The organism is Caldicoprobacter faecalis (assembly GCF_900115765.1).
Lineage (GTDB): Bacteria > Bacillota > Clostridia > Caldicoprobacterales > Caldicoprobacteraceae > Caldicoprobacter > Caldicoprobacter oshimai.
Window position 1 is genome coordinate 1 of sequence record NZ_FOXR01000017.1, and the last position, 46,017, is coordinate 46,017.

General features: G+C 39.9%; 40 protein-coding genes and 4 pseudogenes. 38 read left to right on the forward strand and 6 right to left on the reverse strand.

Annotated features, from left to right (window positions below):
• Nucleotides 1-193: 193 nt before the first annotated feature.
• A pseudogene (locus BM241_RS07420) lies at nt 194-448 on the forward strand (transposase); the annotation flags it as partial.
• Between the two features lie 143 nt (nt 449-591).
• On the opposite strand, the gene BM241_RS07425 reads toward BM241_RS07420, so the two are convergent.
• The gene (locus BM241_RS07425) at nt 592-1,197 is read right to left on the reverse strand and encodes a hypothetical protein (RefSeq protein WP_092282393.1); all 606 of its coding nucleotides are present in this window, start codon (nt 1,195-1,197) and stop codon (nt 592-594) included.
• A gap of 789 nt (nt 1,198-1,986) precedes the next feature.
• Here BM241_RS07425 and BM241_RS07430 point away from each other — a divergent pair.
• Both BM241_RS07430 and BM241_RS07435 read left to right on the forward strand, forming a co-directional pair.
• The gene (locus BM241_RS07430; protein ID WP_092282394.1) at nt 1,987-2,238 is read left to right on the forward strand and encodes a hypothetical protein; all 252 of its coding nucleotides are present in this window, start codon (nt 1,987-1,989) and stop codon (nt 2,236-2,238) included.
• Nucleotides 2,225-2,608: a PIN domain-containing protein gene (locus BM241_RS07435; protein WP_092282395.1), complete on the forward strand. Its 384-nt coding sequence runs from the start codon at nt 2,225-2,227 to the stop codon at nt 2,606-2,608. Before BM241_RS07430 ends, BM241_RS07435 begins: the two co-directional genes overlap by 14 nt.
• Before the next feature lie 333 nt (nt 2,609-2,941).
• On the opposite strand, the gene BM241_RS07440 is transcribed toward BM241_RS07435, so the two are convergent.
• Nucleotides 2,942-4,624, reverse strand: a complete 1,683-nt coding sequence (locus BM241_RS07440) for an IS1634 family transposase (RefSeq protein ID WP_092282396.1) — start codon at nt 4,622-4,624, stop codon at nt 2,942-2,944.
• Between the two features lie 432 nt (nt 4,625-5,056).
• Here BM241_RS07440 and cmr1 (BM241_RS07450) point away from each other — a divergent pair, with 432 nt between their 5' ends.
• The 6 genes from cmr1 (BM241_RS07450) to BM241_RS07475 are packed head-to-tail and all read left to right on the forward strand — an operon-like array spanning nt 5,057 to nt 13,047.
• Nucleotides 5,057-6,046, forward strand: coding sequence for a type III-B CRISPR module RAMP protein Cmr1 (gene cmr1 / locus BM241_RS07450; RefSeq protein WP_092282398.1), 990 nt, complete (start codon nt 5,057-5,059; stop codon nt 6,044-6,046).
• Nucleotides 6,039-7,313: an RAMP superfamily CRISPR-associated protein gene (locus BM241_RS07455; RefSeq protein WP_177206121.1), complete on the forward strand. Its 1,275-nt coding sequence runs from the start codon at nt 6,039-6,041 to the stop codon at nt 7,311-7,313. The genes cmr1 (BM241_RS07450) and BM241_RS07455 overlap by 8 nt, the downstream gene beginning before the upstream one ends.
• Nucleotides 7,301-10,525 (forward strand): CRISPR-associated protein Csx11, encoded by a 3,225-nt coding sequence (locus BM241_RS07460; protein WP_092282399.1) that lies wholly within the window; start codon nt 7,301-7,303, stop codon nt 10,523-10,525. The genes BM241_RS07455 and BM241_RS07460 overlap by 13 nt, the downstream gene beginning before the upstream one ends.
• Nucleotides 10,526-10,531: 6 nt before the next feature.
• On the forward strand, nt 10,532-11,698 hold the full coding sequence (locus BM241_RS07465; protein ID WP_207648982.1) for an RAMP superfamily CRISPR-associated protein: 1,167 nt from the start codon (nt 10,532-10,534) through the stop codon (nt 11,696-11,698).
• 24 nt (nt 11,699-11,722) lie between these two features.
• Nucleotides 11,723-12,082 (forward strand): hypothetical protein, encoded by a 360-nt coding sequence (locus BM241_RS07470; RefSeq protein ID WP_143094070.1) that lies wholly within the window; start codon nt 11,723-11,725, stop codon nt 12,080-12,082.
• On the forward strand, nt 12,079-13,047 hold the full coding sequence (locus BM241_RS07475) for a hypothetical protein (RefSeq protein ID WP_092282401.1): 969 nt from the start codon (nt 12,079-12,081) through the stop codon (nt 13,045-13,047). Before BM241_RS07470 ends, BM241_RS07475 begins: the two co-directional genes overlap by 4 nt.
• Nucleotides 13,048-13,249: 202 nt before the next feature.
• Here BM241_RS07475 and BM241_RS07480 read toward each other — a convergent pair whose 3' ends face one another.
• The 3 genes and pseudogenes from BM241_RS07480 to BM241_RS07490 all read right to left on the reverse strand — a co-directional run.
• Nucleotides 13,250-13,666 (reverse strand): type II toxin-antitoxin system VapC family toxin, encoded by a 417-nt coding sequence (locus BM241_RS07480; RefSeq protein ID WP_092282402.1) that lies wholly within the window; start codon nt 13,664-13,666, stop codon nt 13,250-13,252.
• A complete protein-coding gene (locus BM241_RS07485; protein ID WP_025747279.1) occupies nt 13,650-13,889 on the reverse strand; it encodes a type II toxin-antitoxin system Phd/YefM family antitoxin in 240 nt (79 codons plus the stop codon). The genes BM241_RS07480 and BM241_RS07485 overlap by 17 nt, the downstream gene beginning before the upstream one ends.
• A gap of 577 nt (nt 13,890-14,466) precedes the next feature.
• Nucleotides 14,467-14,820, reverse strand: a pseudogene (locus tag BM241_RS07490) (helix-turn-helix domain-containing protein); the annotation flags it as partial.
• Between the two features lie 166 nt (nt 14,821-14,986).
• On the opposite strand from BM241_RS07490, the gene BM241_RS07495 reads away from it, so the two are divergent.
• From BM241_RS07495 to BM241_RS07515, 5 genes are all read left to right on the forward strand, one after another.
• Entirely contained in the window at nt 14,987-16,390 is a 1,404-nt protein-coding gene (locus BM241_RS07495) for an ABC transporter substrate-binding protein (protein ID WP_092282404.1), read from the forward strand.
• 76 nt (nt 16,391-16,466) lie between these two features.
• A complete protein-coding gene (locus BM241_RS07500) occupies nt 16,467-17,408 on the forward strand; it encodes a carbohydrate ABC transporter permease (protein WP_242948314.1) in 942 nt (313 codons plus the stop codon).
• A 14-nt stretch (nt 17,409-17,422) separates the two neighbouring features.
• Nucleotides 17,423-18,256, forward strand: a complete 834-nt coding sequence (locus BM241_RS07505) for a carbohydrate ABC transporter permease (protein WP_025747274.1) — start codon at nt 17,423-17,425, stop codon at nt 18,254-18,256.
• A gap of 135 nt (nt 18,257-18,391) precedes the next feature.
• Nucleotides 18,392-19,387: an ADP-ribosylglycohydrolase family protein gene (locus BM241_RS07510; RefSeq protein WP_394328177.1), complete on the forward strand. Its 996-nt coding sequence runs from the start codon at nt 18,392-18,394 to the stop codon at nt 19,385-19,387.
• A gap of 272 nt (nt 19,388-19,659) precedes the next feature.
• Entirely contained in the window at nt 19,660-20,103 is a 444-nt protein-coding gene (locus tag BM241_RS07515; protein ID WP_092282406.1) for a PPC domain-containing DNA-binding protein, read from the forward strand.
• A 188-nt stretch (nt 20,104-20,291) separates the two neighbouring features.
• Here BM241_RS07515 and BM241_RS07520 read toward each other — a convergent pair whose 3' ends face one another.
• Complete coding sequence (locus BM241_RS07520; protein ID WP_092282407.1) at nt 20,292-20,897, reverse strand: hypothetical protein; 606 nt, start codon at nt 20,895-20,897, stop codon at nt 20,292-20,294.
• Between the two features lie 1,000 nt (nt 20,898-21,897).
• Between BM241_RS07520 and BM241_RS07530 the strand changes: the two genes are divergently transcribed.
• The 24 genes and pseudogenes from BM241_RS07530 to BM241_RS07640 all read left to right on the forward strand — a co-directional run bounded on the left by BM241_RS07530 (nt 21,898) and on the right by BM241_RS07640 (nt 45,624).
• A complete protein-coding gene (locus BM241_RS07530) occupies nt 21,898-23,079 on the forward strand; it encodes a plasmid pRiA4b ORF-3 family protein (protein WP_092282409.1) in 1,182 nt (393 codons plus the stop codon).
• Between the two features lie 142 nt (nt 23,080-23,221).
• Nucleotides 23,222-23,473, forward strand: a complete 252-nt coding sequence (locus tag BM241_RS07535) for a type II toxin-antitoxin system Phd/YefM family antitoxin (RefSeq protein WP_092282410.1) — start codon at nt 23,222-23,224, stop codon at nt 23,471-23,473.
• A gap of 100 nt (nt 23,474-23,573) precedes the next feature.
• Nucleotides 23,574-25,267: pseudogene (locus tag BM241_RS13135) on the forward strand (AAA family ATPase).
• 237 nt (nt 25,268-25,504) lie between these two features.
• Nucleotides 25,505-25,756, forward strand: a complete 252-nt coding sequence (locus tag BM241_RS07545) for a type II toxin-antitoxin system Phd/YefM family antitoxin (RefSeq protein WP_051456325.1) — start codon at nt 25,505-25,507, stop codon at nt 25,754-25,756.
• On the forward strand, nt 25,740-26,159 hold the full coding sequence (locus tag BM241_RS07550; RefSeq protein ID WP_092282411.1) for a type II toxin-antitoxin system VapC family toxin: 420 nt from the start codon (nt 25,740-25,742) through the stop codon (nt 26,157-26,159). Before BM241_RS07545 ends, BM241_RS07550 begins: the two co-directional genes overlap by 17 nt.
• 43 nt (nt 26,160-26,202) lie before the next feature.
• The gene (locus BM241_RS07555) at nt 26,203-26,472 is read left to right on the forward strand and encodes a nucleotidyltransferase domain-containing protein (protein WP_143094071.1); all 270 of its coding nucleotides are present in this window, start codon (nt 26,203-26,205) and stop codon (nt 26,470-26,472) included.
• A gap of 50 nt (nt 26,473-26,522) precedes the next feature.
• Nucleotides 26,523-26,800: pseudogene (locus BM241_RS07560) on the forward strand (HI0074 family nucleotidyltransferase substrate-binding subunit).
• Complete coding sequence (locus tag BM241_RS07565; protein WP_092282413.1) at nt 26,800-27,183, forward strand: nucleotidyltransferase domain-containing protein; 384 nt, start codon at nt 26,800-26,802, stop codon at nt 27,181-27,183. Before BM241_RS07560 ends, BM241_RS07565 begins: the two are co-directional and overlap by 1 nt.
• Nucleotides 27,184-27,400: 217 nt before the next feature.
• Nucleotides 27,401-28,696 (forward strand): type III-B CRISPR module RAMP protein Cmr1, encoded by a 1,296-nt coding sequence (cmr1, locus tag BM241_RS07570; RefSeq protein WP_092282414.1) that lies wholly within the window; start codon nt 27,401-27,403, stop codon nt 28,694-28,696.
• Complete coding sequence (locus tag BM241_RS07575) at nt 28,680-29,081, forward strand: HI0074 family nucleotidyltransferase substrate-binding subunit (RefSeq protein WP_092282415.1); 402 nt, start codon at nt 28,680-28,682, stop codon at nt 29,079-29,081. Before cmr1 (BM241_RS07570) ends, BM241_RS07575 begins: the two co-directional genes overlap by 17 nt.
• A 33-nt stretch (nt 29,082-29,114) precedes the next feature.
• Entirely contained in the window at nt 29,115-31,547 is a 2,433-nt protein-coding gene (gene cas10, locus BM241_RS07580) for a type III-B CRISPR-associated protein Cas10/Cmr2 (RefSeq protein ID WP_177206122.1), read from the forward strand.
• 4 nt (nt 31,548-31,551) lie between these two features.
• Nucleotides 31,552-32,730: a type III-B CRISPR module-associated protein Cmr3 gene (gene cmr3 / locus BM241_RS07585; protein WP_092282417.1), complete on the forward strand. Its 1,179-nt coding sequence runs from the start codon at nt 31,552-31,554 to the stop codon at nt 32,728-32,730.
• A complete protein-coding gene (locus BM241_RS07590; protein WP_092282418.1) occupies nt 32,727-33,860 on the forward strand; it encodes a putative CRISPR-associated protein in 1,134 nt (377 codons plus the stop codon). Before cmr3 ends, BM241_RS07590 begins: the two co-directional genes overlap by 4 nt.
• Before the next feature lie 43 nt (nt 33,861-33,903).
• Nucleotides 33,904-34,860 carry a type III-B CRISPR module RAMP protein Cmr4 gene (cmr4, locus tag BM241_RS07595; protein WP_092282419.1) on the forward strand — a complete coding sequence of 319 codons (957 nt, stop codon included), beginning with the start codon at nt 33,904-33,906 and terminating at the stop codon, nt 34,858-34,860.
• Between the two features lie 11 nt (nt 34,861-34,871).
• On the forward strand, nt 34,872-35,327 hold the full coding sequence (gene cmr5, locus BM241_RS07600) for a type III-B CRISPR module-associated protein Cmr5 (RefSeq protein WP_092282420.1): 456 nt from the start codon (nt 34,872-34,874) through the stop codon (nt 35,325-35,327).
• A complete protein-coding gene (gene cmr6, locus BM241_RS07605) occupies nt 35,317-36,366 on the forward strand; it encodes a type III-B CRISPR module RAMP protein Cmr6 (RefSeq protein WP_177206123.1) in 1,050 nt (349 codons plus the stop codon). The genes cmr5 and cmr6 overlap by 11 nt, the downstream gene beginning before the upstream one ends.
• A 435-nt stretch (nt 36,367-36,801) precedes the next feature.
• A complete protein-coding gene (locus tag BM241_RS07610) occupies nt 36,802-37,974 on the forward strand; it encodes a TldD/PmbA family protein (RefSeq protein WP_242948316.1) in 1,173 nt (390 codons plus the stop codon).
• Nucleotides 37,975-38,062: 88 nt separating this feature from the next.
• Nucleotides 38,063-39,292: a metallopeptidase TldD-related protein gene (locus tag BM241_RS07615; protein ID WP_177206124.1), complete on the forward strand. Its 1,230-nt coding sequence runs from the start codon at nt 38,063-38,065 to the stop codon at nt 39,290-39,292.
• Between the two features lie 55 nt (nt 39,293-39,347).
• Nucleotides 39,348-39,614, forward strand: coding sequence for an ABC transporter permease family protein (locus tag BM241_RS12220; RefSeq protein WP_143094072.1), 267 nt, complete (start codon nt 39,348-39,350; stop codon nt 39,612-39,614).
• Between the two features lie 264 nt (nt 39,615-39,878).
• Nucleotides 39,879-42,326, forward strand: a complete 2,448-nt coding sequence (locus BM241_RS07620) for a GH116 family glycosyl-hydrolase (RefSeq protein ID WP_207648983.1) — start codon at nt 39,879-39,881, stop codon at nt 42,324-42,326.
• A gap of 487 nt (nt 42,327-42,813) precedes the next feature.
• Nucleotides 42,814-44,088 carry an RNA-guided endonuclease IscB gene (iscB, locus tag BM241_RS07625; RefSeq protein ID WP_092282422.1) on the forward strand — a complete coding sequence of 425 codons (1,275 nt, stop codon included), beginning with the start codon at nt 42,814-42,816 and terminating at the stop codon, nt 44,086-44,088.
• 16 nt (nt 44,089-44,104) lie between these two features.
• On the forward strand, nt 44,105-44,377 hold the full coding sequence (locus BM241_RS07630) for a nucleotidyltransferase domain-containing protein (RefSeq protein ID WP_169729722.1): 273 nt from the start codon (nt 44,105-44,107) through the stop codon (nt 44,375-44,377).
• Nucleotides 44,378-44,462: 85 nt separating this feature from the next.
• A complete protein-coding gene (locus BM241_RS07635) occupies nt 44,463-44,654 on the forward strand; it encodes a hypothetical protein (protein WP_025747247.1) in 192 nt (63 codons plus the stop codon).
• A complete protein-coding gene (locus BM241_RS07640) occupies nt 44,647-45,624 on the forward strand; it encodes a radical SAM protein (RefSeq protein WP_025747246.1) in 978 nt (325 codons plus the stop codon). Before BM241_RS07635 ends, BM241_RS07640 begins: the two co-directional genes overlap by 8 nt.
• Nucleotides 45,625-46,017 lie beyond the last annotated feature (393 nt).

A 46,017-nucleotide genomic window follows, 5' to 3' on the forward strand; every position in this document is an offset into this window, starting at 1 on the left:
AGGCCAGTCTCTTTAGCGATTGCACGAATGCTCTTGCCCTTTGCTTTTAATTCGTGTAACATGATAATAGATCCACTCCCTAGCATTTATTTCCCTCCGATTCTTTGTAGGATTAATCAGAGGGATAATTCGCCAGGGGGTGGGTCAATTCCTTTTCGTTGCTCCTGGGTCAATTATACACCGGCGGTGACATGTAATAAGTCCATTTTTCAAGTATACACCAGAGATACGGAAAATTATGTACGCTACCAACATTATTGAAGGTTTGCATCGCCAATTTAGGAAAGTTACAAAGACAAAATCGGTATTTCCTTCTGATGGAGCGCTTGAGAAGATGTTGTATCTTGCGTTCATGAATGTAATGAAGAAATGGACGCAGAGATACCATAATTGGGACCAGGTATTAAATCAGCTGTTGATAATGTACGGCGTTAGTAGGTTAAAGTGAAACAATAAATAACGCCAGAAAGGAGCCAAAAGCTCCCATACACAAAAATATTTACACTCCCGAAAAATAAGAAGATTGCAATTCCCGAGGAGACATACCTTCCCCGTAAAGGAGAAATATACCCCCCGGGAATGGATTTAAATTCACTTTGTATTTGACTTAAGCATCTCTATGAGCTTCTTTATATGCTGGTACAATACTACTATATCGCCCCGCGTTGCGGGGCAGTGCAGCTCCTGATTAAGCTCTTGAAGGGAGCTTATCTTTTCGACGCCCTTGTAGTTGTTTTCGAGGAAATGCCTTTCAACGAGTTGAGCGTTCAGTATGTTCTTCTGTGTGGTGCTGTATGACTGCAGAAGCTGTATATCAATGCCGTTTTTGAGGACCACGGTGCAATACTTGTCTTCCTTTATCACTTCTTCTATGCAGCTTAAATTTATGTATCCGAAGGTTTGATCCCCTTGGACAAGGGGTTGCCTCACTACAACGGGCATGAGTATAAGGTCGTGCTTAAGCGGTATAGGTATTTTAACCTTTTGGCCCAATATTTCCCCATACTTTCTCCGAAGCTCTACAATGTCGTAGGAAAGACTAGAGGCAATGCCCTTAAGTACTGCTTTTATTTTCTTATGTATCACTCTTTGGTTGCCATCCAGAGTGATGAGTACGGTGGTGTCCCCCACGCCTTCGGTGTAGACCGGCAGCAGGGCGCTTATTCCTTCTTCAAGATAATTCTCTCGCTTCCTCAAGCTATCTTCCTTCCTTTCATAGGTTTAATATGCCATGCCAAATACATAAAACAACATAAATGTAAAAACATGGACAAGCATGTAAAGTATACGGCCTCTTTGATGAATTTTAATAAAACTGGTATTTATAACCGGGCACGATACATAATATAGAACTAGAAGGAAAATGAATTTATATATTTTTGATTGTCATGTCATGCCCGGTGTTTATCGGGTGTGTCTTTTTTGAGTTTACGGATGTGCATTGAAATGAACTGCTCATCTTTGGTGAAAGCGACCCTGTGATTGGATGTATTGTTGTTAGCTATGTTTTATAATGCTGCTTTTAAGCGTGCGGTTTCTTGTTGTTTCGCGGCTTTTGTTGTTTTGCGGATGGACAGGCAGTAAAGCTTTTGTAAAAGCGCTTGCTGCTCCCGGCCACTTCGCATTTCCTGGCCATTGCAGGTAAGACTATTATATACTATTTTTTCCCAAAACACAATAACCGTAAGCGTCAAATGAAGCATACCTAAAAGTATGAATAAGGGAAGTTTGAGTGACCAAAAGATGTTGTTGGTCGGGTTATCACGGGAATAGAAGTGTACAAAGGAGAATCGGTATGTATCTATTTGTGGCTTTGTGGAGAGAAGAAGACATATCCAAAAAGATGGTTACTTTACTTATAATTGAAGGTACTGTATGATATAGCATTATGTACCCTAAAATTTTTGATACTCATGGATGGGATATGTTATCATTTCGCAGTGATATGGTATAATATTTATGAAAGGTTATAAGAGGTGGTGACCTATGGATTTTGTTAGAAAGGTAGTTAATAGTAACGTTTTAGCGGATATTATTGAAATACCAGAGCATTTGAAAAACAAGAAGGTAGAAATTATTATTTTGCCTTATGATAATGTAGATAACGGAGATAATGTTTCAATTCATAAAGCTAAAAAGGCTAGAGGGCTACTCCAGAAATACAGAAATAAGGAACTTCAAAGTTTAGAAAATACTGCATGGGCGAAAGCGGTGATAGAAAAACATGAATCTAGTTGATGCCAATGTGGTTTTACGATATCTGTTAAATGATGTAGAGGAATTAGCAGACAAAGCTGCGGTGTTGTTAGAAAATAAAGAATTGTTTATACCTACAGAAGTGATAGCAGAAATTGTTTATATTTTAGAAAAAGTATATCAGGTAGAAAGAGAAGAAATACAAAATTCTCTGTTGGAATTATTTTCTTACAACAATATTCAAGTAAATGACCTTGAAGTTATTATTGAGGCTTTAAAATTTTATACAGAGAAAAAATTGGATTTTGTTGATGCAATTTTGTATGCCTATTATAAGGTAAGAAAATACAATGTTTATACATTTGATAAGAAACTGAGTAAATTGCTGGGTAGTCAAATACCTACTATTTAAAGAAGCGGAGATTTGTTGAAAGTCATGGTCAACTAACTTTAGGTACATTAGTTTTTAAGGGAATGTAAATAATTTGGAACTTTTAGTCCCTTTTGATTTAATTGTTATCAGTACTGGCATTAGTATGTCGCACGGCGGATCTAATAAAACAACTTCTGCTTGAGAGTCGGATATACAAGGCAAATTGATAGACAATTTTGACGCGAGCGGCAAGCGGACCAATACAAGATATTGCTGTGCCGTTGGACACTAGCTGTAATTATATGAAGTACTAGAAATTATCATCCCATAATAAAATGGATTGAGGAAAATTTTTAACCCAGATTTCGTATGTCAAAAAATAACATTTATCTTTTTAGTGTAAATGTCAGGACTAAATCCCAACCATTCTAGCATCTTCAATATCTTTGGTGAAGTATCATTCGGTAAATATAGATTGCCATTGAAATATATAACCAACACAGTCTCCAATACCTCAAGTATAGTCCTAACTGATGGACGAGTAGATTTTTGCCCATTAGGCTGAATATAATATTCCCCTCTGTCCCTCAAAGCTTTCCTTACTCTATACTCTAAATAAGACGCTATTAGCAAAACAAGTATAAAGACATACCCCATTGCTTCTACTCGCTCAGGTTTCTTCAAATATACAGGCCCTAAGTACACTGGACTCTTCAAAAACTTAAATGCCTGCTCTATTGAACTTTGCCCTTTATATTCTGCCAGTATCCTCCATCCAGGATACCTATCCCTATCCATAACTGAAGTAATAAGAACAAATGTCGATTCCATAAAAAGATCTTTTTCACATGCCATATCATCCCTTTCCCCTATAGTATGTTTTACATAGTAGCTTACCGTCTCCTCATAACTATCTTCCGTACCAGGCCTCCCTCTTCTACTATATTTACGGCTAACCTTCTCTTCTATATGAGCTTCTACATTATAATGCAAAGACTTAACTTTTTCCATAAAAGCCGCGCTCTCCCGCATTGCATCTTCAACACATGCAAATGCTCTCTTGCCTATACGCTTAGCCTCCTTCTCCAACTCTTGCTTCTCTTTCTCCCAGCGCTTCTGCAATGTCTTTGTTTTCTGCTCCCTTAACGAATTTGTATGAACTAATACAAATCGATATGGCTTCCCATCTATAGCCTCCACAAATTCATAAATCCTGTATTCTGCTGCTCCCTTACGTGAAGACTCACTTAATGTCCCAACTTCTTCCCAATTTACCCCCTGCCACGCCTTCTCTTTCCACTCTGAAACACAAGAAAAGTTCTCAGGTAAACGTGATATAAACCGTATACCCTCTAACTGCCTTAACGATTCATATGAAGATACAGTCGCTGAATCCCCCACAAATATAATATCTCTATATTGTTGCCCCTCAAAAAATACCTTCGTCTCCTTTATCGTCTCTGGGTTCCATTCACGGTCTGATTTGTTGCCAGATAAAAGCTGACCCATTACAGGAAGCCCACTCTGCTGAACTGCTGCCCCTATCTTAAATTGCTTAAGGTCAGGCCTATTATCTTTGCTGTAACCATAGCAGATTATAAAGTCGTCTTCTTCATCCCCCTCATACATCCCTTCTACAGAAATAGATGTTGTATCCAAATGTAGGCTCTCTATAGTTAAATCATGGGCCTTTAACATGTTAAGACATATACGGCTGACAAGTTCTTTCATGTTTACTGTCTGCAGTTTGTCTAAAGCACGAGCAAATGCATCATCGTTTAATTGTTCCACTGTAATACCGCTACCCTCTAACATGAATTCAAGCTTTTGTTTGCTCCAGTATTCTTCAATTTTCCATAAGGGCTGCCTCCTATGCATTATAGTTACTACCAATACTTCTATTAGAAATCCTGGTGAAATCTTAGAATTATCAGACTTCCACTCCACCATATCGTTGACAGTTTCTGCTATCTTTGCAATACGGCACATCTCAAACAATACTGGTATACTGGAGGCATTGTATGCTATAATGCTCTTAACATCGTTTATATCCATTCACAATCACCCCTGCATCTTTATACAGGGGATATATATTCGACATAAAATTCAATAATCCTTTTGGTAATAAATGTAATTAAATTGCCTGTTTTTTACATGCGGAGACTCGGTTTTAAGCATTAATTACGAAGATAAAGCAGATTGCGTCCAGAAGGGGAGAATAAAGAGGGCCTGTCATACCTGTACAGGCCCTTTTTAATTCTTGGCGTCAACGGTTAAACGGTATGTTGCGATACCAAAAGGAAGAAAAAATACGCCACTTTTTGTTGTGAAACATAAAAAGTTTTTAATTTTTGAAGGAAATTTAATTCTAATGTCGAATAACAAAAATAATATCAAAAATTGGAATTGTTCTTTTCTTTTTATAGAAGCATTTGATGCACCCACATTTGAATTTTCAAAATCAATTTATAAAAGGGGATTGTAAAAATGTCCGAAAAGGAAGTTATTGTTAAACTTAAAACAATAACTCCATTGTGGACTGGCGATGCCTGGCAGGAAAGCTCTCAACTAAGGCCATCTTCTTTATTTGGAAGCCTGAGGTTCTGGTTTTCCGTATACTGGAAATTTATTAAAAATGGCAGTATCGAAGATTTGAATCATGATGAAGAAGCTACAGACAGTTCACGCATATCTCCGCTCATTAAACAAATTGTATTAAAATACATATTTGATCATGGAAACGTTGAGGACATGGACAGCTTAATAGATAAAGCGCTTGAAGAGATTGAAATATCTGTTCCGTCGCGTTTATTTGGCTGTACTGGCTGGAAGAGTAGGGTGGACATTGAAATAAAATCATCCAAACCAAAAAAGCACAGCAAAGATGGAATAGAGTTTAAATTTCCTAAAGGGCAAATAAACAGTGAGGGATGGTTAAACAGGGTGCTTTTTCAAGATGGTTCTGCCATTAATGTGTACGAAGATGTTGAGCTGGTTGTTAAAACGACGGAATACTGGTGGAATAAATATTTAGCCGACTTTTTTGAATTCTTTAAAGATAAAATAATTTTAGTTGGGGGAAAGCTCTCACTAGGCTTTGGAATGGTAAATATCAGGCTGGTCGGGGACTCCGCTTCCGACGATGATACAGAGATGCCGGAAGAAAATACAATCGGCAATATAATGATGACGCGTAAAATTACAGGCATCAATTATGGCGAAGGCAAAAAGATTTTGGGCTTCAATTTTAAATATTATTTGAGAAAGAGAGAAGATAGACATTTCAGGAAAAAGAATTTTGGGGACCTAGGAAAGGCCTCGAATGTTTATGTGTCCCATTTGCTGGAGGGTGATAGAAATTCAGTTTATTTAATATGTCTGAATCTTGATGGGAGTCGGATACCCATAAATGTAGTTGATAAATATGTTAATTCTCTCCGTGAGTTGAATGAAGGCCGGGGTGGTAATAATGCATAAATACGATGCATTGCTGAGCATTAATCCCGAAAAAGTTGAGAGTTTAGGGGAATATTTATCATTTTGCAAATATTACTTTAAACCTAAGACTTATGAAAAATTCGGAGATTATCTTCAAAAACGTGGTGATAGAGTGGTAGGTTTAAAAGATGAAGCAGTAAGAGATTTTGGTTTTTTGAAAAACGAGGAGAGGAATCAGCAGATTGAAAAATATAAAAAATACAAATCTGAAGAGACCACCAAGGATTTTCCTTTAAACTGGTTGAAAAATGAAATTTTGAAGAAGAACAATAAGGAATTTGAGATTAAAGATGATTTTCAGCTGGTTAGCTCCAATCGTATATCTGGAATTTTCGATAGTTGCGAGCAGGCTTACAGTTACGTAAAAAATCTGCTCCCCTATTCTTTTATAGTCTACGCCAAATTCGAACTGAAGCAGCCCTACTTCTCCAAAGATGATGATGAATTCTCTATAATCCAGAATCCCGTTTTGAAAGAATGGGCGTTTAAGGTGCCTATGGTGCGGGGCAGTTCATGGAAGGGCGCCCTGGCGTCTGTGTTCATTGATTTACCGGATGAGATGCAGGGTGGGAGACAACGCACTGAAAGTTATTTCAGAATATTCGGTGCCGGCTCTGAGTGCATAAAAATACTGGAGAGCAGCTTTGAAAGCAGGTTGCGTCCCGATATGGATGTGGAGAAACTTAAGGAAGAGTTGGTGGGAATGCTGCTTTTTGAGCTGGGTATCAGGCTTGATAAGGCTGACATTGAAAGTATAAAAGATGCCAGGACGACGGATGAAGTCACAGGAATTGTGAAGAAAATCTTTTCACAGGAGGATAAAGCGGTAGAGAAATCAAAGATTCCTGCTACTTTGAAGACGAGAAGGGGGAGAGCCGTATTTTATCCCACCTATTTTAATCGCCTTACACTGGAAGTAATAAATCCGCATAACAGAAGGAAGCGTGCCGGGACTCAACCCATCCATTTTGAGGTGGTCCCTGCCGGTACCCATGGCGTTTTGCAAATTGTCTATATTCCGTATGATGCCGTCTTGCTTAAAGAAAACGCCTTGAAGAATGAGGTAAAGAGGGATTTAAGATTTTTGCTTCTGGCTGTTGAAGAGCTATCACAGCGCGGCATAGGTGCCAAGACGAAGCTGGGGTGGGGGACCTTTGAGTTGCAAGAAAAGCATTGCTGTATCAACGGCAAGCTGGAGTTAGATGGCAATTTTGACGTAAAAGGGTGGTCAATATGCCAGGGCTGAATTTAAAGAACCTGAAAGATTACAGAGATGAAATTTTGAAGATAGAGATCGTTTCTCTTTTAGCTCTCTGGGGCAAAATGAACCCCGATAAACTAAATAAAGCGAATATAATCTTGCACGGTCTAAAATCTCTGTCAGATTGGGAAAATGTTCTTAAAAATAAGACTGTAAAAATTCTGACGGAAAACTTTGATTTATGGAATGATTTTCTTAGAAGCTGGCGGGAATGGAGGTCACGGCGAAACAAAAATTATTTGTTGCAGGTGTTGTATGGCATTGGGGAAAGCTTAAACTCTGGTATTGATAAGGGGTCTCCCAGCGGCGATGTTAAAATTAAGCCGGAATATGAAAGGTGGATAGCCAATCCTTTTGGCAGCTTCAAGAAAAAGATAATCTATCTACAATGGGATGAAACCTGTATAAATAACAAATTTTCTGAGATAAAACAGTCCATAGATGGTTTGCTGGGTTCAGGCAATATATCCTGGGAAGATGTTACTAACATTAAAGAAAAAATCGAAAAAATTTTTTCCGGCTTATTGAGCGATGACAGGTTCCCTGCAAACGAAATATCGTTGTGGGACCAGGTTTACATGGCCACCACCATGTTCAAAGCCTCACTTGCAGAGTATGTTTTAAATAATGATATCGTCCAAGATTTGCCAAAAAGAAATGAAATAAAATGGCGTATCCTGGGCATTCAATATGATAAGCTGGGGCTTTCGGAAAGAGGTTATAAACCCGCTCAAATTCAATGGTACAGGGAAACGGCTAAAGAAATTGACGAAGAGGTCAAAAAACTCATGGAGTATGATTATCCCATAGGGAATGAGATATATCGGGACGAGACGGGGATATATTTTTTGATTGGTGAAAAACTGGGCGAAGATATTCCCGAGGATAATATTGGTCAACTGAATCCCGACCTGAGCGAGATATATGAACGGATATTGTGTATTTTCAAGCATAAATCTCTGGATGAATTCTACCCTGCAATTTTCGTTACCAAAGCCTCAAGGGGTCTTGTGAATTTGGGTTATCTTGTGGAAAAAGCCAGGGAGAACTTTTTGAAGGCTGACTGGCGCAAAAAGAATATCGAGATATGCATTGAAAACTCGAAAACCGGGAAAGCAGTGGGTATATGCCAGCTATGTGGGCAGAGAATGGTGTTTGAGTCGAATAGAAAAGATGAGAGCAAATATATTTGTAAAGAATGTGATAAAAATAAAACACAAGGGCGAATTAAAAAGTGGGTTGAAGATACTTCCAAAGAAACTATTTGGATGGATGAATTAAAAGATGAACATGGCAGAGTTGCGCTGGTAACGATGAAGTTTGAGCTAAAGCACTGGCTGAACGGGGATATGTTGAATAGTTTCCTGATTAATCAAACGGATTATTTGGATATGTTTAACCTGTCCATAAAAACCATCAAGGCCATCAGGGAATTATATATCAAGAATGCTTTAGATTCAGATAGTTATAGATTAAAAAACGGCAAATTTAACCAGCAATTGGCTTTGGAAGTTGAAAATATTATAGCACCGGTCAGCGATTCAACTTTGCTGCGGTCATATGGGGGAATTAAACTTTGCTTGGAAAACGGAAATTTAAAGTTAGTTGATAGAAGTAATAATCAACAAGATCTTAAAACTTTGTTAAACAATGATAAATTTAACAGTTTTATTAAAATTTTTGATTTCAAACTCTTTAAACTTTTGGCAAAAGAAGCTTATACAGGTTGTCAAGGAAATAAAGAAACTTTTGATGACTTCATAAGACAAATTTTCTTTGGTTCAGTGGCAGGTACTCACTGGGAGGATTGGATAAAACAGAGCTTGTTGAATTTAAAGATTAACTGGCATGGGGAATTTATAGACTGGTCTCGCTTAACCGACCAGGATATAAATTTTCTCTCTACCATTCTCCTACAATTCCTTCTTCGCAAGAACCCTTCGCCTGCGAGGTTGAGAAGGGTTTGGGAATCCACAAAGGAATTTTTTGAGGAGATAGAGAGAAATATATGTGATTATGCGGGCATTCCTGAAGAGAGGAAGAAAAGGTATCACTGGGACAACAGTGGTATCCCTGAAGGCGAGTATCGCGATGGGGATGCGATATTCTGGTCCGACCAAAAAAATGTAAACAAGGTGTATTTGATTTCATACTTAAAGGATTTGCCGGAAGCTTTCAGGCTGAAGGAATACGCCAGAAGGGATTCCGATGAAGGGAAGGAACATGTGCGCGAGTTGCAGCTGAGAGATGGCAAGAGAGAAACCTATCAACCTTATATGTCCATTACCGATCCGACTCCGGTTAGCTGGCAATTTATTATTCCCGCTGAATATGTGCCGAATTTGATAGATAACGTTATAAAAAAATATAACGAACATTTCAGGTTCGTTTACGGGAAACTGCCTCTTCATATTGGCGTAGTAATTCAGGACTATAAAAAGCCGCTCTATGTTGGGATAAAAGCGCTGAGAAGGATCAGAAGGGATATCGAAGATGTGGAGAAATTGGAGATTAATGTGAAGGTCTCTCAAATCAAGGATAAATTAAAATGCCAGAGGCTCGAGGAATCGCTGAACGATACCCAGAGTTACTATTCCCTGTACTGGGGCGAGCATAACAAGGGCTATGAATTTTATGTAAAACCGGCCGGTACCCAAGGATATCACAGGAAGTGGATATGCCCCATTGGGAGCATTGACGACGATAAAAGTGTTTGTATCATTCCCAACACCTTTGACTTTGAATTCCTGGATACCAACAGCAGAAGGAATGATATCCGTTATGCGAGGGATTCGGGGTACAAAAGAGCGGTGGAAATGAAGAGAAACAGGCCGTATGAAATAGAAACTTTTTGGGAAAAATTCAAGGTCTTTAGAGATGTTTTTGGAGAGGACAAATATTCGACCAGACTGCAAAAGCTGGTGAGTATGATTTACGGCAAACTTGACTTCAAAGATGATTCCCTTGCAATTTTTATGACCTCTGCCTTTATAAATACTTTGGAGCCTAAAAAGGATGAAAGGATACTTAAAATGATTCTTCAGATTTTCGATATAGAAGAGTCATCGGTGAAGAGCGATGGGAAACTGGACACTAGCAAGCTTTACAGGCAGCTTATGGCAAAGCTAAACCGGGAAAGCCTGAAGCTTTTCCTGGATATGTTTGAATTCTGGCATAGAACATTGAAGGAGGTATAACGAGATATGTGTGGAATGGTCAATCCGGTTAAAGAGTTGAAAATCTATGCTATGGCCAGCGACCCGATTCATATCGGTACAGGGGGATACACCATAGGCAGGGTCGACAATACCATAGTCAGGGACTCGGCCACCAGGCTCCCCAAGATTCCCGGTTCCAGCCTGGCCGGGGTGTGGAGATACTACATGGTGCTGGAGATACATAAATATTTCAAAGATGATGATATGCGCACTGACAGAAGCAAAAGAAGCAATAAAAGGATGGACGAAATTTTTAGCCAAGATGCTCCTGCATGGCTTAAAAACTTTGAAGGCAACAGGTATGCGGCCATAAAATGCGCCGGACAGGATGAGAAGCCCACGCTTACTCTGGAGGAATCGAAAAATGATGATACGGGTCATTGCGGGCACTGCATAGTTTGCAAGGGCTTCGGCTTTTCCAAAAAGGACGTAAGCTTTCAGGGCATGATATATTTTGGAGACCTGCATATTCTGTTTTTCCCGGTTTTTACAAGGAATGGAACCAAGTGGATAACCACCAAAAAAGCATTGCGGAGCGCCGGGCTGTACGATGGTGAGGGCGACGAACGCTCTGGAGATGGTGAACACAGCCGGTACAAGTGCATTTTGTTGAGGGAAATAGAGGAAAGTAGGCAACAGGGCCAAATAAACCTGGGGTGGATTTATCTGCCGTATGAGGTTGAGGATAAAGATGTAGATGTAAGTCAAATTTGTTTTGACACTGACGGGGATAATTCCGATGATTTTCATTTAAAGCCCGAAGATATCATAATTGTACCGGAGGAGCTGTTTGCGCACATTGTTAACTCCAATCTTGAAGTCAGGACATCGGTTTCGATAGACCCTTTAACGGGCGCATCAAAGACAGGAGCTTTGTTTACTTCCGAAGCCATACCGCGGGGTACCATATTCTACGGGGATATGAGGATATTTGATAAATCGATTTTCGGTAACCTTTTCAAAAATGTCGGGGAATTGCCGGGATGGAATGACATTTTAAACGCTCTGGACGATTCCAAACGCTATTTTGAAACCCTGGGTATCGGTGGGATGACCACTCGGGGGTTTGGTAGAATGATTTTGAAAAGGAAAGAACAAGGCGCATGTGAAATGGAACCATCCGAAACGCGGGTGGAGGCCGCCAATGCCTGAGTTCATTTGCATTGTGGGAGGGAAATGATGATGTACAGCTCTTTGGAAAGCATTATAAACGATGTGGCTTTTAAAATCGTGGAGCGCGGCGTTCTGGCCGATAAAGGAGAAATAGATAATTTTTTGGGAGTACTCTCAGGCGATGGCGTGTATGCCATGTGGGTTTATGCAAAATCAAAGGGAAAAGATGAAAAATTAATGAATGAGCTGAAACCGGTTTTGCAGAGAATAGTTCCTGATAAGTTTAGAGATGGAAATGATTACGAATCGTTTTTTAAAGAAATTGCAGAAGACCTGCCCACTCTCCTTTTTGTTAAAGATATTTTGGAAAGAATCCTTACTTACGCCCGCTATCATGCAAAAGCAATGGAGGGCTCAAGATGAAATGGTACAGGCTTGTTTTCAAACAGGAACAGCCCATTCATATCGGTGCCTTAAAATGGGGAGTGATGAATGAGACCGAGATTTTCATACCCGGTTGGACCATGTGGGGCGCTCTGACCAGCCAGTTTTTGAAGTTTAAATTTGGAAGGGTCCGGGATAAGGAGGAAAATGAAGGCAAGGTGGAATACCCGCCAGAGGTAGAATCCTGTGATATCGAAAGATTCAAGAAGTTTTTTGAATGTATTACCAATTTTTATCCCGCTTTACGGCGGATAGAGAAGGAGGATGAATCACGACTTTTCGAGCCCCTTTTCCCGCACTACAAAAGAGGCATTTTCCATCTTGGAGGTTATTCGGAGGAGAGATTTAGATTTGAATTTGTCGATACATTTGTATCAACTGCGGTGGAACCATTATCGAGGGGAGCGAAGGATGAAAGCCTCCATGAAATTGAGTATATACTGCCTCAATCGAATGTGGAACAGCTTTACTGGGTGGGCCTGCTCGGGTTTGAAGAAGAGCAACTTCAGGAAACCGAAAGCTTTTTAAAAGAATTGCTTGAAATATACGTTGGCGGGGATTCCAGATACGGCTTTGGGCGCTTAACATTAACAGGGATTGAATGCCTCAATGACGAGGATGAAGAAGGAAAAAGTGAAGACCGACAAAAAAGTGGAGAGCTGGCAGAATGGGGACTGGACAAAAACGGTTGTCTATGCCGCGATGAAAATGATGACAATCTGGTTCTCAGGCAGTTTCTGGAGTGTTCGCCTGAAATAAAATTTGAAGGGGAAATTAAACTTATTGCGGATTTTGATTTTGCACAAAACATTCCAAGAGCTCAAGAAGCGAAGTATTATATAAATGTAGGCAGTAAAGTAAAGATTACAGACGTTTTGTCAAGCGATGAAGAGCTGAGAAAATATCGTCTTTTTAAAGGTAAATTTATAAGAATAAAAACTTAGCTCATGAGATGTATCAGTGGGGAATTTGGCGGGTGATTTGGTAATAGAGAAAGCATCTCGGATATCGAACCTTTATAATTTTTGAGTGGAGTGTAAATAATTTTGTGTATGGGGGCTTTTAGAAAATTGGGGGAGCGCAAGGGGCAGTAATCCCCCTCAATTTATTGAGGGGGAGGACGTCACAGATTTGATATATCGTGATTCAATCAGAATTAAGTATTTCAACAAAATCCAAAGGAGATATAGCGTTTGATACGAGTTTTTTAAGTCTGTCATCACGCGTGATAATATAATCTGCTTTTACCTTTCTGGCACACTGAACCTGTAATGCATCTTCAAGGTCTTCGATGGATGGATTGCGCAGGGCTTTTTCTACATCCTTGTTCGTTATGCCGATTAATTTTACGATGTTCAAAAGGGCTTTGATTGCCAGAGCGGCTTTGTCGTTTCCCAAATTTTTTGAGATAAAATAATAAAGGTCAGTCACAGCAAAAGAAGCGATATACGCTTCTATTATTTTTTCTTCAGCGTTCTTGAGAACTTTATAGGAAGCTGCATCAAACGGACTCTTTTGCAGTATAACATCCAGTATAACGTTGGTATCAATTAGGATTCTCATATTTGCCTATCCTTTCCTCTCTTATTTGCCTGGGAGAAATATCTTTATTTGGATAGTTTCGCATGAGTCCATACAGGAAGTCAGCGTTGGGTGTTCCCTGTTTGTTGATGGGTACTAGCTTTGCCACTTCTTTCCCGTTTTTTGTAATGATTATCTCTTCTTTTTCTGCCAATTTCAGATATTTGCCAACTCTCATCTTAAACTCGGTGGCGTTTATGATCATTAGTGCCCACCTCCAAAATATATTTTAGCTATTTTTAGTATAATAGAAATAGACTATAATATCAACATTTAAATTGACCATTTACTCAAAAAATATTTGTCACCTATGAGTAAGCTGAGTACTTACCAAAGACGCTCTTTGTATTTTGGGTATACCCGAAATGGATTTAAATCATCACAAAATAAGGGAAGCTTTAAATTCGATGATGTTTACGGAGGTAGAAATAAATGGTCAACTTTACTTGATCAAGATGAAATTAAGCGAAGGAACGAATGAGATATTAAGGGTATTGTGAATAGCGCCACCCAAGAATGTCCTATCCATTGAAGAAGCAAAAGCTTTTACATGGTAAGGGATAGGTGTGGGTACAATTTGCGCATTTTAAAAAGAAAAAATCGCTTGATTTCAAGGTTTTTGGAACTTTAACTGACAAAGTCAGAAAGTTTTTTGGGACTTTAACTGACGAAGTCAGGATGTATGCGACATGTATGTGGTTCCCTTATCCATGTTCTTTATGCAACACGGCTATTACAATTAATGTATATGATTCCTATGCCTGTATACAAATATACTGTGGTCATTTCCCCTCTTTCTTCTTCCTTTTCTCCTTGATAAAAGCAATCAATTCGGAAATTGTGAAATATTCCTCATTATCATCTGGTTTTATCTCATTATCAGCATTACTCGAAGAATCATTTGTTGTATCCTTGTAAGGATTTGGAATATCCGATAGCCCCATAAGGTAATCGGCGCTTACATTGAATATTTTCGTCAGTTTGATTATGGTTTCAGTGTCTGGATCCCTCTGGCCTATTTCGTACATTCCTATTGTACCGCGGGAGACGCCTAGCTTCTCTGCCAGTTCTTTCTGGGTCATACCATGTCGAGTGCGCAGTTCAACCAATCTTTCGGGGAATCCCATTTTCAGTACCTCCGCCTCATTATCTTTACATAAATTATATCACCGCAAGTGACCCAAATTATTAATTGTAACGAAAAGTTATAAAAAGTGTTGACATGTAACTATTTGTGACATATAATAGTGTGCAGAAGTAACTTTTAGTAACACAAAAAATTTTTCAAAGGAGGGCTGAGTAATGGGAATCAGTAAAATGCCAAAGGCAGTATGTCTTTGCTTGGCAATGGTACTATTTCTTGTAATGCTAGGAGGATGTTCTAGTCAGGGTAACGAGAACGGAGCAAATCAATCAAGTTCAGCTGCTAACCAATCGGGAAGCTCTAACAATGCTAGCGAGTCTACTGATACTGGCAATTCCAAATCATCTCAATCGACACAGAAGGAGAAGACCAAAATTGTATTTTGGCATAACTGGGCTACGGGACCGTCTGGCGAGTCCATCAAGAAATCGGTGGAGGAGTTTAACAAATCCCAGGACGATATTATAGTTGAACCTTTGTTTGTCGCCACGGATGCAGGAGACTCCATAACTTCTAAGTTGCTGACTGCAGTAGCAGCTGGAAATCCTCCAGATGTAATGCTGGCCAGCAGATACGGAATAGCGGAATACATGGATGCCGTTACAATTCTCAATGATTTGGCGGAACGTGATAATATCAATGCCGACATGTTTTACGAATGGGCATGGGAAGAAGCAACATACGATGGACAGCTTTTAGGCCTTCCTTATGACGGTACCGCAAGGGCGCTATTTTATAACAAGGACCACTTTAAAGAAGCTGGGCTGGACCCAGAAAAACCGCCATTGACCATTAGCGAACTGGAAGAGTACGCAAAGAAGTTAACGATAAGAGAAAATGGCAAAATCACCAGATTTGGCTTTATACCCTGGTATGGAGAAGGATGGCTTTACACCTGGGGATGGGCTTTTGGTGGAGAATTCTACGATAAGGAAACGGGAAAGGTAACGGCAAATCATCCCAAAATTGTTGAAGCCTTGACGTGGATGACCAGCTTTGCAGAACAATTTGGCATTGAAAATGTGACGAATTTTACCAGTTCGGCCGGCAGCGCTGCTATGAATCCCTTTATCTCGGGACAGCTATCCATGATGGTTACCGGTAATTGGATGATTGCACAGATTGAGCAGTATAACCCGGACTTGAACTACGGAATTAGCTATATCCCTACACCGGATGGCAAAAACTTCACAACCTATGTTGGTGGAAGGGCGTTGATAATACCCAAAGGGGTAAAGAATCTGGAAGAAGCGTGGACGTTTGTAAAATGGATGTGTACAAGCGAAGAGGCGCAAAGCTTGAAAAAGATGACGGGAGAATTCTCTGCCAGACCCGATGTAAATGCGAAGATATACGGTGATGATCCAAGACAGAAAATATTCCTCGAAGTATTGCCGAATGGAAAACATCGTCCGGTGATCCTTGCAGGAAACATGATGTGGGATGAATTGGCCAAAGCGCCTGATCTGGTAATAAATAAGCAGGGCACTCCCAAGGAGATACTGGATCAGATCACTGATAAGATAAACAGCGAAATAGAAAAGAAAAAGAGGAGCCAATAAAGATTTACTAAAGCAGGGGGAAGGATTGGTAAAATCCTTCTCCCTCTTAAAATAAACTTGGCGGGGAGGTATACAGTTGTTTTCGGCAAGGACAATTGCAGGGATAAGGCCAAGGATGGTATGGAAGAGAAGAGGGATAGAAAGCAGAAGGGCCAAGTATGGTTATATCTTTGCTCTTCCTTGGATGACAGGTCTGCTTCTCTTTTACGCATATCCGCTTCTGAGTTCTATTTATTACAGCTTTAATAAATACAACGTGATAAGCCCTGTTGAATGGGTTGGGCTTAATAATTACAAGGAGCTGTTCAATGACCCGTTATTCTGGACAGGGATTAAAAATACGCTCTATTATGCCTTGTTTGCCGTTCCCATTAGCGTGGTATTGGGCATATCCCTTGCTCTTCTCTTGAATATGCCCATAAGATGGCGTAGCTTTTTTAGGACGGTATTCTTTATTCCTACTCTAGTGCCAGTGGTGGCGACTGCTATTATATGGCAGTGGCTGCTAAATCCGCAGTTTGGTTTGATAAATCATCTCCTGGAGACAATAGGGATTGGCGGCCCTCCCTGGTTGGGCGACCCAAAGTGGTCAAAACCCTCTCTTATATTAATGGCCCAGTGGGGCATTGGAAATAGCGTTATAATTTATTTGGCTGGGCTGCAGGACATCTCAAAGGACTACGATGATGCTGCCCGGGTGGACGGAGCCAGTGGATTGCGAAAGGTGTGGCACATCACCCTGCCGCTTTTGACCCCAGTGATTTTCTTCAATATGATAATGGGGATTATAAACGCTTTGCAGGTGTTTACACTGCCTTATGCGTTGACTTATGGAACAGGAAATCCCGCCAATTCGCTTCTTTTTTACAGCATGCATCTGTATAATAACGCTTTTCTGTACATGAAGATGGGCTATGCGTCGGCCATGGCATGGATACTGTTTATAGTGATAATGATCATAACGCTGCTGCTGTTCCGTTCTTCCAGTAGATGGGTGTATTACCACGGTGACCAGTAAAGGGGGCATGGACTGTGAATGTTATAAGAAAGAAGTATCCGATTATACTTACGTATATAGTGCTGATTGTTGCTGGAGCGGTTTTTCTGTTGCCTTTTATATGGATGGTGTCTACATCTTTGAAGCCTGATACCCAGCTGTTTGTTTCTCCACCTGTATGGATACCCAACCCTATAGCATGGGAAAACTACTACCGTGCCGTTACCGTCGTCCCGTTTTTCACTTATATGAAGAACACATTAATTGTTGCGTCTTTAGCGACAGCCGGTGCTGTAATATCCACGCCTCTTACAGGCTATAGCTTGGCGAGGATTAAATGGAAAGGGAGAGAGCTGCTTTTCATCATCACCCTGGCCGTAATGATGATACCTTCGCAGGTTACCATGGTGCCGCTGTTTATCATATTCTCAAAGTTGGACCTGGTCGGGACGTTTTTGCCTTTGATATTGCCCTCTTGCTTTGGTGTACCATTTTTTATCTTTCTGATGCGCCAGTTTTTCAAGCAGCTTCCCAGAGATTTGGAGGACGCGGCAAGGATTGACGGCTGCAGTGAATTCGGCATCTATTTTAAAATCATGCTTCCGCTGGTTCAGCCGGCCATCCTCACCGTTGCCCTCTTTCAATTCATGAACTCGTGGAATGATTTCATTGGCCCTTTGATATACCTCAACGATGAGGCGAAGTACACTTTGCAACTGGGTCTGCAGCAGTTCAAACAGGCATACAATACTATATGGAATCAGCTGATGGCGGCTTCAGTCCTGGTGGTACTGCCTATAATCCTTCTCTACTTTTTCGTGCAGAAATCCTTTATACAGGGTATTACCTTCGGCGGTGTAAAAGGTTGAGTTATATTTTTCTAATTTAGGTTATATTTTTCAATATAAAAATTAAAAGAAAGGGTGTGTCTGAAGATGGGGAATAAGGTCAGTTTGCGTGAGAAATTCTTTGGGTGCATTGCCGGTGCGCATATCGGTTCAGCTATGGGAGCGCCGGTAGAAGGGTGGACATATGAAATGATAGAGGAGAAGTATGGTACCCTGGACCGCCTGCTGCCGTATGAGCACTACAACAATGGATGGGTCCGGGAGCCCGGTACTACCGAAGACGGCATAGAAAGGCAGAAATTGATGATTACCGCTATTATAGAAAAGGGCGATCGAGTCAATGCCGAAGACGTAAAGAACGCTTGGATTAAATACATTAAGCCGGAATCGGTGGGGATGGTATCGGAGCCTTTTGAAGCTACACTGCTTGCAATGGCCAAAAGCGGGATACCTGCGAGGGATATAGGGCGCTACTGCGATTATTCGGGCTTGAATAGCTTTGCGCGTTCATGTCACCCCATAGGCCTTATCAACGCAGGGGATATGGGGGCGGCCAAAGAGGATGTGCTGGAGGTGGGGCAGCTGTATCAGACCACCAACAGCAGGGGATTGCAATGGGCTGTTGTGACCGGTGTGGCCATTGCTGCAGCCACCCGGCCTGATGCTACGGTGGACAGCGTGCTGGGGGCCATATACGATTACTGCCATCCGGATATAGTGCTGTGCGAATTGGACAGGGAACTCAAGCGCACTGCAGGCTGCAAAGATTTTCGAGAGCTGCGGAAGGCGTTTGACAGCGTGTACAATGGCCGTGGTATGCCCTATGCAGCCAGCTACGCCAATGAGGTGGTGACCAAAGCCGTATGCATATTCCGAATGGTAAATGGAAACACGAAGGATGCGATGATCGCCGCGGTGAACATGGGGCGGGATACCGATTGTATAGCTGCCATAGCAGCTGGCATTTCCGGCGCTTTAACCGGTGCGAGCTCCCTGCCTCAGGAGTATATAGACCAGGTGGACTATGCAACCAGCGTGAACAAGTACACCAACTCCCAGCGAACCTTGAGGGAAACCGCCGATGGGCTGTATAACGCATGGCTAAACAGGGTAAATAAGCTCAAGAAGTATGTGGAGATTATGGATTATTGATGAAGTGAGCAGTCTTATTTGTGAATTTAATCCTGAGTATGGATGTTTGAACAAGGATGTGCAAAATGATGTCGCAGGGTGAAATTAGGTTACGAGGCCAGGTGAAAACTGCTTGACTATTAACGCTTTATATACCAGGTATAACTTTTGACAAAACCAACGTTATCGCCATTGCGATATGACCCGCTGCTGGGAAGCGCATCATACTATAAGTCCGTGTACTTAAGTTCACCAATTTAACAGTTGCTACTTTGAAAAAGGGGGGCAAGGAGATGGAAGCCTTTGTCGCTACAAATAAGGGAAAAGTCCATATACTTAGGCTGGATCAGGGAGATTATGTTTTGGAATCGATTTGCCAGCTAATAAATGAGAAAAATATTCGACATGGCGTAGTCGTATCTGGGATTGGGACATTGGATCGGTGTGTTATGCACATGGTTACCACTACCGGGTATCCACCGCAGGAGTATTTTGCATCATGGGAGAATCAGCCTTTGGAGCTTTTATCCCTGCAAGGCATAATCGCAGATGGCTGTCCACATCTTCATATGGTGGTATCCGATAAGGAAAAGGCCTATGGTGGACACCTGGAAGAGGGATGCAGGATATTGTATCTCGGTGAAATCGTGATACAGGAGATAGAGGATATAGACATACGCAGAGTTCCAAACGAAAAAGGCATCATGATGTTGACGGAAGATAAAGCGGGGAGGTAAAATCGATTATCGCTTGGTGTATAAAATAAATAAAGGAATGAGAGCGTAGTATAACGTAATATACAGTGGATTGAGCAGTCTATATCAATTAATTAGTTTACAATACTTCCTTAAATAGGAATCGCAGTTTCCGGGGGATACATTTTTCTTTTGAAGGAGAAATATATCCCCCCGGAAATTGTTTAAAATCACTTTAAATTTGACTCCAGCATCTCAATAAGCTTCTTTATATGCTCGTACAGCACCACGATATCGCCCCGGGTTGCGGGGCAGTGCAGTTCCTGGTTAAGCTCCTGAAGGGAGCTTATCTTTTCGATGCCTTTGTAGTTGTTTTCAAGGAAGTGCTTTTCAACCAGCTGGGCGTTTAATATGTTCTTCTGGGTGGTGCTGTATGACTGCAGAAGCTGTATCTCGATGCCGTTTTTGAGGATCACCCTGCAGTACTTGCCTTCCCTTATTATTTGGTCTATGCACCGGTAGTTTATATACCCGTACGTCTCGTCCCCCTGGACGAGGGGCTGCCTCACCACGACGGGCATCAGTATCAGGTCGTGCTGCAGCGGTATGGGTATTTTGACTTTTTGCCCTATGATTTCCCCGTACTTTTTCCTGAGCTCTACAAGGTCGTACGACAGGCTGGATGCTATGCCCTTCAGCACCGCCTTCATCTTTTTGTATATCACCCTTTTTTCGCCCTTCTGGGTGATGAGTACGGTGGTATCCCCCACGCCTTCAGTATAAACCGGGAGCACAGCGCTTATCCCTTCTTCAAGATAATTCTCTCGCTTCCTCAAGCTATCCTCCTCCCTTTCATAGGCTTAACATGCCATGCCAGATACATAAAACAACATAAATGTAAAAATGTGGACAAGCATGTAAAACATATGGCCAATTTAATGAATTTTAATAAAACTGGTATTTATGGTCAGGCATGGTACATAATATAGAACTAGAAGAAAAACGGATTTTTATATTTTTAATTGTCATGTCATGCCCGGTGTTTATCGGGTGTGTCTTTTTTAAGTTTACAGATGTGCATTGAAATGAGCTGCTCATCTTTGGTGAGAGTGGTCCTGTGAGTGGATGTATTGCCGGCAGCTGTGTTTTATAATGCTGCTTTTAAGCGTTCAGTTTCTTGTTGTTTTGCGGTTTTTGTTGTTCTGCGGGTGGACAGGCAATGAAGGTTTTATAAAAGCGCTCGCTCCTCCCGGCCACCAGGCATTTCCTGGCCATTTGTAGGTAAGACTATTATATACTATTTTTTCCCAAAACACAATAACCGCAAGCATCAAATGGAGCATCATATCCTGTAGTAGCAAAATAATTAGCGCCAACATAAAAATGTATGACCCCATCTCTGCAATACTCATAAGAAATGTTGAGCTGGATGGCATAGGCACCGGGAGGAAGGTACAGAGGTTGACCAGATAAGCTTTTTTAATTGAAATCAGCATGAATTAACATAAACACTACCCATGTCTCCCAAAGAGTGGTAAAATATTCTCAAAAGCTGTCTAATAAGGGGTACAGATATTTGGCTATGTACAACCGCTTAAGCCCGAGCTAAAATGAAGGAAAGGGTTTTAGGGAACGCTTCAGGTGATATGTCCAGCCCGGTTTTTCAATAATAACTGTTGATAAAAGTTATTGATGGGGACAAATCCGTTTGTTAGCAGGTGGTAGACTTGATTGCCGAGATAAAGGGCAAGATAAGCTCTACAGGGTTTAATCTTAGCGATAGGTTGGAAGGGATTTTGTCAGATTTGCGGCATGGTGAGCCTGAGGAGGGAAAATATGCTCATACAATGTACGGGCAAGCTGCTGGAGAAGTTAAATGTTCAGCCCGCCCAGAGGAGTGAGGAGGACCCACTTTTTTGCTGGCATGCCAATTTGATTACCATAAATCGTAGGAAGGTTGTTGTGTTTGTTAACGATAAAAATCGATATGTAATTGTGCTGTATGGCCTCAAGGCTAAAGATTTTCAAAATTTAGGCAGTTTATTCATTGATGCTCTTCGGGATGTCTTTCATAAGGAATGCATAAAGGATGAGGTTATAGAACATTACATTTGCTGTGCCGGCGAAATAATCTATACAAAAACAAAGGACAGGTCATCGGTTGCAAAGATGAGAGCAGCCTGCGAAGTGGTATATATGATTGATGACGGGAGTTTTCCACAGTCTGCAGCACAAAAATTTTTGAGTTTACACGCAAGCAGGCGCCCGTATAAGAATCAAAAGGGCGAATATGTATGTTCCCACATTGAATTGTACAAGGACCTGGAGGCGTTGTTTGGCGGGAATATATTCGGCTGCAGGGCTGCGGTGCTCAAGCTAACCCTTGACCTTGAAAAACAAAACGTGTGGCGCAGGATAATAATACCGCTTACCTATAGCTTTTATGATTTGCATAAGGTTATCCAAAAAGCCTTCTACTGGATGGACTATCATCTACATGAGTTTTATGTATACGATGATAAGATTTATCAGTTTGTAGGTTCGGAAAAATGGAAGTGGTCAAGCCATCCTGCATACCATAAGGAAGGCATTAAGCTGCTGGTTAACCTGTACTGCGATGAGGAAGATTTCTACTCTTTGCGAGAAGAAGGTTTTTCACCTCCTTTTCAGGATGTTGAGTTTAGATATGTAAAAGAGGTCGGCCTTTTAGAGTATATTCCAAAGTACAGGAAATTTAAATACAGGTATGATTTTGGTGATAACTGGGAGATATATATCGATGTGGAAGAGGTAATAGAGGATTATGATAAAAATTACCCCATTTGTATAGATGGTGAGGGCAATGCTCCGCCAGAGGATGTGGGAGGAAAATGGGGCTATGAGGAATTTCTAGAAATTATAAGCGACGAGGAACACCCAGAGCACAGGGATATGCTGGCCTGGGCAGAAAGCCAGGGATATGGGGATTTCGATGTAGAAGAGGTTAATAAAAGGATAAAGCTTTGTTTTGGTTTCTAGATTATTGAGCAGGTGATTGTTCTGCTGAAAGCTTGTAGATATTTTAATTTTCTTAAAGTGGCTAGATTGAGCAGTATACAGAATAGCCAATATAAGTTATAATAATTATAGGCCAGAATATTAGTCGGAAGAAGTGGACAATGTGATCCAGGTTAGTGCAACGGAGTTTAAAAACAATGTCGGGAAATATATAAAGCTTTCAGAGAAAGAAGATATTTTGATTTTAAGAAAAGGCAAAGCTGTTGCAAAACTTACATCAGTATCAAAAAATGAAAAAGAGATAGCTTACAGCAGGCTATTAGGCATGATAAAGCAAAGCGAACCTGTTACTGAAGAGATTGATTTGGATGACATAAGAAAAGAGAGGCTTAGAAAATATGACAGTATTACTTGATACAAACATCTCTCTTGATTTTTTGCTTTACAGGCAACCATTTTTTGAGGCTGTCAATAAGATATTGATTATGGTTAGGGATATGATGGAGATGATAGCCATGAAGAAGATACCTTATGGTATATCCAATTTTAAGGCCATGCGCGAAGAAGGATATCTGTATGTCGATAAGACGATGTATATAGAGAAAATAGAAAACATGAGCGATAAATACCTGTTTTTTATAAGGCCAAGAAGATTTGGGAAAAGCCTCTTTCTACGCTTAAGCATTATTATGATATAAACAGCAAGAAAGATTTCGATAGGCTGTTTGGTGACCTCTACATAGGGAAGAACCCCACTAAGCTGAGGAACAGCTATATGATATTCAGGCTGGATTTTTCGGGCTTGGATACAAGCAATAGGGACAGGTTGGAGATATCGTTTAAACAAAATCTGATCGATGCAATGTGTGGTTTTTTGGATGATTACCGAAATATGTTTAATGATATAGAACAGATAAAACAACGTATCTACAAAAGCCCGGATATAAAGTCAATAGTTAGTCAGCTGGTAAATGAAGTAAAGAAAGTAGAGCAAAAGATATACCTGATTATAGATGAATACGACCACTTTGCCAATGACATAATAGCCCAGGGTGACAGTGAATTTTATAAGGAAATAATCAGGGCATCAGGTTTTGTAAGGGATTTCTACGAAACGCTTAAGATAGGGACGGAAACGGTAATAGACAGAATGTTCATAACAGGGATATCTCCGGTAATGATGGACGATTTAACGAGTGGGTTTAACATAGCTTTAAACGTTACAATGGATTTAAGCTTGAATGAGATGTTGGGCTTCACGGAAGAAGAAGTAGTGAAGGTATTAGAAGAGATAGGGGTGGAGAAAAAAGATGAGCTGATTCACCACCTGAGAGAGTTATACTATGGCTATAAATTCAATAAAAATGCTAAAACTAGGGTTTATAATCCCGATATGGTTCTGTATTTTTTGGCACAGTATAAAAGCACAGGAGGATATCCGGAATATTTGATAGATGATAACATGAAAACAGACTATGAAAGGTTAAATAGGCTTACTAGAAATGAGCAGAACAGGTCATTATTAGAAAAAATCATAAAAGATGAAGGGATAGTAGCTGAGATAGTGACAAAATTTTCATTTGACAGAATGTATGATGAGGAGTACTTTGTTTCGCTGTTATTCTATATGGGGTTGCTCACCATAGAAAGGCAGGAAAAGACGAGGTTGTTTTTGAAAATACCCAATTATGTAGTTAAAGCAATGATGTGGGAGTATATCGAAAATAACTTAAAGAAACAGCACAGTATAGATCTTGACCTAAACGAGTTGAGGAAGACAATAGAGGAGATGGCATATGAAGGAAGGATAAAGCCGTACGTAGAATATATAAGCCAGAACGTGCTGAAGACTTTGTCAAACAGGGATATGATAAACTTCGATGAAAAATACATCAAACTGATTTTGCTCACCTATCTTGTGAACAGCAAGGCTTACAGGCCGGTAAGCGAAAGGGAAACGGATGAAGGGTATATAGACATATATCTGGAAAGGGATGCAAGGATACCGGATGTAAAATACGAGTGGTTAATCGAGTTGAAATATATAAAAAAGGGTGAAAGAAACAGCATAGACAGGATAATTGAAGAAGGGTTGAAGCAGCTCAAGAGATATGGTGAGAGCAAAGGCCTGCAAGGCAGAAAAGATTTAAAACAAGCGCTGCTTATATTCATAGGAAAAGATGAATATCGGGTAATTGAGGTTGAGTGATTGCCTATGGAATTTGATACGCTTCCATTGCCAGCAGGTAGTAGAAAAAGCACTAAAAGTGTATTTTAGTATATCTGGGTATACCGTCTAAAAAGACACATAGCTTGACGTATTTTGCTTGATTGGAATTTTGCGTTAACGTTTGGTTTTAATTTTTATTTAAAATAGCCAAGTTCAGTAGTATACAAAATAGCCAATATAAGCTATAATAATTATAGGCCAAAGGAGGTGGGCGATATGATACAGGTTAGTTCAACAGAGTTCAAAAATAATGTTGGGAGATATATAAAGCTTTCTGAGAAAGAAGATATTCTAATTTTAAGAAACGGTAAGGTTGTTGCAAAACTCACAGCAGTATCAAAAAATGAAAAAGAAATTGCTTACAGCAGGCTATTAGAGATGATAAAGCAGAGTGAACCGGTTACTGAAGATATTGATTTAGATGTCATGAGAAAAGAGAGGTTAAATAAATATGACAGTATTACTTGATACAAATATCTCTCTTGATTTTTTGATTCACAGGCAACCATTTTTTGAGACGGTCAATAAAATATTGATCATGATTAAAGATAACTATATAAAAGCTTATGTATCGGCTTCATCAGTAACTGACATTTATTATATTATGAGAAAATATAGAACACAGCAAGAACGAGTGTTAATGCTGACCGAATATTTTAAGCTTGTTGATATAGTAAGTACTACCAAAACGGATATTTTAAGAGCCCTAAAGATGGAAGCTACGGATTTTGAGGATGCAGTCACCTTTCAGATTGCAAAGCGTAAAGGTGTTGATTATATTATAACCAGAGATAAGAAGGGATTTACGGATCAAGCTGTCAAAACAGTCAGTCCAGAAGAGTTTTTAAAAATAGTTTCTTTGAAATTGTAAGAACAGGTTTCACCAAAAGCTTAAGAAGGTACGGTGATTGCTTATGATACCACAAGAAAAAATCAATGAAGTTGTCGAAAGAATTGTAAAAAATGTGCAGCCTGAAAAGGTGGTATTGTTTGGTTCGTATGCCTATGGTGAGCCTGACGAGGATAGTGATTTAGATATTCTTGTAATCAAAGAAAGCGTTCTACCCAGGCATGAAAGAGTGAAAGAGATAAAAAAGTACCTGCGGGGTATTAAAATTCCGGTAGATTTGATCGTTTATACACCAAAAGAGATCGATGAATGGAGGGGAGTACTGCACAACTAACAGAGTTTATTGAAAAGGGTCAATTGAACAAGTTTGAAGTTTAAGGGTTAATTCAGTGTTTTGAATATACTTTTGAACTGGCCTGGAAAACCATGAAATATTATCTGGAGCAAGAGGGTTTTGATGTCAAAACCCTAGATCAACAATAAAAACTACTTTTCAAATACAGTTAATTGAAGACGGGTACACATGGATTGATGCATTAGAAAAAAGAAACCTGATGGCACATACATATGATGAAAAAAGAGCAATGGAAGCAGAAGTTTTAATAAGGACGAAATACTATAAGATAATCAAAGACCTCTGTGCTAAGCTGGGGGAATTATAATGGATTTTGGATTACGTCAATCGGACATAGACTATATAGTCAGAGTTATAAGTGAATTTTCAGAAATTGAAAAAGCTGTAATATTTGGTTCAAGAGCTAAAGGCGACTTTAAACCTGGTTCAGATGTAGATATAGCTATTTATGGAGAAAATATAACATTTGACACCGTATCTGCTGTTCACTCAATGTTAGAAGAACAGGGGCCTTTACCATACTTTTTTGACATAGTAGATTACACGCATTTGGACCATAAGGATCTTAAAGAGCACATTGATAAAGTAGGGAAGGTGATCTTTGAAAGAAAAAGGGCGGCGGAGGATTTTGAAAAAATACAATCGTTTTCTTTGGAAACGTCAGAGGAATTTACTGGTACGCTAATTTGATTACCGCAAATTGAGAAAAGGTTATTGTGTTTGTAAACGACAAAAAGTGATATGTTATTATGTTGTATGGGCTTAAGGCCAGGGATTTTAAAAAATTGGACAGACTGTTTATTAATGCTCTTCGGGGAGTTTTTACAAAATTTCCGCCAGAGTGCTCCCAATTTTAATTGGGGAATGAATGGCGGCTTGATTAAATATAAGAGAGAAGGGAAGAAGGATGTATAATGTAAAGCTGAAATGCGAAGTGATAACGCCTTTGTTTATGTCAGGTGTAGATGGAAATGCTCTCGAGATAAGGCCTTCCGAATTTAAGGGAATGATGCGCTTTTGGTGGAGAGCGGCGAGAGCTTTGGATGATATCGACAAGCTTAAAGACAAAGAGAGTGAAATTTTTGGTGGAGTAGGAAAACGAGAGGGAAGGAGCAAGGTATGGATAAGAGTTTTACAGGGGAATATTTCTACACAAGAGGAATTAAGGTTGGGAAATTTAGAATTGGGTATAAAATATCTCTTGTACTCTACCATATTGCCAAATAAAAAGAAAAAATACATAAAAGAAGGTTCCACTTTTTATATTGAACTTGGTGCCTTTGAAGAAAAGTATCTAAATCATGCATTAGCTTCATTATGGCTTGCCATATATTTGGGTGGTTTCGGAACGCGAAGCAGAAGAGGTGGGGGCAATATCGTAGTAACAGAGGTGGACAAGCCTGTTTTTATTGATTTCATTCCTAAAGGAAAAAATTTTCAAGAAGTGGCAGAGTGGTTAACCACAAATTTTCAGATAGCCAAAGAGATCATAAATGGTTCTGATAAAACCAATTTTGCTTCAGGGTACAGTAACTTAAGTATTTCACGCTTTATAATAAGCAGAAATGGCCACCCGTCGTGGAAGGAAGCTCTTAATGATATTGGAGTCATCTTCGAAGGTTTTAGAGTGAATGCTAGAAGACAGGTATTTAAAAGCGCTATCTTTGGCCTACCTGTAAAGCATCGCAGTGGCGGGACGGTTATTGGAGTGAAAAAAGCTGATCAAAAAGTTTTAGAAAAATTCCAGAGGAGAGCCTCTCCCGTTATAATAAAGCTTATCAGAGCAAATGGCGTGTATTACTGGCTTGTCATAAGGTTAGCGGGGCAATTTCTACCAGAACGTGTTGTGTTAGGCTTTAAGGGCAAAACTCAAAAGCCAGACTATGGTCTTATTGAAGAGTTTTGGTTACAATTAAGAGGCAATGGAGAGGAGAGATTATTGTCTGTTCCCGACTATCTGAATGAAATTGTAGATAAAATAAAGCAAAGTCTTGAACCAGAAAGGATATATTTATACGGGTCAAGAGCAAGAGGGGACTTTAAAAAGAAGTCAGACGTAGATATTGCGGTTGATTCGGACAAAAGTGTGGAAGCCATGGATATAATTGGGCCTTTTGATATTGTCAATTTAAAAAAAGTCAACAAAGAATTCAAAGATAAGATATGCAGGGAAGGAGTTTTACTTTATGAGAGAAAGGATTGAGAAATTTTTTAACGATTTTGAAAAAGCTATTAAAAATCTTAAGACGGCAACGGAAGTGGCAGAGGACGATTTAAGTATAGATGGAACCATAAAAAGATTTGAGCTTTGCTATGAGCTGGCTTGGAAGCTGATGAAAGAGTATCTTGCGGATTTAGGGATAATTGTAAGGAGCCCCCGTGAGGCTTTTAAGCAGGCTTTTATCAATGACCTTATTGAAAATGAAGAGGCCTGGTTTGGAATGATTGAAGATAGAAATTTGCTTGTCCACACCTATACTCACGAGCAATCAAGAGAAATCTTCGAACGGATAAAAGGGGAACATGTAGAGGAATTAGAAAAGTTTTACAAGATAATAAAACAAAAAATGGCAGATAATGAGGTTTAAGCAGTTTGAAAAATGTCAGGGAGGCATCCTTATATGAATGATTTTGCTTCTAAATTTAAAAGCTTTCTGCTTGAACTTATTGATAAGCACATTGATGTTGATGTAATTAGACATCCTTTAAGCGACGGAGAAATAAAAATTGATTCCATAGAAAAGGATACTATTTTTTCTACTATTGAGGAAGTCTTTGATGAGATTTCGGAAAAAGTAAATAATCTTTCGGAGAAAGATGGGCTTTTTTACTTGTGGCGCAACCTGTATGATTTAATTGTTCAAAAGCTAAATAGAAATGCAAAGAGGTATCTCTCTCAATTTCCTGCTGACGCAAAGGATAACTATTCTATATGGGAACATCTTAAAATTGCCAGCGCATTTCAAGGCGCTTCCCTTTCTTTATTCCTTTTTACTCTGGGGCCGGTGCAGTCATTTATTGCTCAGGCCCGTAAGACGCAGGATTTCTTTTCGGGAAGCTTTTTGCTTTCATATTTGACATTGGTAGGAATTGAAAAAATAGCGGAGAGGTACGCTCCTGCAAATATAATCTATCCTGACCTTTATAAACAACCCCTTGTAGACTTGTTGCTTGAACAAAAAGGTTTGAAAATTGAAAATTCTCAGTCCTCTTATACGGATCAGGCTACTGTCCCCAATAGGTTCGTGGCAATTTTGCCGGAATGTGAGTCTGAGAAGATTAAAAAGATAGCCGACGAAGTTACAAAAAGGATAAAAGAAGAGTGGAATGAAATTATAGCCAAAATTTTGAAAAACTTTGGATTGGATAAATATGTGGAGAAATCTAAATTAATAGAGAAACAAATAAGAAGTTTTCCTGAAATTTACTGGGTAGCTATTCCTTTGAAAAAAGAAGGCAAGAACATCAGCCCGAGTGTTTTTCAAGATTTTATTGAAGAAGTTAAAGGATTAAAAGAAGGCGATACAGGTATTTCTTATCAATTAGCTTACACCGCGTTAGAAAAGTTTGTTGGTGCCAGAAAGAATCTGAGGGAATTTGAGCAATCTGAAGAGTATAACAAAAAATGCCACGTATGCGGGGAAAGGGAAGGCTGGATAAAAGCGGGGGTTGGCAGGATTGAAGTTGGGAAGTACATAAGTGAGAAAGAGAGACTTTGCACTGTGTGTTTTGTAAAAAGGGCTCTAGATAAATATTTAGGGGATAAGTTTAAATATGTCTCTGCTTTTAGAGATTTTAATTTTCCATCTACCGCTGAGGTAGCTTCTTCTGACTTTAAGGAAGAGGCATTAAAGAGAGCTAAGGAAGAATTTAACGGTTATGTTGAAGAATTCAAAAATGTTTTAGGAGAAAAATTCTATAATTTAAAAGTCAAACCTTTACCCAAGTTAAAGGAGCTATTTGAAAAAGGAAATATAGAAAATATTGAGGGAGAGTGGTTTTTTGAGAGCAACCTTACCAAAAAGAGGATAAAAGAGGAATTAGGGCTTGAGCTTACAAACGAAGAGATAGAAAATTTGAAGTGCAAATTAAAAAATATTATCCAAAAAACAGGTACCTCTAGTCCTTATTATGCGCTGATAAAATTGGATGGAGATGATATGGGGAAATGGTTATCAGGCGAGAAACTGCAGGAATTTCGGGATACCACCCACGCTGAATTGGATAGGAAACAAAACTTGCTTACCCCCGCCATTCACTCTTCTATTTCTACCGCATTAAGAAATTACACAATAGAGCTGGTAAGAAGAATAGTGGAAGAAGAACATACAGGGAAGCTTGTGTATTCTGGAGGAGACGACGTACTGGCTTTTATAAATCTTAAAGATTTATTCCAGGTGATGGAGAAATTAAGGGCAGCTTTTTCCGGTCACGTAAAATTTGAAAATGGCCGGATACAAGTGGATTGGAACAATGATACAGGATTTGTAGAAAAAGAGGGAGAAATAATTTTAACAATGGGCAAGAATGCCGGTGCGTCTGCAGGCATTGTCATTGCCCATTATAAGGAGCCCTTGAAAATAGTACTTGATAGGGTGAATGAAATGATAAATAAGGCAAAGGAGATGGAGGGAAAGGATGGGTTTGCCATTGCTCTCATGAAATCTTCTGGGGAAATGAGGGTGGCAGTGAGTAAGTGGAGATTTGATAATCTGGATGTAATAAACCTTTTGTCTGAGACAGCAAAGTATTTCAAAAAAGAAGAAAACGGAATTTGGATTTCTAACAAGGTTATTTATACATTAAAAGAAGAATTTAAGAATCTAATAAACAACAATGGCAGATTCATGGAAGATCCACAGCTATTTAAAGTGGAGTTGAAAAGAGTGATACAAAGAAGTATAACTGGCGGTAAAGAGGAAGAGAGAAGAAAAATCGCAGAAGAAATTTCCAACAGGTTATTTCAACTCTTTGAAAAAGATGAAGCTCAAAATCTTACTAATTTTTTAAACTTAATAGAAGTTTCCATCTTTGTAGCGGGGAAGGAGGGATAGTGAGGTGTTTTTAAAAATCACTCCCTTGGATACATTGTTTTTCAGAAGTGGACGACCTTTTACAATGGGGGAGAATTCCTGGGCCGATGCTGTTTTCCCGCCATTTCCGGGTACATTGTACAGCGCGATAAGAAGCTTTTTAATATTTCGGTACGGAAAACTAGAAGATTTTTACAATGGGTTGCTTAAAGAAGATGTAAAAAGGGTAGTAGGTACGCCTTGTCAGAAGGGAAGTTTAAAATTAAAAGGAATTTTTCTTTACAGCAACAACAATGAAAATCCTTTGTTTTTAGCTCCCAAAGATGTGGTGGAGGACTCTGAAAAAGGAAAGTTATACTGCCTGGATTATTTAAAGAAGCCTCCTCTAATGGTAAGCGATTATAAACTTTCTGATATACTGGTTTGGAAAAAGAATGAAAAGGCTGAAACGACGGATTACTGGCTAACTGTAGAGGGATTTAAAAAGTATTTAAAAGGTGAAAAGGATATTTTTGAGATTAGAGGAAAAAGAAATTTAAAGAGAATGTATAGGGAAAAGAGTGAATTGTTTGTTTTGGAACCGAAGGTGGGCATAAAAAGGGATCCATATACTTTAACTTCCGAGGAAGGATATTTGTACAGAATTTCTCTTGTTAGACTTAAAAAAGATGTAGCCTTAATTGCAGAAGTAGAAGGAGTGGAAGATTTTCCGGAAGAAGGGGTTTTTCAACTGGGGGGTGAAGGGAAAGCAGTAAAGTTTGAGAAATTAAAAAATGGTGATGATGGGGGTGTCGCAGAGCTTGAGGACTTAAGAAGAATGGAATTCGATTTGAGGAATGGATACTTTAAACTTTACCTTGCAACTCCTGCTATTTTTGAAAAAGGGTGGCTTCCTCGGTGGATTGATGAAAACGACGACTATGAAGGAAAGTATGAATATAATGGGTTAGAGATCAAGTTGAAACTTATGGCTTGTGCTATAGGAAGGGCTTTACCAGTTGGCGGATGGGATATTTATAGAGGGCAGCCCAAGCCTATGAGAAAAGCCGTACCGGCCGGCAGCGTCTACTATTTTAAGGTGTTGGAGGATGACTTAAAAGAGGCTGCATACAAAATAAAAGAGCTTTTTCATTTTAAAAATATTTCTGACGTAAATTCAGAGGAAGGTTTTGGACTTTCCATAGTGGGGGGAGTGAAAGTATGAAAAAAGTAGTGACGATGGTGGGTACTTCAATTTTTGAAAATTACGTAAGGGAAATTGATGATCAATATTTTGGTAATGATATGGAGGATTTAAAGGAAAAAGCGGCAGAGGAATATAAGGAAAATGACCCTCGCATAAAGAGAATAAAATCCAAGCTTGAAAAATGGATTTCTGAATTTTCGGAATCTGATAAAGAAGAACTTTCTGCTGAAATAAAAAGCCTTGTAAAGCTTAAAGAGAGATTTAAGGAAGATTTTGAAGTTTATCTTCTTTATTCCGATACGGCAATGGGTAAATTGGCTGCAGAGATTATAAGAGATGTTTTACAAAATATGAAAATTTTTAAAGATTCGGAGATTAAAAAACCTGATTGCATAAATAACCTTCAAATACAAGATAATGAGAAATTCATCATAGGAATGAATAATCTTATACATAAGTTTTATGATGAAATAGCAACAAGTGGATGGGGTGACAATGTAATTATAAATATAACTGGAGGTTATAAAGCCACTATTCCTTATCTTACTATATTAGGCCAGGTAAATAAGAGTCCCATTTTCTACATATTTGAAGATACGGACGCTTTGATTGAAATTCCTTATTTGCCGCTAGATATCAAATGGGATCTTTTTGAAAAATACGAAGACCTGTTTTTGGAGTTTAATAAAGAGGGTATCATTGAAAGAGAAGAAGAACTTCCTTATAACGTAAAAAAAGAGCTAGAAGGCTTAATTGAAGTGGAAGGTAAACTTTTGTATTTGAATTCATTTGGGCTAATCTTTTGGGAGAAATACAAAGAAAAGTACTTTTTCTACTATGCTTCTGAGGAGACCCAAAGGGAGATTGAAAAACAGTTAAATATAAAGAAGATATTGCAAACCAAGTTTTGGGACAAGCAAATAAGGGAAGGAAAAACGGAATTAAAAAACGGACACTATGTTTATGATGACGGTAATAATCGTTATCGTATTTTTTACATTGAAAAGGATGGTAGAATTTATATTTATAAAACCTTCGAGGATTACGGTGATTACAGGTACTATTTAGAAAATGTAAAAGGAGAAACGGTCAAATTTGAAGATATAAAGGCAAATTCGAAGCTATGGAAAATAATAAAAGAAAGGTAAAAAAGCGGAATGCTAAATTAATAAGCTGGGAGGAGGGCTAAAAATGTTTCAGGCTTTTAGACCATTTTTCTTAATTGCAGAAACTTCGCTTCATCCAGGGAGTGGAAGTGAAATAGGGGTTGTGGATTTACCTATTCAAAGAGAAAAGCATACCGGTTTTCCCAAGATTGAAGGTTCTGGGATAAAGGGGTGCATGAGAGAAGCATTTGAGAGATCGGAAAGAGCAGTAAAAATAGGAAATGATGATGTAAAGATAAAGGAATGGGTTAAACTTGTGTTTGGACCTACCAACGGTGATGAACATGCCGGTTGTCTTGCTTTTACAGATGCTAGGATTTTATTTTTCCCTGTAAAATCCCTAAAAGGAATCTTTGCATGGGTTACTTGTCCAATGGTTCTTGAAAGGTTTAAAGAAGATATGGAAATTGCTGGTGTGGATATGCGTAATTTTCCATCAATAAAGAAAAGAACGTGTCCGCCTGACTCCAAAATTTTCGTTAAAGAAAATGAGAATAATAAGGTGTCTGTCATTCTTGAAGAGTTTACTTTTGAATTGGCAAGAGATGAGGAAACTAAAAAACTTGCCTGTTGGTTTGCTTCAAGAATTTTTCCGCAGAAAGAAACAGATACGTCTTATAATTTTTGGAGAAAAAAATTGGAAAAAGACTTGATTATCCTGGAAAATGATGATTTTGAACATTTTGTCACTACTTCTACTGAAATAGTAGCTAGGACAATTATTGACGATGCGAAGGGCACTGCTAAGAATTTGTGGTATGAAGAGTATCTACCACCGGATACTATTTTGTATTCTACCGCTATGGCTTCACCCCTTAGAGTTAGGGAGAAAGACGAAAAAGGGCCTTTCGAAGGGAGTTCTTCTCAAGATGAAGCTAAAAGAGTGATTGAATATTTTGAGAAAGGAGTGCCTACTATCATTCAGATAGGTGGAAATCAAACTGTAGGAAAGGGAATTACGCGTATTCAAGTTTTGAAGTGAGGTGATAGAAGATGGGAGCAAATACCCAAATTAATAAACTAGAAAAAGGTCGAGCTTACTTTGCTTATGAATGTGTGGAAAATGCAACTAGAGTGCTTTCAAAAGAAGAATTAAATAATTATCGTTCTTATACTGAAAAAATTCCTATTATGATTTTAACCAATGGATTAGGACAGACGCTGGCCTTTATTAAGGCAAAGATGAATGTGAAAAAGGAAGGGAATAGCGGCGAAAAAAAGGAAAATGCTTATAAGATACTCTATGACCAGATTTCCGATTATTTAAAAAGTGAGATTTCTACGCGCATTAAGATGGACGAAAATAAAGATTTAGTGGAATGGGTAATTTCATGCCATTTAAAGGAATATCGATTTATTACTCAAGAAATTTTGGCGTTTATGAATTGGTTAAAGAGGTTTGCAGAGGGGATGATTGAGGAAGGGGAAGGGTCTAAAAATGAAAAATAATGAGAAAATCCAGAAAGTATGCGTATTCTATACCCCCAAGGAGACTCGAGAAATAATGCGCAATGAAATTCAGGTGTCTACTTTTCTTAAAAATCCAGCGCTTATTTTTGGCAAATTAATTCCCGTTACAATGAACTATAAAAAAGATGAAATAACTGAGACCTTAACTCATGAAGAAATCTTGAAGAAAGTGATAACTAAAGGAGAAGAAAATAGAGAGAACAAATATAAATATCTTGAGCTTGTAACTAAGGAGATGAAAAAGCTAAATGAAGAGATTCAAAAAGGGGATTTCCCATTTTTAAGCAAAATAGAAAAAATGGTGGAGGATTTACAAAGTAGTGGTTATAAAATTCAAAAGGTTGAGGGTAAAATCAACTGGCGGCTTATTGTAGGCCTTGGAGCTCCTCATCCCCAAGAAACATCTATGACTTTACATCATATTTATGGTATACCCTATATACCCGGTAGTGCTTTGAAAGGGGTTATGAGGCACTGGGCAATTTTAAAGTTTGCTGAGATGTATAAAACTTTACCTGGTAAAAAAGAAACGCCATTTGAAGAAGCAGTAAAAGTTGTTTCTCAATCTTTGGAGCATGGTGAAAACTTAGGTATAAGCATTATTTGTAAATTCGAGAACGATGAGAATTACCGGCTAGAGAGAATCGCATTTTCTGAAACAGTAGATATGTTTGGCACGCGAAAAAATCAGGGAAAGATAATATTCTTAGATGCTTATCCTTCTGGAAATATTAATCTAAAAATAGATATAATGAACCCACACTATCCGGACTATTATTCCAAGTCGAAACATCCCGGGGATTGGCAACAGCCTAAACCAATACAGTTTTTAGCTGTAGAAGATACGAAATTTGTTTTCTATTTGGGAATAAGGAAAAATGAAAGTTTCGACCTTCTCAGAAAAGCTTCTCTTTTATTTATCAACGCTCTTTGTGAACACGGAATTGGTGCAAAGACTTCTTTGGGATACGGGGTATTTAGTGCTGAATCTATTTATGTTGAATCTATCTATAAGTAAGCGGTTCACCTTGCTTGAAAGGGATGCTATATTATCGGGAAGACCGGGAGGACGGCGGCGGTGTTAAAATTTGACCATAATTTTGGTAGAACTACAGCAAAAAGTTGCTCTCATTAAAGAGGACTTGTATGCTGGAATTTTCGTGGGACAGAATACAGTTTGTAGTTCGTGCAATTTCCATAAACATTGCAAAAATTATTATATACTTGAAACACTGAAATTATGATACAATTGATAATAACTATCCCATTAGAATTGCACAGGAGGCGAAAACATGTATAATTTCCCTGAAGGTTTATATGTTGACGTTCGTATTTAAGAGACATTTGAGACGAAGATCAGCTTTAAGAAAATGTACTTCAAGAGCAAAAGGTCCGCAGCAACAAAGGAGCTTTTATCAGGGTTTTTGATGGCAACCGGTGGTATTACAGCTCCTTGACCGACTTAAGCCGTGTGCAGGAGTGCATAGACACTCTGGCCCGGATGGCCACACCGAATCCGAGTATTATGGAGCATCCAATCGTTAAGGCTTTCGAAGTCAACAGGGACAGGATTATTCAGCATGAGAGGGATTCAATTGCAGATGTTCCAGCAGCAGAAAAGCAGGCACTGCTGGAAGAATATTTAAAACTCCTGGATTATCCGGAAATCGTGCATCATACTTCTTACTACGTTGACAACAAAACGATTAAATCTATTTATTCTTCAAAGGGAACCGCGGTTACCTTTGATAAACAGACATGCGGTATTCGTTTAAATCTGGAGCTTGCCTGCGGCGATAATAAAAACTCGGATGTCGTTTCAAAAGCTGCGATACGTTTTGATGAGCTTAGAGGACTTGAGGATTATTTTAAAGAAAGAATTGAAAAAAGCGTTGCTTTCGTAAGGGAGGCGGTGCCCATAGAGCCGGGCATATACACGGTGCTGCTGAGCCCTGAGGCCACAGGGGTGTTTACTCATGAAAGTTTCGGGCATAAAAGTGAATCGGATTTCATGGTGGGGGACGAAACCATGAAGGCTGAATGGGCCCTTGGCAAGACTATTGGGCGGGATTTGCTGACCATAGTCGATGACGGCCTGGAGTTCGGTAATGGCTATGTGCCCTATGACGATGAAGGAACTAGAGGTAAAAAGACGTATATCGTAAAAAACGGAAAGCTGATGGGCAGGCTGCACAGCGCTGCAACCAGCGCTGCGTTGGGAGAGCCTCTTACCGGCAATGCAAGGGCGATAAACTTTCAATTTGAACCCATTGTTCGCATGACAACTACATACATTGAAAAGGGAGATCGTCCTGTGAAGGATATTATTGCTGAAATAGATAAAGGCATTTATGTGGAGACCGTCAGACACGGCTCGGGAATGTCCACGTTTACTATAGCACCTTCCCGGGCGTACAAAATTGAAAATGGTAACATTACAACTCCCGTTAAGGTATCCGTTATAACCGGCAATGTATTTGAAACCCTGGCGGAAGTGGATGCGGTCAGTGAAGAATTTGAGCTGATGAGCTTTGTAGGGGGAGGTTGCGGCAAGATGGAGCAGTATCCTCTTCCGGTGGGTTTTGGAGGGCCCTACACACGGGTGCGAAAGCTAACTGTGCAATGAGGTGGGAAAGTGACAGGACAGTGGTTTCTTTTGAAAACCTTAAAATTTTGGATTTAATTCTAACCGTACGATAGTGGGAGGAATAATGATGGAAAAAGAATTTATCACAATAAATGAAAGGGAAACAGCGGTCAAAATTCAAAACACCAGGGTGAACGCCGTGCGCATGAAGGATATTGTAAAAAAGGGTGTCAGGGTATACAAGGATGGCAAGATAGGCATCTCGGGTGCTGTAGGCGAGGTTCCGGATGAAGTTCTCATTGAGAATGCTGTACAAAATCTGGATGCTGGCATTTCTTATCCCTACGAACTATCGGGAAATCTTAAGGACCACCGTGACTATGGGAAAAACAGGGTGAGCGGAGACCAGCTGCTCGAATGTGCGGAGGGAATACTTGAAAAGCTCAGAACAGAGTATTCCGATTTTGATTTCAGTGAAAGTATGCTGACCAGGGAAATAAGCTGGCAGATGAAAAACACTCGGGGTCTGGACCTTGAATATAGGGATTCTTATATAACCCTCGGACTGATATTGAAGGAAAGAAAATCCGCTAACGTGATTGATGGCTTTTTACAGTATTATGGCAGAAATTTTGACCTCGATAAGTTCTGGGCATTTAATAGTGAACTTCTCGAGGCCTATCGAAATGAAGTTTCCCTGCCTGAGGGGGATACTTTGCTGGTGTTTACTTTTGAGTTCCATGAGCTGCTACGTTTCCTGTCACGTTCGCTGAATGGTGAGATATATGCAACCGGCGGTTCCATTTTCAGCAATAAAATGGGCGAGAAACTCTTTAACGAAAAAATTACCATTGAACAGAACATGTCTCCAATATACAGAGCCGAGCCTTTCTTTGATATGGAAGGCGTGGTGCTAGAAAACGACCGTTATACTTTGATTGAAAAGGGTAGGCTTGTTAATGTATATACGGATAAAAGAACGGCTGCTATTTACAATTTGCCTCACACGGGAGCGGCATCGGGCGATTATGATGGTATGCCTTCTCTTACAAGGGCGCCTGTGCGCTTTGCCGTTGATTCGGATGATATAAAAGCTGCGCTGGGTGGTAAAATGGCGATACTGGTTGCAGTCAGTTCCGGGGGAGACTTCACAGCGGATGGAAGTTTTGCAGCACCGGTACAGGTAGGCTTTCTATTTGATGGCGAGCACATCATAGGAAAGCTTCCGCAGTTTAGCATCCGTTCTCACCTGTATAAAATGCTTGGTGAAGATTATATAGGTACATTTGAAAGTAAACATTTTTATCTCGGCGATGGTACGCTGCTTCAGGGATATTATATGACTGTTGCAAGATAGTTAATTTTATTGAAAGAATATGAGGGTTTGGACGTACTGGCATATAATTTTACCGATGTGCAGACCTTCTTTGATAGTCATAGGGTTGCTCACATTTATCGGCTCGTGGAATGACTTTTATCGTCCTTTGATTTTCATCAATGATACCGCTAAAATGACGTTGCCATTGGGTATGACGGTGTTACGCGGAATGTTAGGGACTGGCAATCAATCGTCCGTTTTGGCTGGAGTCATGCTGACAACGGTTGTGCCGTTTTTGTTTCTTATATTTGGACAGCGATATCTAATAGAAGGTATCAGTATAGGTGGATTAAAAGGTTGATAATATTTGACCCCCAACTAATTCATTACAGTAGGGGTACATAAAAAATGAAAAGGAGGCGTTTAACTTATGAACAATCCATATTTCTTGTACACCAAAGAAAGGCTTAATGAGATCTCCTTTCCATTAGGGGGAATAGGTACGGGATGCATTGGCCTGGCCGGTAACGGCAGGTTAATTGATTGAGAGATTAGGAATCGTCCCAACAAAGGCAGCTATAATGGTTATTCCCACTTTGCTGTAAAGGTGGAAAAGGGTGGCCAGGTGATTGATGCAAGGGTCTTAAATAGCGACCTGCATCCTCCTTATTCGGGTAGTTTTGGTGAGCCGCATTTTAAGAGCTTCGGTTTTGGGCCGCCAAGGGCTTATTTATCTGGAGTGCCGCATTTCAGGGACGCGGAATTCAGAGGGGAGTTCCCGTTTGCCAGTATCACGTTTGTAGATGATACTTTTCCGGGCAAAGTGACCATGACAGCATTCAACCCTTTTATACCTCTCAATGATAAGGACTCAAGTTTGCCAGCGGCTTTCTTTGAAATACAGGTGGAGAACACGTCAAATGAACCCCTCGATTACACTGTGGTATCCTGCATTGGCAATATAAACGGCCGGACCATTGGGTATAACGAGTTTACCCAGTGTGGACAGGTCAAAGGGATCAGAATGGGGTGTCGTGGTGTTGAGCCGGCCGATGTACGCTATGGAGAGCTGACTATAGCTACCGATGAGCAGGATATAAGCTATCAGGAATACTGGTACAGAGGAAGCTGGTTTGACGACCTTGAGATGTACTGGAGTGACCTTAATACTCCCGGAAAGTTTAAAAACAGGACATATAAAAATGAAAAACCAGGCCATACGGTGGGTTCGGGAAATGAAGTGGACATGTGCATGCTAGCGGTACATTTTTCCTTAAAACCGGGCGGACACAAAAAAGTCCGCTTTGTTCTGACGTGGTATTATCCTAACTGTTATAACTACTGGAAGCAACAAAATCAGGAACAAAGCTGTTGTGGTTGTCAAACGTCAAGAAAGGCTCAATGGAAGAATTATTACTCGCGTTTGTTTGAAGATTCTTTTGATTGTGCCGTATACGCACTTCAAAACTGGGATCGATTGTATAAGGATACAATGTGCTTTAAAGAAGCCTTATTTTCATCAACCCTTCCACCAGTTGTTATAAACGCCATTTCGGCCAATATATCCATTCTGAAAACGCCTACCTGTTTGCGGTTGGAGGATGGTTCGTTTTACGGCTTTGAAGGATGCCATTGTGATTCCGGTTGCTGTGAGGGCTCTTGTACCCATGTATGGAATTACGCCTATGCGCTTCCCTTTTTATTCCCCAAATTGGAACGTTCTATGCGTGAATTGGAATATCGGTATAATCTGGGAGAAGACGGCAGCATGTCGTTTAGGCTGCAGCTTCCACTGGGGAGCAAACGATGGGATTTTAGGCCCTGCGTTGACGGTCAGTTTGGCGGCGTTTTGAAGGTTTACAGGGAATGGAAGGTATCTGGTGATACCGAATGGCTGCGTAAGCTCTGGCCTTCGGTAAAGAAATCCATTGAATACGCCTGGGCTGAAACCAATAAGGACAGGTGGAACCCAGAACGTACCGGCGTTTTGACAGGGCGTCAACACCACACCCTCGATATGGAGCTCTTTGGCCCTAACTCGTGGCTCACGGGTTTTTATCTGGCGGCTTTAAAAGCGGGCGCCGAGATGGCAGATTATTTAGGGGAAAAAGACACTGCTCGGGAGTATCTAGACATATTTCATCGCGGCAAGAAATGGGTAGATTCCAACCTCTTCAACGGCGAATACTATTATCACCTCATTGATTTGAACGATAAATCTATTTTGGAGCAGTTTGATGAGGGTAAAAGCGATACCCTGGTCGGCGGGACAACGATGGATACCTACTGGAATGAAGAAAAAGGCGAGATCAAATACCAGGTGGGCGAAGGATGTCTTGTGGATCAGGTGTTGGCCCAATGGCATGCCAATTTAATAGGCTTAGGGGAGATATTCGATCCAGCCCTGGTTCGAAAAGCCGTCTACTCGGTTTATAAAAACAATTTTAAGAGGATGAGGGATGTTTTCAATCCGTGCAGGGTATTTTCGTTAAACGATGAAAGGGGAGTGGTCATCTGCTCCTATCCGGAGGGCAGGCGGAGACCGGCTGTTCCAGTGCCGTATGCTCAGGAGACCATGAACGGTTTTGAGTACCAGATAGCGGCCCACCTCATTCAGGAGGGATTCGTTAAAGAAGGTTTGGAAATAGTGGAAGCGATACGCAGCAGGTATGATGGATACAAACGTAATCCATGGAATGAGTTTGAGTGTGGAAGCAACTATGCCAGATCCATGGCCAGTTATTCGTTGCTTTTGGCTTTTTCAGGTTTTATGTTTGATATGGTTAAAGGCGTTATAGGCTTTAACCCGGTCATTGGTGGCGATAACTTTAGAGTATTCTGGTCACTGGATTCTGGATGGGGAATTTTTGAAAAGTCAGGCGACAAAATCGAGCTCAAAGTCCTGTATGGGTATCTGGATTTGAAAGAGCTGTGCTTGCCTTTTATGAAAGGCAGAGATGTGAAGTCGGTTTTGCTGGAAGATGTGCCGGTGACTTATAGAAAGGATGGGGGAAACATTAAATTTAGTGATGTTGTGAGGATTGGCAAAGAGCAAAAAATAATGATTATTTAACATGGTTTAAATTGACGTACTTATCAATGGATCTAGGGTTAACAATTCTGCATCTACAGTGGATACCTTGGGGACTGCTTTTTAATTGGATGGTTATGGATAGGTATGTTATCATTTAGTATTATGGTATAATATGTAGAGGAATTAACAGACAAAGCTGCTGTGTTGTTGTAAAATACTAAAGTGGTAGCGGAATTGGTTTGTATTTCACAAAATGTATCTTACCAACGCAAAGTTGAGTTAGTCAACTACCCACCGCTTATAGAAGCGGAGGCTTGAAAAAGCCTTAGTTGACTAGCCTCAGCCACCAGCGAAAAGCTGATGGGGCTACGTTAGACAGGTCATGACACCCCGGGGTGCTGCTCAAGCTCCAGGCTCTGTCGCACAGGTTTAAACAGTCCTGAGGGGTAGGGACAGTGACCTGTGCATAACAAGCCTGTCTAACATTGGCGATGAGCACCTAACTCCGAAAGGAGGCTTACCGCTTATGGTGTATGTAATTTCAAAGACAGGAAAACCACTGATGCCAACCGAAAGATACGGCAAGGTAAGACGGCTTTTAAAGCATCGACTTGCAAAGGTAGTCAAACGAGAACCGTTTACAATCCAGCTTTTATACGATACCACTACCTATACACAACCGGTGACAGTAGGACTGGATATAGGATCCAAAATAGCAGGTGTATCGGCTGTTACAGAGAAGAAAGAGATATTTTCTGCAGAGATAGAATTGAGGGACGATATTAAAGGGTTGCTGCTTGAACGAAGGCAGTACAGGAGGATGAGAAGATATAGAAAGGTACGCTACCGCAAGCCCAGGTTTTTAAACAGAGCAAGGGATGATGGGTGGCTTGCTCCCAGCCTTCAGTGGAAGGTAGATGCACACATAAGGATAGTAGAGATGCTTAGCATGATAATGCCGATAGGGAAAGTAGTAATTGAGGTTGCGCCGTTTGACACGCAGAAGATACTAAATCCTGGCATAGAGGGAGAGGATTATCAGAACGGTGTACAGAAGGGCTTCTGGGATGTAAGGGAATACTGCTTATGGCGGTCTGGTTACAAGTCTGAACTGTCAGGTAAAAGGGGTACATTAGAAGTTCATCATATAGTTCCGAGAAGCGAAGGGGGGACAGACACGCCCAGCAATTTAATAGTACTGACCGCGGAGGAGCACAAAGCGGTGCATGAAGGCAGGATAAAGATACCTAAGTCGAAGATTGAGAAAATCAAGCTGCTCAAGGATGCGGCGCATGTAGCGACGATAGGGTGGTATATAGTTAACAGATTAAGAGAGCGTTATTCTGTGGAAGTGACATATGGGAGTATAACGAAGGCGAAACGGTTGGGTTGTGGTATGACAAAGTCGCACAGAAACGATGCATTTGTTATATCTGATGGAACTTTACAGGAAAGGGTTAAAGAATGGTACTTAGGGAAGTTTTTAAGGAGACAGAACAGGTCATTGCACAGGGCAAATTTCATAAAAGGTGGGGTAAGACCTGTTAACACGATTAAGGAGGCATATGGTTTTAGGCGATATGACAGAGTAGAATACGAAGGCATAATTGGGATAATAGCGGGTTTAAGGAGTAGCGGGTATTTTGCTGTAAGAAATCTTTCAGGTGAGAAGATACATGACAGTGCAAAACATAGCAGGTTAAGACTTGTAGAAAGGGCAAAGACGTTAATGTTAGAAAGGATGGAAGAGCGCATTCCTCTCCATCTTGAAGAAGATGGAGTCTCCTGCGTTCGGTTATGATGAAGGGAAGAAGGTTATGATAAAATTCGGCAAAAAGCTGCCAAAAGATATATTAGTTAAAGTTGTGGAAAAGCTCCCTGCGGTTTTCGAAAAAGATCCCCAAATTGTAGCGGCATATATTTACGGGTCATATGCTACGGGAAAGACCACGGATTTAAGTGACATAGATATAGCCGTCTTATTACGGAAAAAGGGGGATTGGAAGAAGCAGCTTGAATTGATGGACAGCATAGCTGAAGCCCTCGAGACTGAAGATTTTGATCTGCTATGGATAAACTTTTGCAATTAGTGGGACTGCAACAAACTTGCAGTTCCTTTTTTATTTAGACACACAAACAGAAGTAATTGCCTGGTTTGACTGGCAGGGTAATCTCATGCCGATTAAATTCAGGTATTTAACTGAAGACGAGTGTTATGTTAGAATAAAGATTGAGTTGAAAAGTGTCTTGACAGATTTGGAGGAAAGAAGATGTTTAGGTACAGGTGCGAGGCCAATTACAGCAACGTACTGTATAAGATTTGATTTTGGCAAGTATAGATACAGGGAGGAGGTCGGCTGTGCTTAAAATTGATTGCCTTGTGTCGGGAGGAGTAATTACAAATTACAAATGTTCATCAAAGTGTAAGCATTGTTGTTATGCCAGTTCCCCGGAATGGCCAAACGATTATATGACCCCATCCATGGCCGATGAGATATTTTCTATTCTGAAGAGTTTAGGCTGCCATTATGTTCATATTGGTGGTGGTGAACCGCTTCTGCAGCCTGACAAAATTTTTGCTGTCCTGGAGTCTGCTCAAAGAAACAACATTGATATAGAGTATATTGAGACCAATGCATCTTGGTACAGGGATGAGGTATCTGCAAAAATTATTCTTAAGGAACTAATGAAATATGGTGTACATACGCTGCTTATATCTATAGATCCATACCACAATGAATATATACCCTTTTGGAAGGTAAAAGCTTTAATGGCGGCTTGTTCAGAAGTAAACATGGGTGTATTTCCGTGGCTGATGGATTTTTGGGCTGATCTGGATGCAATGGATGACCGCAAACCCCATTCCCTTGATGAGTATGCCCGGTTTTTTGGGCAGAATTATCTGTTAGAACTGCCAAGAAGATATGGACTTAACTTGAAAGGGCGAGCTTTAAAGACGTATAAACCGATGATGAAGAAGCAGCCTTTTGAACAAATATTAAAAGAATCTAAGCCATGCAGATTGTTATCAGGTATTTACCATTTTCATGTTGATCTGTATGGTAACTTCATTCCGCAGTCGTGTCCAGGCCTTTCAATAAACTTAAGTGAAGTGTCACACGGGGCTGACCCGGGCAAATATAGGGTGTTATATAGCTTGGAGTCCATTGGTATAGGAGGATTGGTGGAACTGGCAATAAAAGAGTATGATTACAAGCCTAAATCTGAATATGCAGGAAAATGCGATCTTTGCTATGATATACGGAGCTATTTGGTTTTAGAGCGAAAGTTAGACCTTCCCGATCTGCAGCCAGCGGGGCATTATAAGTATATTTAAGGAGAAATACGATATAAGAAGGTATAAACTGGTGAGGCTGCTCTTTGAATTTGATTTGAAAATCAAAATCATTAATTAATGACTGCTTTTAACACGAGGATGTTTATTGTAAAATTAAGGAAGGTGATGAACTATGGATTTTATTAGAAAAAAGGACAAATACAAGATAGTTGGGATTGAATAAAAATGGGTGGATTTGAGCATGATCCAGAAAAACTTATATGTAAATAAATGGATTGAAGAGAATTTTTAAAGGGGAAATGCGTCCCCCTGGGGAATTGGTTTGCCAAATTACCAGTGTCAATAGTCTGTGAAAATGTCACCTCAAAAAGGATAATTTTATTCAGTAAAAATGTCAACTATGGGTTTTAAAAAATATTACAGAGATAATTT

Excerpts from the sequence above, each read along its gene's own strand:
- BM241_RS07635 (WP_025747247.1), top strand. The coding sequence starts at position 44,463 with ATGCCGATTAAATTCAGGTATTTAACTGAAGACGAGTGTTATGTTAGA.
- BM241_RS07615 (WP_177206124.1), top strand. The coding sequence starts at position 38,063 with ATGGAAAAAGAATTTATCACAATAAATGAAAGGGAAACAGCGGTCAAA.
- BM241_RS07630 (WP_169729722.1), top strand. The coding sequence starts at position 44,105 with ATGATAAAATTCGGCAAAAAGCTGCCAAAAGATATATTAGTTAAAGTT.
- cmr1 (WP_092282398.1), top strand. The coding sequence starts at position 5,057 with ATGTCCGAAAAGGAAGTTATTGTTAAACTTAAAACAATAACTCCATTG.
- BM241_RS07550 (WP_092282411.1), top strand. The coding sequence starts at position 25,740 with ATGACAGTATTACTTGATACAAATATCTCTCTTGATTTTTTGATTCAC.
- BM241_RS07480 (WP_092282402.1), bottom strand. The coding sequence starts at position 13,666 with ATGAGAATCCTAATTGATACCAACGTTATACTGGATGTTATACTGCAA.
- BM241_RS07475 (WP_092282401.1), top strand. The coding sequence starts at position 12,079 with ATGAAATGGTACAGGCTTGTTTTCAAACAGGAACAGCCCATTCATATC.
- BM241_RS07590 (WP_092282418.1), top strand. The coding sequence starts at position 32,727 with ATGAAAAAAGTAGTGACGATGGTGGGTACTTCAATTTTTGAAAATTAC.
- cas10 (WP_177206122.1), top strand. The coding sequence starts at position 29,115 with ATGAATGATTTTGCTTCTAAATTTAAAAGCTTTCTGCTTGAACTTATT.
- BM241_RS07430 (WP_092282394.1), top strand. The coding sequence starts at position 1,987 with ATGGATTTTGTTAGAAAGGTAGTTAATAGTAACGTTTTAGCGGATATT.
- BM241_RS07485 (WP_025747279.1), bottom strand. The coding sequence starts at position 13,889 with ATGATCATAAACGCCACCGAGTTTAAGATGAGAGTTGGCAAATATCTG.
- BM241_RS07465 (WP_207648982.1), top strand. The coding sequence starts at position 10,532 with ATGTGTGGAATGGTCAATCCGGTTAAAGAGTTGAAAATCTATGCTATG.
- cmr4 (WP_092282419.1), top strand. The coding sequence starts at position 33,904 with ATGTTTCAGGCTTTTAGACCATTTTTCTTAATTGCAGAAACTTCGCTT.
- BM241_RS12220 (WP_143094072.1), top strand. The coding sequence starts at position 39,348 with ATGTGCAGACCTTCTTTGATAGTCATAGGGTTGCTCACATTTATCGGC.
- cmr5 (WP_092282420.1), top strand. The coding sequence starts at position 34,872 with ATGGGAGCAAATACCCAAATTAATAAACTAGAAAAAGGTCGAGCTTAC.
- BM241_RS07460 (WP_092282399.1), top strand. The coding sequence starts at position 7,301 with ATGCCAGGGCTGAATTTAAAGAACCTGAAAGATTACAGAGATGAAATT.
- BM241_RS07440 (WP_092282396.1), bottom strand. The coding sequence starts at position 4,624 with ATGGATATAAACGATGTTAAGAGCATTATAGCATACAATGCCTCCAGT.
- iscB (WP_092282422.1), top strand. The coding sequence starts at position 42,814 with ATGGTGTATGTAATTTCAAAGACAGGAAAACCACTGATGCCAACCGAA.
- BM241_RS07510 (WP_394328177.1), top strand. The coding sequence starts at position 18,392 with ATGGGAGCGCCGGTAGAAGGGTGGACATATGAAATGATAGAGGAGAAG.
- cmr1 (WP_092282414.1), top strand. The coding sequence starts at position 27,401 with ATGTATAATGTAAAGCTGAAATGCGAAGTGATAACGCCTTTGTTTATG.
- cmr6 (WP_177206123.1), top strand. The coding sequence starts at position 35,317 with ATGAAAAATAATGAGAAAATCCAGAAAGTATGCGTATTCTATACCCCC.
- BM241_RS07470 (WP_143094070.1), top strand. The coding sequence starts at position 11,723 with ATGATGATGTACAGCTCTTTGGAAAGCATTATAAACGATGTGGCTTTT.
- BM241_RS07565 (WP_092282413.1), top strand. The coding sequence starts at position 26,800 with ATGGATTTTGGATTACGTCAATCGGACATAGACTATATAGTCAGAGTT.
- BM241_RS07575 (WP_092282415.1), top strand. The coding sequence starts at position 28,680 with ATGAGAGAAAGGATTGAGAAATTTTTTAACGATTTTGAAAAAGCTATT.
- BM241_RS07555 (WP_143094071.1), top strand. The coding sequence starts at position 26,203 with ATGATACCACAAGAAAAAATCAATGAAGTTGTCGAAAGAATTGTAAAA.
- BM241_RS07515 (WP_092282406.1), top strand. The coding sequence starts at position 19,660 with ATGGAAGCCTTTGTCGCTACAAATAAGGGAAAAGTCCATATACTTAGG.
- BM241_RS07530 (WP_092282409.1), top strand. The coding sequence starts at position 21,898 with ATGCTCATACAATGTACGGGCAAGCTGCTGGAGAAGTTAAATGTTCAG.
- BM241_RS07455 (WP_177206121.1), top strand. The coding sequence starts at position 6,039 with ATGCATAAATACGATGCATTGCTGAGCATTAATCCCGAAAAAGTTGAG.
- BM241_RS07545 (WP_051456325.1), top strand. The coding sequence starts at position 25,505 with ATGATACAGGTTAGTTCAACAGAGTTCAAAAATAATGTTGGGAGATAT.
- BM241_RS07435 (WP_092282395.1), top strand. The coding sequence starts at position 2,225 with ATGAATCTAGTTGATGCCAATGTGGTTTTACGATATCTGTTAAATGAT.
- BM241_RS07495 (WP_092282404.1), top strand. The coding sequence starts at position 14,987 with ATGGGAATCAGTAAAATGCCAAAGGCAGTATGTCTTTGCTTGGCAATG.